This is a genomic window from Kitasatospora sp. NPDC056327 (genome assembly GCF_042261735.1).
Taxonomy (GTDB): domain Bacteria; phylum Actinomycetota; class Actinomycetes; order Streptomycetales; family Streptomycetaceae; genus Kitasatospora.
The window spans coordinates 1-46,828 of sequence record NZ_JBHJRC010000029.1 but is presented as its reverse complement, the minus strand read 5'-3'; the positions used below and the strand labels follow the sequence as shown (position 1 = coordinate 46,828).

At 75.4% G+C, this 46,828-nt stretch carries 44 protein-coding genes; 30 read left to right on the top strand and 14 right to left on the bottom strand.

Annotated features, from left to right (window positions below; translation table 11 throughout):
• Positions 1-108: 108 nt before the first annotated feature.
• The 6 genes from ACFCX4_RS07275 to ACFCX4_RS07250 all read right to left on the bottom strand — a co-directional run bounded on the left by ACFCX4_RS07275 (position 109) and on the right by ACFCX4_RS07250 (position 5,161).
• The gene (locus ACFCX4_RS07275) at positions 109-540 is read right to left on the bottom strand and encodes a hypothetical protein (RefSeq protein ID WP_376139636.1); all 432 of its coding nucleotides are present in this window, start codon (positions 538-540) and stop codon (positions 109-111) included.
• A 239-nt stretch (positions 541-779) separates the two neighbouring features.
• Positions 780-1,964: a winged helix DNA-binding domain-containing protein gene (locus tag ACFCX4_RS07270; RefSeq protein WP_376139635.1), complete on the bottom strand. Its 1,185-nt coding sequence runs from the start codon at positions 1,962-1,964 to the stop codon at positions 780-782.
• On the bottom strand, positions 1,961-2,680 hold the full coding sequence (locus tag ACFCX4_RS07265; RefSeq protein ID WP_376139634.1) for a glycerophosphodiester phosphodiesterase: 720 nt from the start codon (positions 2,678-2,680) through the stop codon (positions 1,961-1,963). The genes ACFCX4_RS07270 and ACFCX4_RS07265 overlap by 4 nt, the downstream gene beginning before the upstream one ends.
• Before the next feature lie 88 nt (positions 2,681-2,768).
• On the bottom strand, positions 2,769-3,221 hold the full coding sequence (locus tag ACFCX4_RS07260; protein WP_376139633.1) for a hypothetical protein: 453 nt from the start codon (positions 3,219-3,221) through the stop codon (positions 2,769-2,771).
• A 37-nt stretch (positions 3,222-3,258) separates the two neighbouring features.
• Entirely contained in the window at positions 3,259-3,675 is a 417-nt protein-coding gene (locus tag ACFCX4_RS07255) for a molybdopterin-binding protein (protein WP_376139632.1), read from the bottom strand.
• A gap of 280 nt (positions 3,676-3,955) precedes the next feature.
• Entirely contained in the window at positions 3,956-5,161 is a 1,206-nt protein-coding gene (locus tag ACFCX4_RS07250; RefSeq protein ID WP_376139631.1) for an ROK family transcriptional regulator, read from the bottom strand.
• Between the two features lie 164 nt (positions 5,162-5,325).
• Here ACFCX4_RS07250 and ACFCX4_RS07245 point away from each other — a divergent pair, with 164 nt between their 5' ends.
• From ACFCX4_RS07245 to ACFCX4_RS07195, 11 genes are all read left to right on the top strand, one after another.
• A complete protein-coding gene (locus ACFCX4_RS07245; protein ID WP_376139630.1) occupies positions 5,326-6,585 on the top strand; it encodes an MFS transporter in 1,260 nt (419 codons plus the stop codon).
• 837 nt (positions 6,586-7,422) lie between these two features.
• The gene (locus ACFCX4_RS07240) at positions 7,423-7,968 is read left to right on the top strand and encodes an RICIN domain-containing protein (RefSeq protein ID WP_376139629.1); all 546 of its coding nucleotides are present in this window, start codon (positions 7,423-7,425) and stop codon (positions 7,966-7,968) included.
• Between the two features lie 85 nt (positions 7,969-8,053).
• Positions 8,054-8,572 (top strand): RICIN domain-containing protein, encoded by a 519-nt coding sequence (locus tag ACFCX4_RS07235; RefSeq protein ID WP_376139628.1) that lies wholly within the window; start codon positions 8,054-8,056, stop codon positions 8,570-8,572.
• 85 nt (positions 8,573-8,657) lie between these two features.
• On the top strand, positions 8,658-9,194 hold the full coding sequence (locus ACFCX4_RS07230; protein WP_376139627.1) for an RICIN domain-containing protein: 537 nt from the start codon (positions 8,658-8,660) through the stop codon (positions 9,192-9,194).
• Between the two features lie 237 nt (positions 9,195-9,431).
• Positions 9,432-9,983, top strand: coding sequence for an RICIN domain-containing protein (locus ACFCX4_RS07225; RefSeq protein ID WP_376139626.1), 552 nt, complete (start codon positions 9,432-9,434; stop codon positions 9,981-9,983).
• A 114-nt stretch (positions 9,984-10,097) separates the two neighbouring features.
• Positions 10,098-10,655: an RICIN domain-containing protein gene (locus tag ACFCX4_RS07220; RefSeq protein ID WP_376139625.1), complete on the top strand. Its 558-nt coding sequence runs from the start codon at positions 10,098-10,100 to the stop codon at positions 10,653-10,655.
• Positions 10,656-10,812: 157 nt separating this feature from the next.
• Positions 10,813-11,322, top strand: a complete 510-nt coding sequence (locus tag ACFCX4_RS07215; protein WP_376139624.1) for an RICIN domain-containing protein — start codon at positions 10,813-10,815, stop codon at positions 11,320-11,322.
• Positions 11,323-11,410: 88 nt separating this feature from the next.
• A complete protein-coding gene (locus ACFCX4_RS07210) occupies positions 11,411-12,169 on the top strand; it encodes a TVP38/TMEM64 family protein (protein ID WP_376139623.1) in 759 nt (252 codons plus the stop codon).
• A gap of 355 nt (positions 12,170-12,524) precedes the next feature.
• On the top strand, positions 12,525-12,917 hold the full coding sequence (locus ACFCX4_RS07205; RefSeq protein WP_376139622.1) for a cell division protein SepF: 393 nt from the start codon (positions 12,525-12,527) through the stop codon (positions 12,915-12,917).
• Between the two features lie 176 nt (positions 12,918-13,093).
• Positions 13,094-13,723, top strand: coding sequence for a TetR/AcrR family transcriptional regulator (locus tag ACFCX4_RS07200; RefSeq protein ID WP_376139620.1), 630 nt, complete (start codon positions 13,094-13,096; stop codon positions 13,721-13,723).
• Positions 13,724-13,772: 49 nt separating this feature from the next.
• Positions 13,773-15,365, top strand: a complete 1,593-nt coding sequence (locus tag ACFCX4_RS07195) for an MFS transporter (protein ID WP_376139619.1) — start codon at positions 13,773-13,775, stop codon at positions 15,363-15,365.
• A 77-nt stretch (positions 15,366-15,442) separates the two neighbouring features.
• On the opposite strand, the gene ACFCX4_RS07190 is transcribed toward ACFCX4_RS07195, so the two are convergent.
• From ACFCX4_RS07190 to ACFCX4_RS07180, 3 genes are all read right to left on the bottom strand, one after another.
• Complete coding sequence (locus tag ACFCX4_RS07190; RefSeq protein ID WP_376139617.1) at positions 15,443-17,908, bottom strand: SpoIIE family protein phosphatase; 2,466 nt, start codon at positions 17,906-17,908, stop codon at positions 15,443-15,445.
• A gap of 347 nt (positions 17,909-18,255) precedes the next feature.
• On the bottom strand, positions 18,256-19,857 hold the full coding sequence (locus tag ACFCX4_RS07185; RefSeq protein ID WP_376139615.1) for an AMP-binding protein: 1,602 nt from the start codon (positions 19,855-19,857) through the stop codon (positions 18,256-18,258).
• Between the two features lie 307 nt (positions 19,858-20,164).
• Complete coding sequence (locus tag ACFCX4_RS07180) at positions 20,165-21,337, bottom strand: acyl-CoA dehydrogenase family protein (RefSeq protein WP_376139613.1); 1,173 nt, start codon at positions 21,335-21,337, stop codon at positions 20,165-20,167.
• 462 nt (positions 21,338-21,799) lie between these two features.
• Between ACFCX4_RS07180 and ACFCX4_RS07175 the strand changes: the two genes are divergently transcribed.
• The 9 genes from ACFCX4_RS07175 (at position 21,800) to ACFCX4_RS07135 (ending at position 30,647) form a co-directional block, all read left to right on the top strand.
• Positions 21,800-23,485: a zinc finger Ran-binding domain-containing protein gene (locus tag ACFCX4_RS07175; RefSeq protein WP_376139611.1), complete on the top strand. Its 1,686-nt coding sequence runs from the start codon at positions 21,800-21,802 to the stop codon at positions 23,483-23,485.
• Positions 23,485-23,850, top strand: a complete 366-nt coding sequence (locus ACFCX4_RS07170) for a hypothetical protein (RefSeq protein ID WP_376139609.1) — start codon at positions 23,485-23,487, stop codon at positions 23,848-23,850. Before ACFCX4_RS07175 ends, ACFCX4_RS07170 begins: the two co-directional genes overlap by 1 nt.
• Before the next feature lie 55 nt (positions 23,851-23,905).
• Positions 23,906-24,589, top strand: a complete 684-nt coding sequence (locus tag ACFCX4_RS07165; RefSeq protein ID WP_376139607.1) for a hypothetical protein — start codon at positions 23,906-23,908, stop codon at positions 24,587-24,589.
• Positions 24,586-25,527 carry a protein phosphatase 2C domain-containing protein gene (locus tag ACFCX4_RS07160; RefSeq protein WP_376139605.1) on the top strand — a complete coding sequence of 314 codons (942 nt, stop codon included), beginning with the start codon at positions 24,586-24,588 and terminating at the stop codon, positions 25,525-25,527. Before ACFCX4_RS07165 ends, ACFCX4_RS07160 begins: the two co-directional genes overlap by 4 nt.
• On the top strand, positions 25,524-27,419 hold the full coding sequence (locus tag ACFCX4_RS07155) for a hypothetical protein (RefSeq protein ID WP_376139603.1): 1,896 nt from the start codon (positions 25,524-25,526) through the stop codon (positions 27,417-27,419). The genes ACFCX4_RS07160 and ACFCX4_RS07155 overlap by 4 nt, the downstream gene beginning before the upstream one ends.
• An 86-nt stretch (positions 27,420-27,505) precedes the next feature.
• Positions 27,506-28,267, top strand: coding sequence for an SOS response-associated peptidase (locus ACFCX4_RS07150; protein ID WP_376139601.1), 762 nt, complete (start codon positions 27,506-27,508; stop codon positions 28,265-28,267).
• A gap of 48 nt (positions 28,268-28,315) precedes the next feature.
• Positions 28,316-28,984 (top strand): helix-turn-helix transcriptional regulator, encoded by a 669-nt coding sequence (locus ACFCX4_RS07145; protein ID WP_376139599.1) that lies wholly within the window; start codon positions 28,316-28,318, stop codon positions 28,982-28,984.
• A gap of 32 nt (positions 28,985-29,016) precedes the next feature.
• A complete protein-coding gene (locus tag ACFCX4_RS07140) occupies positions 29,017-29,520 on the top strand; it encodes a DUF3291 domain-containing protein (RefSeq protein WP_376139597.1) in 504 nt (167 codons plus the stop codon).
• Between the two features lie 65 nt (positions 29,521-29,585).
• On the top strand, positions 29,586-30,647 hold the full coding sequence (locus tag ACFCX4_RS07135; RefSeq protein WP_376139595.1) for a hypothetical protein: 1,062 nt from the start codon (positions 29,586-29,588) through the stop codon (positions 30,645-30,647).
• Positions 30,648-30,693: 46 nt separating this feature from the next.
• Here ACFCX4_RS07135 and ACFCX4_RS07130 read toward each other — a convergent pair whose 3' ends face one another.
• Positions 30,694-31,512, bottom strand: coding sequence for a class I SAM-dependent methyltransferase (locus tag ACFCX4_RS07130; RefSeq protein ID WP_376139593.1), 819 nt, complete (start codon positions 31,510-31,512; stop codon positions 30,694-30,696).
• 386 nt (positions 31,513-31,898) lie between these two features.
• Between ACFCX4_RS07130 and ddaH the strand changes: the two genes are divergently transcribed.
• The 6 genes from ddaH to ACFCX4_RS07100 all read left to right on the top strand — a co-directional run bounded on the left by ddaH (position 31,899) and on the right by ACFCX4_RS07100 (position 37,352).
• Complete coding sequence (ddaH, locus tag ACFCX4_RS07125) at positions 31,899-32,684, top strand: dimethylargininase (RefSeq protein ID WP_376139637.1); 786 nt, start codon at positions 31,899-31,901, stop codon at positions 32,682-32,684.
• 270 nt (positions 32,685-32,954) lie between these two features.
• Positions 32,955-34,403, top strand: coding sequence for a hypothetical protein (locus ACFCX4_RS07120; protein WP_376139591.1), 1,449 nt, complete (start codon positions 32,955-32,957; stop codon positions 34,401-34,403).
• Positions 34,400-35,587, top strand: coding sequence for a hypothetical protein (locus tag ACFCX4_RS07115; RefSeq protein WP_376139590.1), 1,188 nt, complete (start codon positions 34,400-34,402; stop codon positions 35,585-35,587). Before ACFCX4_RS07120 ends, ACFCX4_RS07115 begins: the two co-directional genes overlap by 4 nt.
• Positions 35,588-35,835: 248 nt before the next feature.
• Complete coding sequence (locus ACFCX4_RS07110) at positions 35,836-36,282, top strand: peptidase inhibitor family I36 protein (protein WP_376139588.1); 447 nt, start codon at positions 35,836-35,838, stop codon at positions 36,280-36,282.
• A gap of 128 nt (positions 36,283-36,410) precedes the next feature.
• Positions 36,411-36,851 (top strand): peptidase inhibitor family I36 protein, encoded by a 441-nt coding sequence (locus tag ACFCX4_RS07105; RefSeq protein ID WP_376139586.1) that lies wholly within the window; start codon positions 36,411-36,413, stop codon positions 36,849-36,851.
• Between the two features lie 69 nt (positions 36,852-36,920).
• Positions 36,921-37,352: a peptidase inhibitor family I36 protein gene (locus ACFCX4_RS07100; RefSeq protein WP_376139584.1), complete on the top strand. Its 432-nt coding sequence runs from the start codon at positions 36,921-36,923 to the stop codon at positions 37,350-37,352.
• Between the two features lie 86 nt (positions 37,353-37,438).
• On the opposite strand, the gene ACFCX4_RS07095 is transcribed toward ACFCX4_RS07100, so the two are convergent.
• Positions 37,439-38,533, bottom strand: a complete 1,095-nt coding sequence (locus tag ACFCX4_RS07095; RefSeq protein WP_376139582.1) for a YncE family protein — start codon at positions 38,531-38,533, stop codon at positions 37,439-37,441.
• A 276-nt stretch (positions 38,534-38,809) separates the two neighbouring features.
• On the opposite strand from ACFCX4_RS07095, the gene ACFCX4_RS07090 reads away from it, so the two are divergent.
• Together ACFCX4_RS07090 and ACFCX4_RS07085 are read left to right on the top strand one after the other, a co-directional pair.
• Complete coding sequence (locus ACFCX4_RS07090; protein WP_376139580.1) at positions 38,810-40,156, top strand: M14 family metallopeptidase; 1,347 nt, start codon at positions 38,810-38,812, stop codon at positions 40,154-40,156.
• A 274-nt stretch (positions 40,157-40,430) separates the two neighbouring features.
• Entirely contained in the window at positions 40,431-40,874 is a 444-nt protein-coding gene (locus ACFCX4_RS07085; protein WP_376139579.1) for a hypothetical protein, read from the top strand.
• Positions 40,875-41,709: 835 nt separating this feature from the next.
• Here the strand turns inward: ACFCX4_RS07085 and ACFCX4_RS07080 are convergent.
• A complete protein-coding gene (locus tag ACFCX4_RS07080) occupies positions 41,710-42,486 on the bottom strand; it encodes a TetR/AcrR family transcriptional regulator (RefSeq protein WP_376139577.1) in 777 nt (258 codons plus the stop codon).
• Between the two features lie 187 nt (positions 42,487-42,673).
• The gene (locus tag ACFCX4_RS07075; protein ID WP_376139575.1) at positions 42,674-43,603 is read right to left on the bottom strand and encodes a Gfo/Idh/MocA family protein; all 930 of its coding nucleotides are present in this window, start codon (positions 43,601-43,603) and stop codon (positions 42,674-42,676) included.
• A 320-nt stretch (positions 43,604-43,923) separates the two neighbouring features.
• On the opposite strand from ACFCX4_RS07075, the gene gndA reads away from it, so the two are divergent.
• Both gndA and ACFCX4_RS07065 read left to right on the top strand, forming a co-directional pair.
• Positions 43,924-45,375: an NADP-dependent phosphogluconate dehydrogenase gene (gndA, locus tag ACFCX4_RS07070; RefSeq protein WP_376139574.1), complete on the top strand. Its 1,452-nt coding sequence runs from the start codon at positions 43,924-43,926 to the stop codon at positions 45,373-45,375.
• Positions 45,376-45,458: 83 nt separating this feature from the next.
• Positions 45,459-46,232: an SDR family NAD(P)-dependent oxidoreductase gene (locus ACFCX4_RS07065; protein ID WP_376139573.1), complete on the top strand. Its 774-nt coding sequence runs from the start codon at positions 45,459-45,461 to the stop codon at positions 46,230-46,232.
• Between the two features lie 145 nt (positions 46,233-46,377).
• Here the strand turns inward: ACFCX4_RS07065 and ACFCX4_RS07060 are convergent.
• Positions 46,378-46,828: hypothetical protein (locus tag ACFCX4_RS07060; protein ID WP_376139572.1), on the bottom strand; the 451-nt coding region annotated here is incomplete at its 5' end.

The following is a 46,828-nucleotide window of genomic DNA, read 5'->3' as shown; positions in this document are numbered from 1 at the left end:
GCCACTACACACCGCGCGTCGAACGGAGCTATTCCCTCGACCGGATCGCGGAAGCGCACGCGTACGCCGAGCTCGGACACACTCCCCTGTCCTGCGGAACGGGTCCGGCTACTCGTGGAACCGGAGGTGCCAGGCCTGCTGCTGGTCCGTCACGTCCAGCGGCCGGAGTGCGGTGCGCTGCGGGAAGATGTCCAGCACGCTGAGGTCCAGCGCGAGTTCGTGGCCGTCGACCGGGCCGCCCGGGACGACGACGTGGAAGGTGAACCGCTCGGCGGCCCGGCGGAGCGCCCACGCGAAGGGCTCGGCGGTGCCCCGGATCTGCTGGTCCTCCTCCACCGGGCCGTTCGGGCCGACGTAGCCGCCGTGCCGGAGGTTCCTGATGACGACGTTGCCGTCGTCGAGGCCGCTCACCTCCCACTCCTGCTCGCCCGGTTCGCCGGCCGGGGTCAGCAGGACCACGAACTCCTCGGCCGCCTGGAGGGTGAGCAACTGGTCGTCGGGTTTGGCGATCGCGTAGACGCCGTCGTGCACGGGGGCCATGGCCGGCTCCACTTCACTGGTGGACGCTGTTGGACGCTGGTGACCGGGGTCCGCGCCGCACGCGGCACGGGCCTCCGGGGAAGTGGGTCGATTCAAGCCAGACGGCCGGTGCGGGTACAGACCACCCGCCGTCGGTCCACCCCAACGAGTCACGGGGCCCGAACGTCCGGACGGCCGCCGAACACCCGTGGCGGCGGTCGGGGGCCGGTCCGCGGCTCGGCCCGGTCCGCCGGCTCCGCTCAGTCCGCCGGTTCCTCGAAACGCACCTCGCCGTCGCGCGAGCCGCCGCCCGCACCGCCGCCCGCGAACGCCAGGACGCGCTCGGCCTCGGCCTCCGCCGCCCGCCGGTCGGCCCGGCCCAGCGGCGCGAACGGGCGGATCGTCACCGACCACCGCTCGCCCGGCTCCTCGGCCGTGCGCCAGCTCCCCGCCACCAGGCCGTCCACCAGCAGGCTGCCGAGCACGATGCCGTTCTGGGTCATCACCCGCGGCCGGTACTCCTCCGGCAGCACCCGGGTGCGGTCGGCGTGCGAGAGCAGCAGGTTGTCGAAGGGCGCGACCAGCCGGACCGGCGCCGGGGTGTCCGGGTCGGGCCGGGGGGCGTCCGGCAGGTCGTACAGCAGTCGGCCCCGCTCGTCCCGGAAGGTGACCAGGCCCGGGGTCAGCCGCTTCAGCACCGGGGCGAGCCGGCTGAGGCCGCACCACTTCTGCAGGTCGGCGACGGTGGCCGGGCCGAAGGCCGCGAGGTAGCGCAGCGCCAGGTCGTCGAGCGAGGGCTCCGGGTCGAGCGGCCGGCCGAGCCAGGCCTCGGCGGTGGTGTGCGCGGCGGGGCCGCCGCGCCCCCACAGCCCGCGCGGCGGGACCTGCACCAGCGGCAGCCGGCAGCGCGCGGCCTGGGCCAGCGCCGCCGGGTCGTGGCCGGGGCGGCCGGCCGCCAGCTCCTCGCCCAGCCGCTGGAAGGTGCGCGGCTCCTCCTCGACCAGCACCCGGGCCTCGGCGGCGAGCGCGTCGAGGTCGAGGCCGGCCAGCCGCCTGCCGAAGGTGCCGCGCAGCAGCTGGTCCAGCAGCGGCTGCAGCAGGGGCCGCAGGGTGAGGCAGTCCTCGGCGGTGACCAGGTGGATGGTGCCGCGCTGGAGGGCGATCCGCACCGCCCGCCGGCCCTCGATCAGCTCGCCGAGCGCCCCGGGGGTGAAGCCGTCGAGGCGGGCGAGCAGACCGAGGTAGGGCGGCTGCGGGGCGGCCTGGGCCTGGAGGCCGACGAGGTGCGCGGTCATCGCGGCCGGGGTCGCGGTGGTCCGCTCCAGGAGGTGCTGACGGGCCAGCAGTGCGCGGCCGAGCGCCCGGGGGCCGAGCACGCCGGCGTCGGCGGCACCGCCCGCCCCGGGTTCCCCGCCCGCCCCGGCGGCACCGCCGGCCCGGGTCACCGGCGGCCGTCCAGGACGGCACGGAGCAGGGCGATCCGGTTGCTGGTGATCGAGTCGACGCCGGCCGCGCTCAGCTTGCGCATGGTGCGGCGCAGGTCGGCGGTCCAGGTGGAGACGGCGAGCCCGGCGTGGTGGGCGGCGGCGGTGAACTCCGGTGTGGCCAGGCCGAACGGCGGGTTGACGAAGCGCGGGCGCAGATCGTCGAGCAGCGCCCGGGCGGGCAGCCGGGGCTGCTTCCAGGTCAGTGCGATCTCGGCGTCGGGGGCGAGCGCGCGCACGGCCAGCATGGCGGTGGCGGGGCCGCAGAAGCCGACCAGCCGCTCGGCGCCGAGCCCGGTGACGACCTCCCAGGTCGCGGCGGCCGGGCCCGCGTCGTCGAGGTCGATGAGGAGCCTGGCCCCGGATGCGGCGGCCCCGGTGCTCTTGAGCGCCTCGGCGAGGGTGGGGATGCGGTGGCGGCCGTCGCCGAAGGCGTCGAGCTGTTCGGCGGTGAGCCGGGACAGCGGGCGGGGATCGCCCCAGAGCCGTTCCAGGGTGGCGTCGTGCAGCAGGACCGGGACCCGGTCACGGGTCAGCCGGACGTCCACCTCGACGGCGTCGGCGCCGGCGGCGAACGCGGACTCGACGGAGGGCAGGGTGTTCTCGCGGTGGCGGTACGGGTCACCCCGGTGGGCGACGGCGAGGACGGGGCGGCGGGTGGCGGCGGATGCGGTCATCGGTCCGTTCATCGGTCGGCGGGGCGGGCGGCGGGACGGGCGGCACTGCGGGCGCTCCGGGCACGGCGGGCGCTCCGGGCGGCGCGGTTCACCGGAGCTTCCCGGCGAGCCACGGGCTCAGGGTGTACAGGGTCACGGCCTCGCGGTAGCTCGATTCCCCCGGCACGGTGACGATCATGGTGCAGGAGGGCGGGAACACCCGCTGCCGGACGTGGACCAGACCGGTCCAGACGGAGTTCAGGAACGCCGGGACGCTGTCGCGCGGAACGTCGAAGGCGATGTTGTCGACGGTGACCACGGCCTCGTCGTGGACGAAGAGCCGGACGGTGATGGTGGGCGGGCCGGCGATCTCGACCAGCGCCTCGTGCGGCACGCCGGCCGCGAGTTCGTCCGCGCCGCCGCCGTCGGCCCCGACCCACCCGGCGAAGGTCCGGTCACGGCCGATGTCGTGACCGGTGCTCACCGCGCGTCCGTGCCGGGCGGCCAGCGCCTCGATCGCGGTGACGGCGGCCTGGGTGGACGGCAACCGGGGGTGGGGCATCGGACGGTCCTCTCCTCGACGGGGCCCAGAGGGCGACTCAGCGCAGTTCGATCATCACATTGGTGGACTTGATGACCGCAGTCGCGGGTGCCCCGGGCACCAGCTCCAGCTCCTCCGCCGACTCCCGGCTGATCAGCGAGACCACCCGGAACGGTCCCGCCTGGATCTCCACCTGGGCGGCGACGTCACCGAGCACCACGTCGGTGACGATCCCCGGGAACCGGTTGCGGGCCGAGGACGGACGGCCCTCGGCGGCGGCCGTCTCGGGCCGGGCCAGCTCGCGCGCGAAGGCCGCCAGCCGGGCGCCGGCGATGATCCGGTGGCCGTGCTCGTCGCGCTCGGCGACGAGTCGGCCGGCGTCCACCCAGCGCCGCATGGTGTCGGCGCTCACGCCGAGCAGCGCGGCTGCCTCGCCGATGCGGTACGGGTTGGCCGGTGCCCCGGGCTGGCCCATGGCTGAGACTCCTGACGGTGGTTCGGGCGGTGGTCCGGCCGGTGACCCCGGCGGCGGTCCGGCAGGCCGGCACGACGGGCCGGAGGACGGGCCGCACGGAGGGGAAGGCGGGCGGAGGGGCGGACGAGGGGACGGACGGAGGGCAGGACGACCGGAGGGACGGCCGGGAGGGCGGCGCCGGTTCCCGCGGTGGTTCGCCCCCGCCCGGTCCCGGCCCCGCCGCCCATCCTGCCGTACCGGGCGTGCGCCCCGCGAAGCGGTGTCCGCCCCGGCGCAGGCCTCACGGCTCGCCGAAGAGGTCGCGGCGGACGGCGTCCCCGGCGGTGAGCACGGCGCCGCCGAGCACCGCGCCGCCGCCGGCCTCGCCGGCCCGGACCTCGGTGCGCACCGGGGAGAGGCCCGCCAGCCGCCGTTCGACCCGGGCGGCGAGCTCGGGGCCGCCGGCCCGGCCGATCTCGCCGCCGAGGACGACGCAGCCGGGGTCGAGGATCACGCAGATCGCGGAGGTGCCGAGCGCGATCCGCTCGGCCAGCTCGTCCAGGAACGGACCGCCGGGCTCCCCCTCGCCGAGCGCGTCGAGGGCGGCGCGCACGGCGGCCTCGGCGGCGGGCGCGTCGTCGGCCGGGGCGGCGGGCAGCCCGTGGGCGCGGGCCAGCGCGCAGACCGCGGCGCTGCCGGCCAGCCCGTGGAAGCCGCCCGCGCAGCCGGCGGCGGTGGGCAGGGCGGTGGTGCCGGGCACGGGCAGGAAGCAGATCTCGCCGGCGCCGCCGCCGGCACCGCGGCGCAGCTTGCCGTCGAGCACGACGGCGGCGCCGACGCTGTGGCCGAGCCAGACGAGGACGAAGTCGTCCCGGCCGCGCGCGGCGCCGGTCCGGTACTCGGCGCGCCCGGCGAGGTTGACCTCGTTCTCCAGGATCACGTCGGTGCCGGGCAGCCCGCGCAGGGCGGCGAAGAGCCCGGCGTGCCAGGCGGGCAGCTCCCCGGTGGACTGGAGCCGGCCCGTCGCGTCGACCAGGCCGGGGGCCCCGACGGCGACGGTGTGCAGGTGCCCGGCGCCGGCCCGGCGGGCGGTGTCGAGCAGGGTGCGGACGATCCGGTCGACGGCGGCGCGGTGGGCGTCCGGGTCGGGCCCGGGGTCCTCGACGGCGAGCTCCGCGGCGCCCAGGACCTGCCCGGCGAGGTCGGCCACGACCAGGGAGACGCCGGCGGAGCGGACGTCGACGGCGGCGAGGTGGGCGCGGGAGGCGGCCAGGGCGTAGAGCCGGGCGTTGGGGCCGCGCCGCTGTTCGCCGCGCTCGCCGACGAGGGCGATCAGCCCGGCCCGCTGGAGCCGGTCGAGCAGGTCCGCCACGGTGGGCCGGGAGAGGCCGGTGAGGCCGCGCAGCTCGGTCGCGGTCAGTGGTCCTTGGTCGAGCAGCAGGTCGAGCGCCAACCGGTCGTTGATCGCCCGGGCGGTGCTCGGCGTGGCCGTACGCGCGGTGGTCATGGCCGGTCATCCTTCCAGAGTGTTTCTATCAGGGTCCCTTCCTGATAATTTATCGAACCGTCGCCGCACTGCCACGTCGACGGGAACCACCGCGCCACCGCAGCACCCCGCCCCACCGCCCCACGCCACCGCCGCGCCCCGCGCGGCGGGGAGGGAAGAACCGGATGACCACCAGCCCGACCGCAGGACAATCCCCCGGCACCCGCGCCGCCGCCCGCCGGGCGCGCATCGCCGTCGCCCTCGTCTTCGCCGTGCACGGCGCGATCGGCGGCACCTTCGTCAGCCGGATCCCCTGGATCCAGGACCACCTCGGCCTCTCCACCGGCCAGCTCGGGCTGGCCCTGGTGATGCCCGCCATCGGCTCCTCGCTCGCGATGCCCCTGGCCGGCCGGCTCGTCCACCGCTACGGCGGGCGGGCGGCGGTGTCCGGACTGGTCTCGCTCTGCTGCCTCGTCCTCCCGCTGCCCGTGCTCGCCCCCTCGCTGCCGGTGCTCTGTCTGTTCCTGCTGGCCTACGGCGCCGCGGCGGGCATGTCGGACGTCGCGATGAACGCCCAGGGCGTGGAGGTCGAGCAGCGGCTCGGCCGCTCCATCATGTCCGGCCTGCACGGGATGTGGAGCGCGGGCGGCCTGGTGGCGGCCGGCGTCGGCATCCTCGCCGCGCACCGGGACTTCGACCCGCGGATCCAGATCGCCGTCGCAGCCGCCGTGCTGCTGCTCCTCACCCAGCCGGTCTGCGGCGCACTGCCCGACCGGCGCCCGGCCGGGCAGACCGAGGCCCCGCCGCGCTTCGCGCTGCCGCCGCGCAGTTCGCTGGTGATCGGACTCGTGGGCTTCTGCGCGGTGTTCGCCGAGGGCGCCTCGATGGACTGGAGCGGCGTCTACCTGCGCGACGTCACCGGCGCCTCCCCCGCCGTGGCCGCCGCCGCCTACACCGCGTTCTCGCTCACCATGGCGGTCAGCCGGCTGGCCGGCGACGCGGCGATCCGCCGGCTGGGCGCCGTCCGGGCCGCCCGGCTGAGCGGCGCGATCGCCACCACCGGCGGGCTGCTGGTGGTCGTGGCGGACCGCCCGGCGCTGGCCGTCCCCGGGTTCGCGCTGATCGGGATCGGCGTCGCCGTGGTGGTCCCGCTCGCCTTCGCGGCGGCCGGCCGGATCGGCAGCAACCCCAGCCAGGCCATCGCCGGCGTCGCGACCGTCACCTACACCTCGGGCCTGATCGCCCCCGCGATCGTCGGCGGCCTCGCCCAGGCCACCTCGCTCACCGTCTCCTTCGGGGTGGTCACCGCGCTCTCCGCCGCGCTGCTGCTGAGCGCGGGCGCGCTCCGCCGGGCCGAGGAGCACGCCCCGCACGGCGCCCGCCCGGAGAACGCGATCACTCCGGAACCGGAAAAGTCCTTCGAAGGAAATTCCCCGGCGATCTGACGGGAGATCCCCCGGGAATTCTCGCCGACATCCCGGACGCCGGGCGCGCAGTGGGCGCGCCCGGCGTTTCCGCGATCGCGGAGGGTTCCCCCGGGTGCCGGCCGGCCGACGCCGCGCCGCTCGTCCTCACCCCCGCCACCCACACCCTCGCCGAGACCGCCGAATGCGCGCCGACCTCGACCGACGGCGCGGTCCTCGACGCCTCCCCGGCCGGCCCGAGCACCCGGCCGGACCCGCCATGCTCGTCCCGCCGGACCCGCCGTCCCCGTCCTGCCGGACTGCAGGGGCCTTTCCGCGTGCCACCGGCGGACCGCCGTCCGGCTCGGCGAGCAGGGATTTCCGGCACTCGCCGTCGACCACCACGGGCGCACCGCCGGCACCGATCCGCACAACCGCGCACCGGAACTCGGCGAGCTGCCGAACCTGCCCCCGCACCTGCTCGCACCCAGCCCCGGGGCACTCGGCGCCGACCCGACCGCGGGCATCGCCCGGCCGTGCACGCTCGGCACCGCCGGGGCGGTCGGCTCCCACGGCCGCCCCGACACCCACGGCGGCGCACCCGGGCCGACCCTGCCCGCCGCCCGACCGCCCGACCGCGCCGGTCCTCGCCTTCCCGGGCGGCGCCGACGGGCACACCCCGGCGAGCGCGGTCGCCGCGTGCGACGCCGCGCCCACCGCCGCGGGTTGTGAACACGAGTTCATGAATTTTCCTCAGGCTCCGCACAACTATTTCGAACCAGCGGCTGTCCAACACCGCGACGCCGCAAGGGAGTCCCGGCTCCGGCTCCTCGGCTTCCCGGCCGAACGCACCGTCCGCAGCACCTGAGGAGGACACCCGTGACCGACCCGTCACCCAGTCACAGACGCCGCCCACGCATCGCCCTGCTCGCCCTCGCCGCCGCCCCCGCCGCCGCGCTCCCGCTCGCCGCCCCCGGCGCCGCCCGGGCGCAGCCCATCCCGCACCCGCCCCAACTGGAACTGCGCAACGTGGCCACCGGCAAGTGCCTGGAGGTCGCCGACCACCGCACCGACAACGGCGCCCCCGTCCGCCAGTGGACCTGCCACGGCGGGCCCAACCAGCAGTGGTTCCTGGGCTACGGCGGCACCCTCTCCAACGGCGCGAGCGCCAAGTGCCTGGACATCCCGGGCAACAGCACCGTCTGGGGCACCCGGCTCGTCCAGTGGGACTGCGGCGGCACGTCGTCGGCGAACCAGCACTGGATCGTCCCGGGTTACGGACTCCCCTCGCCGGACTACCTGATCGGCCTCGGCCTGGTGCTCGACGTGCCGGGCGGCGACCCGGCGGACGGCGCCCCGGTCGTCACCTGGGGCGCCAACGGGGGCACCAACCAGCGGTGGGCCTGCACCACCGCCCGGTACTGACCCCGGACACCCGGCCCGGCACCCACCGCGCACCGGCGCCGGGCACCACCGCACCCTTCCCGCACCGCTCCCGTCAGGAGGAAGCATGAGCCTGTCCCGGCGCGCCCGCGCCACACTGCTCGCCCTCGCCGCCGCCCTCGCCGGCGCGCTCCCGCTCGCCGCACCCGGCACCGCCCTGGCCGGAGGGGTCCAGCCGACGCCGCCCTACTTCACCCTGCGCAACCTGGCCACCGGCAAGTGCCTGGAGGTCGCCGACCGGCGCACCGACGACGGCGCCCCCGTCCGCCAGTGGACCTGCCACGGCGGGCCCAACCAGCAGTGGGGAATCGGCTACGCCGGCCACGGCCTGGTCAGCCGGCTCAGCGGCACGTGCCTGGACGTCCCCGGCGGCAGCACCGTCTGGGGCACCCAGCCCGTCCAGTGGCAATGCCACCTGGGCACGAACCAGGAGTGGACCGTTCCGGGCCACGGCCGCCCCGAACTCGACTACCTGTCCGCCCTCGGCCTGGTGCTCGACGTGCCCGGCGGCAGCACCGCCGACGGCACGCCGGTCGTCCTCTGGGGCGCCAACGGGGGCGCCAACCAGCTGTGGCGCGCCTCCTGACCGCGCGCCCGATCGCCCGGACCACGCACCCGGACCACGCACCACCGCACCTCCCGCCCACCAACCGCCTCTGCCAGGAGCAAGCATGAGTCTGCCCCGGCGCACCCGCGCCACGCTGCTCACCCTCGTCACCGGACTCGCCGCCGCGCTGCCGCTGGCCGCACCCGGCGCCGCCCACGCCGAACAGATCCCGTCCCCCAAGCCCTACCACGTCGAGTTCCGCAACCTCGCCACCGGCAAGTGCCTGGAGGTCGCCGACCAGCGCACCGACGACGGCGCCCCCGTCCGGCAGTGGTCCTGCCACGGCGGCCTCAGCCAGCGGTGGCGGACCTGGGGCGACGGGATCCTCGTCAACGAGTACAGCCGCAAGTGCCTGGACGTCCCCGGCTTCAGCACCGTCTGGGGCACCCGGCCGGTCCAGTGGACCTGCTCCGGCGTCCGGCAGAACAACCAGGAGTGGACCACCCCGGGCGTCAACGCGCCCTCCCCCGGCTTCCTGTCGTCCCTCGGCCTGGTGCTCGACGTGGCCGGCTACGACCCCTCCGACGGCGCCACGGTCACCCTCTGGGGCGCCAACGGAGGCGCCAACCAGCTGTGGACCGCCACCGTGACCCAGGGCTGAGCCGGCCGCGCCGGGCCACCGAACGCCCTCCGGTGGTCACCCGGAGCGACCGCGGGAGCCCCGGTCGGGTCCGGACCGGACCGACTTTCGAAAACCGGTTCCCCGACGGCCCCACCGCATGATCGAATACCCGCGGCCGGACCGGGAGGGGGGACGTCCGAGCCCCTCGTCGTGCCCGAACTCCCCCTCCCCGGACCGGGCCGTTCCGGTACCGACCATGCCAACGAGGAGTCCCGTATGTCCCTCCGCACCGCACCCGCCCGGCGCACCGGTTCCACGGCCGCCGTCCTCGCCGCCGCACTCGCCTGCGGCCTCGCCGTCACCGCCCCGGCGGCCCACGCGCGGCCCACCGCGCCCGCGGCCTCCGGCCCGCTCTTCTCCATCGCGAACTACGGTTCCGAGAAGTGCCTGGAGGTCACCGACTGGAGCACCGGCAACGGCGCCACCGTCCGCCAGTGGACCTGCACCGGCGGCGCCAACCAGCAGTGGTACTGGACCACCGGCAACGAGCTGGTCAACGCCCACAGCGGCAAGTGCCTCGACATCCCCTTCGCCAGCACCGAGCCGGGCACCCAGGCCGTGCAGTGGACCTGCAACGGCGGCACCAACCAGAAGTGGACCGACGAGGCGGTGAGCACCTTCACCAACCGCTGGGTGAACGTCAACAGCAACCTCGTGCTCGACGTCGCGTTCGGCAGCCTGGCCGACGGCGCGCCCGTCATCCAGTGGACCCGCAACGCGGGCCCGAACCAGGTCTGGTTCCCCGCGGACTTCACCGCGGGCCCGTGACCCCCCGCTCCACCGGCCGCCGACCGGCCGGCTGATCCACCGTCCCAACGCCCGGCCCGCGGTCCCGCCGCGGGCCGGGCTCGGAACCCGCTCCACCGCATCCCGAGGAGTCCGATGTCCCTCCGCACCACCCCCGCCCGCAGGGCCGGCTCCGCCGCGGCCGTGCTCGCCCTCGCGGCCGGTCTCGCCGCGGCCGTTCCGGCGGCCCGGGCGCAGACCGCCGCGCCCGCGCCCTACTCCGCCCCGTTCTCCGTCCTCAACCTCAACTCCAGCAAGTGCCTGGAGGTCGCCGACTGGGGCACCGGCGACGGCGCCGCCGTCCGCCAGTGGACCTGCACCGGCGGCGCCAACCAGCAGTGGTACTGGACCGCCGCCCGCGAGCTGGTCAACGTCCACAGCGGCAAGTGCCTCGACATCCCCTTCGCCAGCACCGCGCCCGGCACCCGGCCGGTGATCTGGACCTGCAACGGCGGCGACAACCAGAAGTGGACGGAGCAGCTGATGCACTCCGGCAGCCGCCGCTACGTCAACGCCAACAGCCGTCTGCTGCTCGACGTCGCCTTCGGCAGCCGGGACGACGGCGCCCCCGTCGTCCAGTGGAACCCGATCGACACTCCCGTCGCCTACAACCAGATCTGGTTCCCGTCGAACGGCACCGACGGCCCGCGCTGACCGCCAGGACCGCCTCCCGGTCCGGCCCAGGTCCGGCTCAGGTCCGGCTCAGGTCCGGTCCGGGCCCGGACCGGCCGGGCCGGCCGCCACCCGCTCCACCGCGCACCGACCAGGCCCCACCTCACCTTCCGCGCACCACACCACCGCAGGAGGAACCATGAGCACGCCCCGTCGCACCGCCGCCGCCCGGCTCGGCGCCGTCGCCGCCGGCCTCGCCGCGATCCTGGCGCCCGCCCTGACCGCCGCACCGGCCGGGGCCGCCGTCCCCGGCCCCGACGTGGTCAGGAACGCCGCCACCAACAAGTGCCTGGAGGTCGCCGACTGGCGCACCGACAACGGCGCCCCCGTCCGCCAGTGGACCTGCCACGGCGGCGCCAACCAGCAGTGGATCCGCACCGGCGACCACGAGTACGTGAACGTCCACAGCGGCAAGTGCCTCGACATCCCCGACTACAGCCGCGCCTCCGGCACCCAGGCCGTCCAGTGGACCTGCAACCGCGGGCTCAACCAGGCCTGGACGGAGACCGTCGTCCACCACAGCGGCATCCACACCCTCACCAACGTGCACAGCGGCCTCGTCCTCGACGTCCCCGCCTCCGACCCGGCGGACGGCGTCCCGGTCGTCCAGTGGGTGCCGAACCAGGGCCTCAACCAGGTCTGGATCTGAGGCCGCCCCTTCCGGTCACGCCAGGCGGTCGCCGCCGGAGCGCCCACCTCGGTACCGGCGGCGGTGCGGCGGCGGTTAGGCTCGGCGGGTGCCCGCAGCCGTGACACCCCCGCCGCCGTCCGACGTGGCCGCGCCGGAACCCGCCGCCGGCTCCGGACCCGCGCCGGAGCACCCCGGGGGCGCGGCCGTGCCGCGAGCGGCACGGCTGCGGCTGGTGCTGCTGCTGGTGGTCCTCGGTGCGGCGGCGGCCTCGCTGCTGCTGTGGAGCCCGACCGCCCTGCTCGACGGCCGGCTCTCCGGCGGGACGCCCTGGTACTGGCGCTCGGCGCTGTTCGTCACCGTCTACGCGATCGGCACCGCGGCCTTCTTCCCCCGCCCGGCCCTCAACGCGGCGGCCGGGCTGCTGCTCGGCGTGCGGGAGGGCACCGTGCTGGCCGTCGTCGGCACCACGCTCGGCGCCGCGCTCGCGTTCGAACTGGCCCGCCGGCTCGGCCGCGACGCGCTGCGCCCGCACCTGCGGGGGCGGCTGCTGCTCGCGCTCGACCGGCGGTTCACCGAGCAGGGGTTCCGCAGCGTGTTCCTGCTGCGGCTGCTGCCCGGCCTGCCGTTCCAGGCGGGGAACTTCGGCGCGGCCTTCTCCGGGGTGCGGTTCCTGCCCTTCGTCACCGCGACCACGCTGGGCGCGGCGCCGCTGACGGCGGTCTACGTCACGGCCGCGGCCACCGCCCGGGAGCCGGGGTCGGCGGGCTTCCTGCTCTCGGCCGGGGTGATCGCGGCGCTCAGTCTGGTGAGCCTGGTCACGGTGGTGCGGGCGGCCGTCCGGCGCCGGCGCGCGGACACCGGCTGAGCGCCGGGCGCCCGAACCGGCACGCCGGGCGCGCGGGACACACCGATCCGCTCGGCCGGGCGGGGGGCGTTGTCGGTGCCGCATGAAATCGTTCCCGCATTGTTGACAGAAGGTCAATTGGACGGTGACCGCGACCGATATGGTCTACGCGCGCAACCGTACGCCGTTCCGTCGCGTCGCAACTGTTGCCCGGGTGCGCCCGGGTCACCGGCGCGGCGCGACTCGTACGGACCGCGCGAGCGGGCACGAGACCGGTGATCAGTGCGATACTCGGACAGTTCCGACGAGTGGATGACGTGTCAAAAGGACACGCGCACCGGGGGACCTGTACGGAACAGAGGCAGGGAGGCGCGGCATGGGAGCACTTCGCGACGAGCACCACAACGGGTGGCTGATGCCCTCCGGGAGCTACCCGGCCGCGGTGTACGAGGACGAGTGGGTCGAGCAGGAGACGGTACCGTCCTCCCCCGCCCCGACGAAGATCGTGTCCCTGCGGCCGACCGGGTTCGAGGCGGCCCGCACCGTCGGCGAGCACATCCGGGCGAGCACCCCGGTGGTCATGGACCTCACCGAGATGGACGAGTCCGAGGCCAAGCGGATGGTGGACTTCGCCTCCGGTCTGATCTTCGGCACCCGCGGCGGCATCGAGCGGATCGCCCGCCGGGTCTTCCTGCTCACGCCGGCGGACGTCGAGGTGATGGTGATCGACCGCCCGCTGGACGAGACCGGCTTCTACAACCAGAGCTGACCGGCACGGAGAAACCGGGGACGGCACCGCCGTCCCCGGTTTTCTGCTGCCCGGGGACGGACCCGGCGGAGCACGGAGGGGCCGGGAGGGACGGCCGGGGCGAACGGGGAAGCCTCGGACGAGACGGCGGAATCAATTCTGAGACATCCACGTCTCATCCGGCGTACACTCGCTCCATGGCCACCGACCGTGACTCCGTGCTCGAAGCCGCCGTCGGCGTGCTCTCCCGCCGCCCGACCGCCCACCTCGACGAGATCGCCCGCGCCGCGGGCATCAGCCGCGCCACCCTGCACCGGCTCTTCCCCGGCCGGGACGCGCTGATCAGCGAGGTCGGCATGCTCGGGCTCCAGCGGCTGGCCGCCGCGCTCGACACCGCCGCCGTCGAGGAGGGCGACGCGCACGCCGCGCTCCGCCGGCTGGTCGACGCGATCGTGCCGGACGCGATGCTCTGCGCCTACCTGACCGGCGAGAGCCAGCTCTACGACGACGAGGCGGTCAACGCGCTCTGGGAGGCCCAGATCGCCCGGCTGCACGCGCTCTTCCTGCGCGGGCAGCAGCAGGGCGTCTTCCGCATCGAGCTCTCCGCGGCCTGGCTGAGCGAGGCGTTCTTCGACCTGGTCGCCGGGATCGGCTGGGCCGTCCAGGACGGCCGGCTGGCCCCGCGCGACGCCGTCTTCTCGCTCGCCGAGCTGTTCCTCGGCGGCGCCCTGCGCACCGCCCCGCAGGCGCCGTCGCCGCCGGGTCCGCCCTCGCAGCCGCAGACCACGTCAGGACCGCAGGCCCGGGTCCAGGCCCAGCCGCACTGATCCACCCACATCCACCGCACCTCGGACCGGAAACCGGACACCGATACCCATGAGCAGTACCGTCCACCTCCAGCCCCGCCGCCGCTGGACCGGCCTCGCCGTCCTCGTCCTGGCCGTCACCCTGGTCGCCGTCGACGCGACCGTCCTCTCCCTGGCCATCCCCTCGATCAGCGAGACCCTGCGCCCCAGCGGCACCCAGCTGCTGTGGATCGGCGACGCCTACTCCTTCGTCCTGGCCGGCCTGCTGGTCTCGATGGGCTCGCTGAGCGACCGGATCGGCCGCAAGAAGCTGCTGCTGATCGGCGCCACCGCGTTCGGCGCCGCCTCGCTGCTCGCCGCCTACGCACCCAGTGCGGGCTGGCTGATCCTGGCCCGGGCGCTGCTCGGCGTGGCCGGGGCGACCATCATGCCGTCCACCCTCTCGCTGATCCGCACCCTGTTCCCGGACGACCGGGAGCGGGCCACCGCGATCGGCATCTGGGGCGCCGCCGCGACGGCCGGCGCCGCGCTCGGCCCGGTGGTCGGCGGCGTGCTGCTGGAGCACTTCTGGTGGGGCTCGGTGTTCCTGCTGAACATCCCGGTGCTGGTGCTGCTGCTCGTCCTCGGCGGCTGGCTGCTGCCCGAGTCCAGGGACCCGAACCCGGGCCGCTGGGACGTGCTGAGCGTGCTGCTCTCGCTCGCCGGGGTGATCGGGGTGGTCTACGCGATCAAGGAGGCCGCCGCCCACGGCGTCGTCCGCTGGGACGTCCCGGCCACCGCGGTGCTGGGCGCGACGGCGCTGTTCCTCTTCGTCCGGCGCCAGCTGCGGCTGGAGACGCCGCTGCTGGACGTCCGGCTCTTCCGCAACCGGCGCTTCACCGCCGCCGTGCTCGCCTCGCTGATCGCGCTGATCGGGCTCTCCGGCATCGTCTTCGTGATCTCGCAGTACCTGCAGCTGGTCCGCGGCTACCCGCCGCTGAAGGCGGGGCTGGCCGAGCTGCCCGCCTTCGCCGGCGCGATGGCCGGCGGTCTGCTGACCGCCCGGCTGGTGCGCCGGGCCGGGGCCCGGGCGGTGCTCACCGCCGGACTGCTGACCATGGGCGTGGGCATCGGCCTGCTCGGCTGGATCCAGCAGGACAGCACCTACCTGCTGCTGGCCGCCGCCTTCCTGCTGGTCGGCACCGCGGAGGGCGTGGTCTACACGCTCGGCGCCGACCTCGTGCTGAGCGCGGCTCCCGCCGACAAGGCCGGCGCCGCGTCGGCGGTCTCCGAGACGGCGTACGAGCTGGGCACCGCGCTCGGCATCGCGCTGGTCGGCTCGGTGGTCGGCGCGCTGTACGCGGACCGGCTGGTCGTCCCCGCCGGGGCGGACCCGGCGGCGGCCGCGCAGGCGGGCGAGTCACTGGGCGGCGCGGTCGAGGCGGCGCACGCCCTGCCGGAGACCCTGGCGGGCCCGCTGCTGGCCAGCGCCCGGGAGGCCTTCGTGCACGGCGTGAACGCCGCCGGGATGCTGGCGGGCGCGCTGCTGCTGGGCGCGGCGGTGCTGGCCTGGCGGATGCTGCGCGGGACGGCCGGGCCCGCCCCGGAAACCGTGCCGCAGGACGCACCGGAGGACGGGCGCCGCGCGGCGCCGGAACCGGCGCCGGAGAAGGTGAACGTCTGAGGTCCGCGGTGCCCCGTGCCCCCTCCGGGGTGCGGGGCACCGCCGTTCCCGGCGGCGCCGGGCGGCGCGGCGGCGGGTCAGCCGCTCCCGAAGGGCAGTTCCAGCTCGGCCCAGACCACCTTGCCGTCCCGGGTCAGCCGGCTGCCCCAGCGCTGGGCCAGCTCGCTGACCAGGAACATGCCCCGGCCGCCCTCGTCCTGCTCCGCGAAGGGGCGCAGCTGGGGCGTCTGACCGCCCGCGTCGGAGACCTCGACGGTGAGCACCCGGTCGCGGAAGAGCCGCAGCCGCCGCGGGGCGTCGGCGTGCAGCAGGGCGTTGGTGACGAGCTCGCTGACCAGCAGCTCGGCGTAGTCGGCGAGCGCGGACAGGCCCCAGGCGGCGAGCGTGCTGCGGGTGAAGCGGCGGGCCTTGCCGGGCAGCCGGCCGCCGCCGGAGAGCGGGAGGGTGGCAACCCGGTCGGCGGGCAGCGGCAGCACCCGGGCCATGATCATCGCGATGTCGTCGTCGCTGCCGCCGCTGACCAGCGCGCCGAGGACGGCGTCGCAGCTGGCCTCCAGGGTGCGGCCGGGGCCGCCCAGGGTCCGGGCGAGCAGGTCGATGCCGTCGTCGAGGTCCTGGCCGCGCCGTTCGACCAGGCCGTCGGTGTAGAGGGCGACCAGGGCGCCCTCGGGGAGCGGGATCTCGACCGACTCGAAGGCCACCCCGCCGACGCCGAGCGGTACGCCGGGCGGGATCTCGATCCGGCGGGCGGTGCCGTCCGGGGCGACCCAGACCGGCGGCAGGTGACCGGCGGCGGCGACCTGGAGGGTGCGCTCCAGCGGGTCGTACACCGCGCAGATACAGGTGGCGAACTGGCCCTCGCCGATGCCGGTGGCGGTCTCGTCGAGCCGGGTGAGCACCTGCTCGGGCGGCATGTCGAGGGTGGCCAGGGTGCGGGCGACGGTGCGCAGCTGGCCCATGGTGGCGGCGGCCCGGATGCCGTGGCCCATGACGTCGCCGACGACCAGGGCGACCCGGCCGCAGGAGAGCGGCACGACGTCGAACCAGTCGCCGCCGACCTCGCTGGTGACGCTGCTCGGCAGGTAGCGGTAGGCGATCTCCAGGCCGAGGGTGCGGTGGATCTCCTGCGGCAGCAGGCTGCGCTGCAGGGTCAGCGCGGTCTCCCGCTCGCGCCGGTAGAGCCGGGCGTTGTCGATGGCGAGGGCGGTGCGGGCGACGAGTTCCTCGGCGAGCGCGACGTCGGCGGCGGTGAACGGCTCGGGGTTGCGCATGCGGATGAACTCGGCGCCGCCGAGAACCATGCCCCGGGCGATGACCGGCAGCATCAGGTACGAGTGGATGCCGGCGGCGAGGCCGGGGGCGACCCGGTCCGGGCTGGCGACCAGGCCGCGCAGCACCTCCTCGTCGACGTGGGCGCGCAGCAGCGGGCGCCCGCTGCGCAGGCACTCGGTGTAGCTGCGGCCGGGGGCGTACTCGGCGACCTCGCCGACGGTGTCGACGGCGCCGGCCAGCCCGGTCTCGTAGGCCTCGCCGACGGCGAGGGCACGCAGCATCGCGCCGCGGTCGTCGGGGATGGGGGTGGGTTCGGCGCCGCGCAGCACGGTTTCCAGCAGGTCGACGGTGGCGAAGTCGGCGAACCGCGGGATGACGGCCTCGATGAGCTCCTCGGCGGTGCGCTGGAGGTCGAGGGTGGTGCCGATCCGGGCGGTGGCCTCGGCGATGGTGGCGAGGCGTTCCTGGGCGCGGGCGGCGCGGGCCTCGGCCCGAAAGCGTTCGGTGACGTCGATGATCGAGGAGCAGACGCCGAAGACCCGGCCGGTGGAGTCCTCCAGCCGGAAGTAGGAGGCGGACCAGGCCCGGTCGCGGCGCGGGTCGCCGGGGACCCGGCCGTGCGAGCGGGCGTCGACCACGGGCCGGCCGGTGGCCAGCACCTGCTTCATCAGCTGTTCGATCTCGGTGCTGTTGATGCCGGGCAGGATGCTGCTGATCCGGCGGCCGAGGTGGTCGGCGACGGGCAGGCCGTTCATCCGGGCCAGTGACTCGTTGAGCCGGACGTAGCGCAGTTCGGTGTCGTAGACGGCCATGCCGATCGGGGACTGACCGAAGATCCCGTCGAGGACGGCGAGGTCGGCCTCGATCCGGTGCAGGGCGGCGGTGTCGGAGGCGGTGGCGAGCAGCAGCAGGGTGCCGCCGGGGCCTGCGACCGGGTAGGTGCGGAACTCCAGCTCGACGGTGCGGCCGTCGCGGTGACGGACCGGGAGGACGCCGGACCAGCTCTTGCCGCTGGTGAGGCGTTCGAGGAGTTCGGTCGCCGCGGGGCCGTCGCCGTCCTCGGTGAGCAGCCGGGCGGCGTGGGTGCCGACGGCCTCCTCGGCGGTCCAGCCGAGCAGGGACTCGGCGTCCTCACTCCAGTGCAGGATCAGGCCGTCGTCCTGGAGGAGGGCGGTGGCGAGCGGGACGAGGCGTTGGCCGTCCGGTCGTGCGGCGGTGGTGCCCGCGCCCGGGCCGGTGGCGTTGGTGGCGTCCCACTCGTCTCTCCGCATGATCAGGCTGCACCCCGGTTCGGCTCGTGCCCGGCCGGCCGGTCCTCGCGGTCCGTGCGGTCGGGGTTCTTCTCCAGACTGCACGGACATCGGCCGCCGGGCGACCCCTTGGTGAGGGGCACCGGTCGTCCAGGTGTACGGGCGTCATGGGCCTACCGGCCGCAGCGTACTCTCCAGAAGGCTCGTCCACTGCCGGATCACCCCGGATCGTCGGGCCCCGTCGTCGGGGAGCAGGTCGGCGGGGCCGGGGACGCGGGCGGGGTCGGGGGCGTCCTGCGCGGTCTCCCGGACGCCGGGGCGGGTCCCGCCCGCGCCGGGGAACGCGACGGCGGCCCGGTGGGCCCCGCTCAGCCGGCGGCGGCGGCCTCGCGGTCGCGCAGCTCGCGGCGCAGGATCTTGCCGGCCGGGGACTTGGGGACGGCGTCGAGGAACTCCACGGCCCGCACCTTCTTGTAGGGGGCCACCTGACCGGCCACGAAGGTGGCCACCTCCTGTTCGGTGAGGGCGCTGCCGGGGGCGCGGACCACGAAGGCCTTGGGGCACTCGGTGCCCTCGGCGTCGCACACGCCGATGACGGCGGCGTCGGCGATCTGCGGGTGGCTGAGCAGCAGCGCCTCCAGTTCGGCGGGGGCGACCTGGTAGCCCTTGTACTTGATCAGCTCCTTCACCCGGTCGACGATGTGCAGGTAGCCGCGCTCGTCGACGAAGCCGATGTCACCGGTGTGCAGCCAGCCCTCGGCGTCGACGGTGGCGGCGGTGTCGGAGGGGCGGCCGAAGTAGCCCTTCATCACCTGCGGGCCGCGGATCAGCAGCTCGCCGCGCTCGCCGGGGCCGAGGTCGGCGCCGCCGTCGCCGTCGCCGTCGAGCGCGGTGACCCGCAGCTCGGTGGAGGGCACCATCCGGCCGACCGATCCGGGGACGGGGTCCGGGTCGGCCGGGTCCATCACGTGGCTGACCGGGGACAGCTCGGTCATGCCGTAGCCCTGGAGGATGCGCGGCAGGCCGAGCCGCCGGGCGCAGGTCTCGGCGAGCTCGCCGTCCAGCGGGGCGGCCGCGCAGAGCAGGTACTCGACCGAGGTGAGGTCGTAGCGGTCGACGACGGGGTGCTTGGCGAGGGCGAGGACGATCGGCGGGGCCGCGAGCACGGACTGGACGCGCTGGTCCTGGACGGTGCGGCAGAACTGTTCGAGGTCGAAGCGGGGCAGCACGACGACGGTGGCGCCGCAGCGCAGCGGCTGGTGGAGCAGCGCGGCGAGACCGTAGATGTGGAAGAAGGGGAGGACGGCGAGCACCCGCTCGCCGGGCTTGGGGCGGAAGACGGCGTCGGTCTGGGCGAGGTTGGTGGCGATCGAGCGGTGGGTGAGCATGACGCCCTTGGGCAGGCCGGTGGTGCCGCTGGAGTAGGGCAGGACGGCGATGTCCTCGGCGGGATCGAGGTCGACCCGGGGCTCGGGGCCGGTGGCGGCGAGCAGGTCGGCGAGGGAGAGGTGGCCCTCGGCGCCGTCCAGGACGACGATCCCGGCGAGCGGGCGGCCCTCGGCGGCGAGCCGGTCGCCGGCGGCGCGGGCGGTGGGCAGGAAGGGCGAGACGGTGATCAGCCAGCGGGCCCCGCTGTCGGCGAGCTGACCGGCGAGGTCGGCGTGGGTGGTGAGCGAGGAGACGGGGGTGACGGTGGCGCCGGCCCGGGTGGCGCCGAAGAACGCCATCGGGTAGCGGATGCTGTTGGGGCTGAACAGGGCCACCACGTCGCCCTGGCGGACCCCCGCCGCGGCGAGGCCGGCGGCGACCCGCCGGACGGCGTGGGCGAGTTGCGCATAGGTGACGGTCTCGCCGGTGATTCCGTCGATCAGGGCGGGCCGGTCGCCGTGGCGCTCGGCCTCGCCGAGAACGGCGTCGTGCAGGGCGAGGTCGACGATGCCGACGTCCGGGAACTCGCTGTGGAAGACCAAGGCGTGCCTCCTGTGCGGTAGTTGGCGCGGGGCGGGGCGGCCGGGCGGGAGGTCCTTGGCGACCGGCCGTGCGGCGTGCGGACAGGAGCATACGGACAGTGGGCGGTTGGTGCGCCCCAGTGACGGACGTTTGGCGGAGCGCGCGGGGCGCAGGGGTGGCGCAGTATGGCGAAATCCGAGGTCGGGGCCGGTCGGGAGGGGCCGGGCCGCCACGCTCCGGGAGCAATCGGTCAGATGTCAGAACGATGATGCGACGATCCGTTCGAATGGCCGGGGCGGCGCGGCCGGGGCCGCCGGTCCGGGCCGCTCAGTACGACCTCGGCAGGCCGAGGGTGTGCTGGGCGACGTAGTTGAGGACCATCTCACGGCTGACCGGGGCGACCCGCCCGACCCGGGTCGCGGCGAGCAGCGCGCCGATCCCGTACTCCTGGGTGAGGCCGTTGCCGCCGAGGGTCTGCACGGCCTGGTCGACGGTGCGGGCGGCGGCCTCGCCGGCCGCGTACTTCGCCATGTTGGCGGCCTCGCCGGCGGCCGCGTCCTCGCCGGCGTCGTGGAGCAGCGCGGCCTTCTGGGTCATCAGCCGGGCCAGCTCGATCTCCACCGCGCACTGCGCGAGCGGGTGCGCGAGGCCCTGGTGGGCACCGATCGGGGTGGACCAGACGGTCCGGGTGCGGGCGTACCCGACGGCCTTGCCGAGCGCCTGGCGGGCCAGCCCGAGGGAGAACGCGGCGGTCATGATCCGCTCGGGGTTGAGGCCGGCGAACAGCTGGAGCAGTCCGGCCCCGGCGTCGCCGACCAGGGCCCCGGCGGGCAGCCGTACGCCGTCCAGGAACACCTGGAACTGCCGTTCGGGGGCGACGAGTTCCATCGGGATCGGACGGTACTCGAAGCCGGGCGTGTCGCGCGGGACGACGAACAGGGCGGGTTTCAGCCGGCCCGTGCGGGCGTCCTCGGTGCGGGCGACGAACAGCACCGCGTCGCTGTGGTCGATGCCGGAGACGAACACCTTGCGGCCGGTGAGCAGCCAGTCCCCGCCGTCGCGCCGCGCGACGGTGGAGATCCGGTGGGAGTTGGAGCCGGCGTCGGGTTCGGTGATCCCGAAGGCCATCCGGCGGCTGCCGTCGGCGAGGCCGGGGAGCCAGTGGCGCTTCTGCTCCTCCGTGCCGTAGCGGGCGATCACCGTGCCGCAGACCGCCGGGGAGACGATCAGCAGCAGCAGCGGGCACCCGGCGGTGCCGAGCTCCTCCAGCACGATCGCGAGATCGGCGATCCCGCCGCCGCCCCCGCCGTACTCGGCGGGGAGGTTGACGCCGAGGTAGCCGGCCTTGCCGGCCTCCGCCCACAGCTCGTCGACGGGCTCGCCGGCCCGGGCCCTGGCGAGGTGGTAGGCGGAGCCGTAGCGGGCGCCGAGCGCGGCGACGGCGGCGCGCAGGGCCCGGCGCTCGGGGGTTTCGAGGAGCTGACTGCCGATGGCGGGCATGTGCGGTCCTTCCTCAGGCGGTGGTGGCGGCGGGCCGCCGGGCGTGCGCCGGGTCACCGTCCGCACCCGCCCTCGCGTGCGCGTCCGTCCCCGGCGGCGGCCCGGTGTTCGCCGACGGTGAGCAGAGTGACACCCTGCGCGAGACGGGGCAATCACGCCCGCTTCTTTCCGGTCGCCCCGCGCCCCCGCCCCGCGCCCCGCGCGGTGCGCACCGCGCGCCCCTCCGGCCACCTCCGCCCCGAATGTGACGGCCCGTCAGTTGCGTTTCCCCGCAACCGGATCGGGCGATCGGCCCAGGGTCCGACGGCAGGTCACAGTATGGCCGCAGCTTGCGGATCCGGTGGTGGGCGGCCGTTCCTGCGGGGACATCCAGGGCATGCACTCACCATGCACACGCACGGCCCGTTCCCGGCCGCGCGGCGGGCGTGCGGAAGCCGGCCCGTCGCACAGAGGCCACCGACCGTGAGCACCTTCGCCGTCTGGACCTGTGCCGCCTGCGGCACGGGCAACCCCGCCGTCACGCACTGCACCCGCTGCGGAGCCGCTCGCCCGGCGGCCGGAGCCGACCGGCCGCCGCACCCGAAGTCCCCGACCGTCCCGGTGGTCCCGGCCGCGCCGAGCGCGCCGCCGGCCCCGACCTTCGCACCTCCCGCGCCCCGGCCCGCCGGGCCCGCACCGGCCCGGGCCCCGATCCCGGGCCGGGCCTCCTGGACGCCGCACCCTCCGGGGTCCCCCCTCGCCACGGACGCCACCCGCTACCTCTGCACGGCCGTCCAGCTGGACGGCGAACTCGCCGGGAAGCTCATCGAGTCCGTCCTGGAGGAACCGCACCGGGCCGTCGCCTCCTCGCCCGGCGTCGACCTGGTCTGCGTCCTGCGCCACGCCCTCGACGCCCGCACCCGCCAGACCGTGGTCAAGGCCGTGCTCGCGCTGATCTCCATCGCCCTGCTCGCCTCCCTCGGCGCGCCGGTGCTCCTCCTCCCGCTGCTGCTGCTCGCCTGGGCGGTCATCCTCGTCGAGCGCCTCACCGTCTTCTACGGGGTGCTGCGGCCCAAGCTGAGCCGGACCGCCTTCGACCCCGCGCAGGCCCCCGCGGTCAACCGCGCCAGGGACGCTGCACGGCTGCGCCTCGTCGCCGACCAGGACCACCGGGGCAACGTCACCGTGCACTCCGGCTACGAGCCGTTCCTCGGCTACGGCAACCTCTTCGACTCCTGGAACTTCGCCGTTCCGGTGGACCGCCCGGCCGACCACCACGACGACGTGCTCCCGTTCGGGCTGGGCGAGCTGGCCGACCAGGTGTCCGGGGCGGTCGCCTCCCTCGGGCTGCCCGGGGTGCACGTCTCGGAGCGGGTCTTCGTCAACGGCGCGGACCTCGCGCAGGACCTCGACCCGGCCCTGCGCGCACTCCTGCTCCCCCTCCCCGAGGGCCGCCCCGTGGTCTCGCTGCCCCCGCACGCCGTCGAACGGCTGCGGGAGGACGGATCCGGCCGGGCCCGGCCCTACCTGGTGGCCACGGTCTCGGGCTGGGCGGCCGACCTGGTGTCCACCACCGCCGTCCGGTTCTCCCTCAGCCCCGCCAAGGACGTGCTCTTCGTCGAGGGCACCGCCCTGCTCCTCCCGCCGGTCGACCGCCGCTACCACCTGGTCGACCACCTCCTCGACCGGCCGACCTGGCGGCAGCTGGCGGCACTGACGGCCGGTTCGCTCGCCGTGACGCCCGGCCGGCTGGCGCGGTCCCTGCTCGCCCTGGTCACCGCCCCGAGGAGGCTGCTCGACGGCTTCTTCAAGGAGCAGGACCAGCGCCGCCAGATCGCCCGGAGCGCCTTCAACTACGGCGCCCGGACCAGCATCCGGCAGCTGGCGAGCGACTCGCACTTCCAGCGCTACTACCAGCAGATCGACCGCCAGATGTACTCCAAGATCATCGAGCGGCGCACCCTGGACACCCTCATCGACTTCCTCCAGGACCACCGGGTCGACGTCTCCGAGCTGAGGGAGCGCCAGAACATCATCTACAACGGCGGCATCTTCGCCTCCGGCAACTCCAGGATCGACTTCGTCAACTCCCCGGTGGCCGCCGGAGCGGGCAGCCGGATCCGGACCATGGTCGGACGCGGTCCGGCCGAACAGCGCAGGGAGCGGTGATGAGCGAGGACCGCAACATCTCCGGCGGGTTCCACGTCAGCGGCGACGCCACCGTCCACTTCACCGGCTCGGGCGTGGCGGCGGGCGAGAACTCCTCGGCCACCGTCCACGTGTCGCAGGCGGGCGCGGACCAGGCGGAGCTCGTCGCCCGGCTGCTCGCGCTCGTCGAACGGCTGCGGCTCAGCACCGACCCCGGCACCGTCCGGGCCGCCGAGGACCTCGGACGCGAGACGGTCTCCCCGGCGCGCAGCTGGGACCGGGTGCTGGAGTTCCTCGCCCGCGCCGGACAGGGCCTCGCCGCCACCGCCACGGTGGCCGGCGAGATCCGGCTCCTGGACACCGCGGTCAGGGCACTGCTGCCCTGACGCGGCGTCCGCCGCCGGCCGAACACCACACGACACCGACGCAGAGGGGGATGCGGTGGCCGAGACCAGGGGAGTCCTGCTGCCCGCGTACGTACTGGCCGACGAATCGGGCTCGATGGGCCCCTACCTGCCCGAACTCTCCGAGGGCCTGGTCTCGCTGTGCGAGGGGCTCCGGGCCGAACCGATGGTCGCCGCCAAGCTGCGGCTGGCCGTGCTCGGCTTCTCCGAGGACGTCCAGGTCCGCCTCGCCGTGGCCGACATGCGGGTGGAGACCGCCCTGCCCCGGGTGGTGATCCGCGGGCTCACCAACTACGGGGCGGTCTTCGACGACCTGCTGCGGCGGATCCCGGTCGACGTCCAGTGGCTGCGCGGCCAGGGCTACAAGGTGCACCGCCCGGTGGTGTTCTTCCTGAGCGACGGGCAGCCCACCGACGGCGACGGCTGGCGCCGCTCCCACGCCCTGCTGACCGACCGCGGCCGGACGCCCACCGCCCCGAACATCATCGCCTGCGGGATCGGCGACGCCGAGCCGCGGACCATGCTCGACGTGGCGACCCGGCCCGAGTTCGCCTTCGTCGCCCGCGCGGGGGCCGACCTCGGCCTGGCGATCTCCGAGTTCTTCCACTCCCTGACCGCCAGCCTGGTCGCCTCGGGACACGCCCTGAACTCCGCGGCCCCGCACCTCGTGGTCAACCGGCCGGACCGGTTCACCCTCGCGATGGACGAGGTCGGGCTGTGACGCCGCGCGCCGCCGGAGGTCCCGACGGCACTCCCCCGCCCCCGCCGGCCGCCGCCGTGCCCTGGCGGCGGATCGCCGTCGGCGTGCCCGGCGTCGAGTTCGAGCCCCGGCCGCCCCGTCAGCCCGCCTTCGACTTCCCCGACACCGAGTGCGACGGCTGGTCCACCGCCGACCTCACGGTCCGCTTCGCCTCGGTGCGCGGCGCCAAGCACCGCTACTACCGGCGGCCGCGCCAGGACGCCGCGCGGGCCGCCCTGCACGAGCCCAGCGGCACCGTCGCGTTCGCCGTCGCCGACGGCGTCTCGGCGGCGACCAGCTCCGAACTCGGCGCCATCGAGGCCTGCCGGGCCGCCCTGGCCCGCACGCTCCACCTGCTCTCCGGACCGCCCGGGCCGCTGGACTTCCAGGACGTCGCCCGGCACGCCGCCCGGCGGCTGTGGCAGGTCGCCCGCTGGCGGCTGAACGGCAAGGAGCCCGACCCGGCCGAGGTCGCGCGCCTGTACGCGACCACGCTGGTCACCGGTGTGGTGCGCCCCGACCCGGCCGGGCCGGTCGCCGAACTGTGCCGGATCGGGGACTCAGGGGCCTGGATCCTGGAGCGGCCGAACGGCCGGTACCACCCGCTGTTCCCCTCGAAGACGGGCTCCGACGCGCTGCTGGTCCACAACGAGGTGACCTCGCTGCCCGACGTGCCCGACCCGACCGAGCGCGCCACCGTCCGGCTCGCCCCGGAACTCACCCTGCTGGTCGGGACCGACGGCTTCGGGGACCCGCTGGGCGACGGGGACGGCCCGGTCGGCGCCCTGTTCGGCGACACCCTCGCCCGGCCGCCCGCACCGCTGTGGCTGGCCCACGTCCTGGACTTCTCCCGGGAGACGTTCGACGACGACCGCACCCTGCTCGCCGTCTGGCCGCACCTCCCGGGGCGGACCTCGTGACCGCCCGCCCCGTCCGCGCCGTCGAACACGGCGAACTCCTCCTGGAGCACCGCCTCGGCCAGGGCGGCCAGGGCACCGTCCACCGGGTGGCCAACCGGCGGATCGACGAGGCCGGCGAGAGCTGGGGCGTCGTCTACAAGGAGTACGACGCGCACGTGCTCCCGGACCTCGACGCCGACGCGCTGGCCGCGATGGCCGGGCTGCTCGACGAGCTGGGCGACGCCGAACGCAGGTGGCTGTGCGGGAGGACCGCCTGGCCCGCCGCCGTGGTCCGCCGGCAGGGCCTGGTCCTCGGCTTCCTGATGCGCGAGGCTCCCGACCGCTTCCACTTCGAGTACCGGGGCCTGGGCGGCCCCGCGGCCGCGGCCAGGCGGCTCGCCAGTCTGGAGTACCTGCTCAACGGCGACGCCTACGTCGCCGGCGTCGGTCTGGAGGTCAGCGAGCGGGACCGGCTGCTCCTGCTGGCCGACCTCGCCGCCACCCTCTCCCGGCTGCACCGCCTCGGCGTGGCCGTCGGCGACCTGTCGCCGAAGAACCTGCTGTTCACCACGGCCGGCCGGCCGGAGTGCTTCCTGATCGACTGCGACGCGATGCGGCTGCGCGGCCGCTCGGCGCTCCCCCAGGCCGAGACCCCCGACTGGCAGCTGCCCGCCGGCGAGGAGCGGGCCACACCGGCCGGTGACGTCCACAAACTGGCCCTGCTCGCCGTGCGGCTCTTCGCACGCGACCAGACCGCCACCGACCCCGCCGCCCTGGGGGCGGTCTCGCCGGTGCTCGGCGACCTCGCCCGGGCGAGCCTCGGCGGCGACCCGGCGCGGCGGCCGACGCCGGCGGTCTGGGCCGAGCAGCTGCTGGCCGCCGCCGGCACCGCCTCGACGGTGCCCGCCGCCGCGGCCGTCCCCGGTGGTGCCGGGCCGGCCGGGTACGGGAACGCGGGACCGTTCCCGCTCCCGCTCCCGCTCCCGGTGGCGCCCGTGCCGCCTCCGGTGCGGCGCACGCCCCCCGCCGCGGTCGGGGCCGGAATCGTCGCGGTGATCGCGGCCGTCGTCGTCGCCCTGGTGCTGACCGGCACCATCGGGGGCGGGCCGGCCGCCACGGACCCGCCGACGCCGACCGCGGCTGCCACCGTCTCCTCCCCGGCCGCCTCCGGCCCCGCCGAACCGTCCGGCTTCCCCGATCCGGTGCGCACCCCCACGCCGTCCGCGTCACCCGACCCGGTCGGCGCCGCCACGGTCGGCGACTGCTTCCACGACTACGGGACGGACACCCGCGCCGACCTCCGGGAGGCCGTCTGCGCCCCGGGCACCTTCCAGCTCGTCCGGCTCTTCGAGGGCACGACCGACCTGGACAGCTGCGACGGCGTCACCGACAGCGACGTGAGCGTGTCCTCCGTCCGCTACGGGCGGGTGCTCTGCCTGAGCTACCGCAGCACCGGCGGCACCGCCTACCACGCGCGCACCGGCGACTGCGTCTACGGCGCCAACGCCACCGGCGTCGCCTGGGGCGTCCAGACCTGCCAGACCGGCAACTTCAAGGTCCTGGCCGTCCACCGCGGGACCCGCGACGAATCGGTCTGCGCCGGCCTCCGGCGCTACAACCTCTCGTACTCGGCCCCCGGGGACAAGCCCTCCTCCGACGTCCTGCTCTGCCTGTCGATGAACTACCCCGACGACGCCGGCTACGCCACCCGCGACCAGTGCCTGCTGGTGTCGGGCGGCGCGGACGACCGGGTCTTCACCGACGTCGGCGGCTGCGCGGGGGCCAACGCCGTGGTCACCGGACGCTCCAGCACCTACGACAACAGCGCGTTCTGCGGGAACCACGGCTGGGTCACCTGGCGCTCCCGGGACTTCCCGGACTTCGCCTACACCCTGTGCTGGCGCTGGAAGTGACCGGCCGGCCGGGGCGGCGGGCCCGAGAGCCGTGAAGCACGTGAAGCACGTGACGGACGGGGCGGCGGGGAGGCAGGATGGGGCGCATGTGCGGTCGCTTCGTCTCCACCACCACCCCGCCCGACCTCGCCGGCCTGCTGCGCGCGTCCGTGTGGCCGTCCGAGACGTTCACGCCGTCGTGGAACGTCGCTCCGACGGACCTGGTCGCCGGGGTCGTGGAGCGGGTCGACCGCGGGACCGGGGAGATCACCCGGCAGGTCCGCCCGCTGCGCTGGGGGCTGGTGCCGTCCTGGTCGAAGGACCCGGGCGCCGGGGCCCGGATGATCAACGCCCGGGTGGAGACCGCGCACGAGAAGCCCGCGTTCCGCAAGGCGTTCCGGGAGCGGCGCTGCGTGGTGCCCGCGGACGGGTACTACGAGTGGCGGCCGGTCCCGGCCGCCGAGGGGCGCAAGACCTACAAGCAGCCCTACTACCTGCACCGGCCGGACGGCGGACTGCTGCTGATGGCCGGTCTGTACGAGTTCTGGCGCGACCGCACGGTGACCGGGGACGACGACCCGGGCGCATGGCTGGTCACCTGCACGGTGCTGACCACCGAGGCGACCGACGCGGCCGGCCGGATCCACGACCGGATGCCGGTGACCCTCACCGCGGACCGGGTGGACGCCTGGCTCGACCCGGCCGTCACCGACCCGGGCGAGGTCCGCGGCCTGCTGCACGCCCCGGCCGGCGAGCTGCTGGTGCGGCCGGTGGCCACCGCGGTCAACAGCGTCCGCAACGACGGCCCGCAGCTGCTGGAGCCGGTGCCGGACCCGCTGCCGGAGGTCACCGGCGGCCACTACGTCTGAACGGGCGCCGCTTCTATGCCCTATCCGTGTTGTTCTTAGAATGACCGGATGGAGGACATCGACGCGATCGCGCTGCTGCAGGACCCGGTGCGCCGCCGCCTGTACGAGTACGTGGTGGCCCAGGGCCGCGAGGTCGGCCGCAACGAGGCCGCCGAGGCGACCGGGGTGGCGCGCACGCTGGCCGCGCACCACCTGGACCGACTGGCCGGGGCCGGACTGCTGGAGAGCGGCAGCCGCCGGCTGACGGGCCGTTCGGGCCCCGGGGCGGGGCGGCCCGCCAAGGTGTACACCCGGACCCCGGCCGAACGGTCCGTGTCGCTGCCCGCCCGGGACTACCGCACCGCCGCCGAACTGCTCGCCGAGGCCGCCGAGGAGGCCGGACTGGACGCCGGGCTCTGCGCGGCCGCGCGCCGCCGGGGCGAGGCACTGCGCGGCACGGACGCGCCCTGCGGCGATCTCGGGGCGGCGCTGGCGGCACTGACCGCGCGGGGCTACGAGCCGCACCTGGAGGAGGGGGGCGGGGGGACCCGTGCCGTCCGGATGCGCAACTGCCCGTTCCACGCCGTCGCCGAACGCTTCCCGCCGCTCGTCTGCGGCATGAACCTCGCGCTGCTGGAGGGGCTGCTCGGCACCGGCGGTCCGCTCCGCGCGCGGATGGACGCCAGGCCGGGCGCGTGCTGCGTGGTGGTCGAGCCTTCTAAAAACAATGACGATTGACATAGAAAACGGGGCCGTGCTGGGATGAGGCCATGACCGCCTCCGTGCCCGCCGCCGCAGCCGACCGCCCCGCCCCCTCCGCCCACCTCGCCCAGCTCAACGTCGCCACGCTCACCCGCCCCCTCGACGACCCCCGGACCGCCCCCTTCGTCGCGCTGCTCGACCCGGTCAACGCCACGGCCGAGGGCGCGCCCGGCTTCGTCTGGCGGCTCGTGGAGGACGGGGCGGGCGACGCCACCGGACTGCGCCCGGCGGGCGAGAACGTCATCGTCAACATGTCGGTGTGGGAGTCCCCGGAGGCCCTGTGGGACTTCACCTACCGCAGCGGGCACCTGGACGTGATGCGGCGCCGGCGCGAGTGGTTCGCCCGGCACGTCCGGGCGCACCTGGTGCTCTGGTGGGTCCCCGCCGGACACCTGCCGACCGTCGACGAGGCGCTGGAGCGGCTGGCGGACCTGCGGGCGAACGGGCCCTCCCCGCGCGCCTTCACCTTCGCCTCCGCCCACACCGCCGCGGAGAGCGGGCTCGCCGGCTGACCGGCCGAGGGCCGCACACCGGCCCCGCGGCCGGACGTGTCGGAGGCGGCCACTACCGTCGGACCATGGCGATCACCGCACATCTGCGCGACTCGGTCCGGCTGCCCGGCGGCGGCGCCCTGGTCCACGGCCGGGCCCTGGAGAGCCGCGCGGGTGCCGCGCACCGCGCGCTGCTCCGCACCGGGCACGGCCTGGAGGTCCACCGGCTGGACGACGTCCTGGCCGGGGAACGCGCACCCGCCGTCTTCCCGCCGCCGTGGCCCGAAGGGGAGCACGGCGTCCCGTCGGTGAGCCCGGACGGCTCGTTCGCGGTGTTCCCCGGGCGGCACGCGGTGCGGGCCGTCGGCCGGGGCGGGGAGACGCTGTGGGAGTACCGACACGGCGGGCACGGCGCGGAGAGCGGCCACCCGCGCGGCGCGGACGGGCCGGGAGCCGGCCGCGGACACGGCTCCTGCCGCGTCTCCGACGACGGCCGGGTGGTGTGGGCGCACGTCCTGCCCGCTCCGCACCGGCCGGACGACCCGGAACACCGGGTCGTCCTGGACGCCCGGGACGGGCGGGAGCTGGCCCGGTTGCCGCTGCCGGACAGCGCCGCCGCCGGCTCGGAGCACCTCGCCCACCCGGACGGCAGGCACGTCGGCCTCTGCGTCGGCATGGGGCAGGACGGCGTCCTGGTCCACTGGGCCCGCTGGGACGGCGCGGAGCTCACCGGCCGGCAGCTCGGCCGGGACCTGGACCGCCTCCTGGCGGACGTCCCCCCGGGCCCGCCGGGGTTCCTGACCGTCGACCAGTACGGCGCGGACCTCGGCCTGCACGCGCCCGACGGCACCGTGGTCGCCCGCCGCGAACCCGAGCCGCCCGCCGACGACGAGGACCCGCCCTGCTGGGACCACGGCTGCGGCTTCGTGGACGCCGACACCGTGATCGCCTCGACGATCGACTCCGACGGAGATCCGGACCGCGCACGGCACTGGCTGCTCGACGCCCGCACCCTGGAGATCCGCGGGGTGGTCCGGTACCCCGACGGACCCGTCGACAGCTACGTCCGCCCGCTCGGGGACGGCACCTGGCTGACCTACGACGACGCGCGCGGGACGCTCGACCGGTGGAGCGCGGCGGAGGCCTGAGCGGGCCGGCCGACACACCCCGGCCCGCGGTCGCGGCCGCCCCCGGTCAGAACGGTGCCCGGCGGACCGTCAGCATGTCCTGGGTGTGGCCGATCTCGTAGCCGCCCCCGGGCCGGGCGAAGTGGCGCTCGACGTACGCGGCCAGGTCGGCGCGCGCGGGCAGCGGGTCCATCGAGGCCAGGTCCGCGACGTTGACCATGAACTCGGCGACGTCCACCGCCTCCGCCGGCCGGTCGGTGCGGTAGCGCAGGTCGAGCGCCTCCAGCGCGCACGCGTACCCGGCGGCCCCGCCCCGCTCCCCCTCCGCCAGCCGCTCGGCCAGCGGCCCCAGGTCGTAGCGGACGCCGGTGAAGTGCGCGGCCATCCGCATGCACGGGCTCTCCGGGTTCTGCAGCACCACCAGCAGCGTCCCGCCGGGCGCCACCCAGTCCAGCACCCGCCGCACGGTGGCCGGCCAGTCCTGCGGCGGCACGTAGTACAGCACGTGCGAGAGGTGCACGAGGTCCGCCGGCCCGGGCGGTCGGGCGGCGGCGATCGGTTCCGGCAGCACGAGGGCCTCCGGGCAGGCCTGCCGGAGCTTCTCGCGCATCGCCGCGCTGGGCTCCACGGCCACCGTGCGCTCGAAGTACTGCGCCAGGTGCGCGGTGGTCCGTCCCTCGCCCGCGCCCACGTCCAGCAGCACCCGCCGGCGGCCGAGGCCCGCCACGACCTCGCTCAGCCGGGCGTGCGTGAGCGGCTTCTCGTCGGTCCCGGCGAGGAACAGCTCGAACGCCCGGCGGTAGTCCGCGCCGGTGACGTCCAGCACCCGGACCGGTCCGGCCTCCGCCGTCCCCGTCCCCGTCCCGGTCCCTGTCGTCGTCCCCATCCGGCACCTCCCGCTCGACGGCCTGCCCTGCCGGGCCAGTGCACCGCGGCACCGCTCGGCACCGCCGCAGGCACGTTCCTGCCCGCGTGTCGCCGGGGCCGGCCCGGCCCCGCCGGCCCGGGCCGGCGAACCCCGTTGGACCGCCGCCGTCCGGTCACCGTGCACGTCGCGGCCATGTCCACGATCGCCGCGCCCGGCACGCTCGGCACGACCGACCCCGCCGGGACCCCGCCGGAGCCGCCGCGCGACCGCGCGACCGGCCACGCGCCCGGCACCGGACCCCGCCGGCCGCGGGCGCACCCCGCCCCGTCCGGTCCCTCCGCACCACCCCGCCGGAAGGAAGACCACCGCCCGTGTCCCGCACCGCCCGCCCGCGCCACTACCTGATGTGCCGTCCGGCCCACTTCACGGTCGACTACTCGATCAACCCGTGGATGGAGCCCGCGAAGCCGACCGACGGCGCCCGCGCCGTGGCCCAGTGGGAGCGGCTGTACGCGCTCTTCCGGGACCTCGGCCACACCGTCGAGCTGATCGATCCGGTCCCCGGCCTGCCCGACATGGTGTTCGCGGCCAACGGCGCGACCGTGGTGGACGGCACCGCCCTGGTCGCCCGGTTCCACCACCCCGAGCGCGCCGACGAGTCCCCCGCCCACCTGGAGTGGTTCCGCGCCCGCGGCTACCGGACGGTCGTGCAGGCCGGGTTCAGCAACGAGGGCGAGGGCGACCACCTGCTCGTCGGGGAGCGGATCCTGGCCGGCACCGGCTTCCGGACCGACCGGCGGGCGCACGCCGAGGCGGAGCGCGTGCTCGGCCGCCCGGTGGTCACCCTGGAGCTGGTCGACCCGCGCTACTACCACCTGGACACCGCGCTCGCGGTGCTCGCCGACGACGAGGTCATGTACTACCCGGCGGCGTTCTCGCCGCAGAGCCGGGCCACCCTCGCCGCGCTCTACCCCGACGCCGTGCTCGCCACCGACGAGGACGCGGCCGTCTTCGGCCTCAACGCCGTCTCGGACGGCCACCGGGTGGTCCTGCCGGAGGCCGCCACCGGGCTCGCGGCGCGGCTGCGCGCGCGGGGCTTCGAGCCGATCGGGATCGACGTCACCGAACTCCTCAAGGCCGGCGGCAGCGTGAAGTGCTGCACGCTGGAGCTGCGGGGCGCCCCCGCCTGACCGCGCCTGACCCCGCCGGACCTGCGGCGGCCCCGGCCCGGGCCCCGCGGCCCCGGCCGTACGGACGGCGGCCGGGGCGGGCCCGCGCCCGCGAAAACGGCTGCGCCCCCGCCGCCGTCCGGTGTTAGTGTCGTCCGGCCGGCCGCGGGACTCCGGTGCGACTTCCGGAACGTGCCTTCTACCGCAATGATTCGCAGTTCGTGCCCCCATTCCCCGGCCGGCGACCCACATCGACACGGGGCGCGGCACGGCCGGACGGGGGGCGGGAGGATGGAGACCTACGGCGACCTGGTCGCGGCCGAGGACGTGCTGCTGTTCGTCAACGCCGCGATCACCGGCACCGGCCAGCGCGAGTTCCACGGCGGCGCCGCCGAACAGCGGCTGTCGCTGGACTTCCTGCACACCTACATGTGCGTCAACCACCGCGGCCCGTACGCCGCCGCGCTCGCCCTCGACATCAACGACCACAACGCCGCCCTGATCGTGCGCCGGCTGCTGGAGAGCTCCCGCGACGCCGATCCGGAGCAGCGGCGCACCGAGGGCCTGCTGATCGCCCGCCGGCTGGAACTGCTGCCGCCGCAGCGGGTCTACCGGCTGATCGGCGAGCTGCGCCGCGCCAGGGTCAACAACCGCCGCACCCGCGCCATCCTGCGCGACTGGCTGGCCGGCCGCCCCGACCAGACGCTCGACGCCGTCAAGTACCGCGCCGGCCTCAAGCGGGCGCTGCGCCACACCCACCTGCGGCCCGCCGAGCCGGAGACCGGGGACTTCCTGTACGCCCCGCGGCGGCGCGGGGCGTACCGGGCGCCGCTGCTGGACGCCTGGCGGCGCGCCCACCACCAGCAGTCCGCCGTCTACGAACTCCCCTACACGGTGGCGGAGTCCTTCGCGCACCGGCACGGCATCCCGCGGGCCGACTTCCTGCAGCGGATCGCGCCGCGGCTGACCGCCCTGGAGCGGCTGCGCCTCCAGGAGTCCGCGCGCGCCCGCGGCGCCGCGGGCGCGGTGGCCACCGACCTCTCCCGGATGCCGCTGACCCGGCTCGCCTCGTACGTGCTGGCCCTGCCGCCCGCCGACCGGCGCGCCCGCCGCACCGAGCTGACCGACGCCCTGCGCGGCGCGGCCCGCCGGGCCGTGCGCGCGGCCGGGGCGGCCCCGGGCGGCTGGGGCCGGGTCACCGCCGTCCTCGACGACAGCTGGTCGGCGTACGGCTCGGGCGTGAAGCGCCGCCGGCCGCTGGCCGCCGCGCTCGCCTGCCACTTCCTGCTCGCGGAGCTGGCCGGCGAGTACACGGCGCTGTGGACCTCCGGCCGCACCGACGCGCTGCTCGCCCGGCCCTCCGGCCCGACCCCGCTCGGCCGCCGTCTCGTGGACGCGCTCGAAACCTCGCCGGAGCGGCTGCTGATCGTCTCCGACGGCTGGGACAACGCCCCGCCCGGCCTGGCCGCCGAGGTGCTGCGGGTGTGGCGCACCCGGCTCGACCCGGAGCGCCTGGTCAGCATCGTGCACCTCAACCCGGTCTACGACGCGGAGGGCTTCGACGTGCGCCGGCTCGCCCCGACGGTGCCGACCGCCGGGCTGCGCGACGCCGAGGACCTGCCCGTGCTGGTCGAGTTCGCCCGCTTCGCCGAGGGCCGCACCGGCCTCGCCGAGCTGACGGCGCACCTGGCGGCCCGCACCGAACGCTTCCTGGCCGGCGGACGGGCGGCCGTCCGGTGACCGCCGCGGCCCCGTCCCCCGGCTTCCGCCTCGACCTGACCGGCCTGGAGGCCCGGCCCGCCCAGGTGTGGGGCGGCGTGCGGCTGGTGCCGCTGGTCCGCGGCGAGCCGATCGGGGACCTCCGGCTCCACCAGGAGCTGTACGAGGCGGAGTACGCCGCCGTGCCGGTCGGCCGCCGGGGGCACTACGTCTCCTACGTCCCGCACGGGTTCGTCGCCGACTGGACCCGGGACGGCACCCCGGCCGCCGCCTACGGCACCCGGCTCGACCCGGCCGCCGGTCGGCACGGCGGCCCGGCCGCCGCGCCGCCCGAGCGCGTCCCCGTCCGGGTGCCGCGCCGGATGGCCAAGCGCGAGGGCCGCACCCGGCTGCGGTTCCTGCCGCTGCACCTCGCCCTGGAGGGGTACCTCGCGCTGCACTTCGGCGGCCCGTCCGTCGCCTGGGAGCAGTGGTCCGAGCGTGCCCTGCGGCGCGGCCTGTCCCCGCGCGCCGAGGAGGCGTACGGCGGTGACCAGGTCCGCGGCCTGGCCGACGCGCTGCGGGTGTTCGAGATCCACCCCGGCCAGTGCGGCGTGGTCGTGTACGTCGCGGACGCCCTCGCCGCGGCGTTCGCCGTCCCGCACCCCGACGACTACCGTGCCCTGCACCGCACCCTGCTGCTCGACCTCTACGGCGAGCTGATCCACCACTACGCCCTGCTCTCCGCGCCCGTCCCGGACTTCCGGGCCGACCTCCGCCAGAGCGGCCCGATCACCTCGACGGCCGGCCTGCGCGCCGCCGTCGAGCAGCAGGAGCGTGCCTGGGCCGCCTTCCACGACGGCACCATGGCGGGCGGACTGCTGGACGCCGCGTACCGGCCGCGGCGGGTGTACCGGCTCGGCCGCTTCGCGCTCACCCGGTTCCTGCCGGAGTTCCGGCCCAAGCGGGAGAACCACATCGGCGAGGCGATCACCGACGAGCACGGCCGCGTCGCCTACCTCAAGACCTTCCGGCTCTCCGAGGCCCAGGTCCGGCGCGGCCACCTGCTGGACCGGCTCGCCGCCCACGACTGGCACCTCCCGGCGGCGGCCGGCGCCCTCGGCATCACCGAGGCCCAGCTCGGACTGCGCCTGGAGGGCGCCGGCTTCGGCGAGCTGCTGCGCCAGGACGTCCTGGACCACTACCGCCGGGCGGCGCGGGGCTGACCCGCCCGCGGCTCGGGTCCCGCGGGCTCCGGCCCCGCGGCTCCGGTCCCGCTCCTCTGTTCGCGCACCCGGTGACCGCGACGGTGACCGCGACGGTGACGCAGGTCCCACGGACAGTCATCTGACGGATGCTCACCCGACACCGTCCGCGGCACGGTGGTGGTGCTCCGGGAACGACCCCGGGGCAACGCCCCTGGCAATGCCAGCACCTGCGCCGGCCGAGGCCCGCGCGGAGAGCGGAGGAGATCATGACGAACCTGCGGAGGACGGCGCTGCGACTCGCCGTGGGCGCCGCCGCGCTGACCGGGGTGCTCGCCGCCACGACCACGAGCGCGAGCGCCAACGTCCTGACCGACATCCAGACCGGGGCCGGCAAGTGCCCCGCCAACTGGGTGTGCCTGTGGAGCGAGAACAACTTCATCCGGGGGAACCCGGCGGGCGGCTACGACTTCGGGGCCGTGGGCTCGGACCAGAACGTTTCGGACATGGGGAAGTTCGTCTTCGAGAGCAAGCTGTTCCGCTGGAAGGGCATGCAGGACGCCGCCTCCTCGGTCGTGAACAACACCGGCGGCGGCATCTGCTTCTACGAGCACAACGGGTACCTCGGCGCGGAGTTCAAGGTCGGCCCGCACGAGCAGTGGGCCTCCGTCCCCTCGTGGATCAACGACCGGATCAGCTCCTTCAAGTACTGCTGACGGCCCTGCCCGGCCCCCGCACCCCGGCCGGCGCCGACCGGCCCGGACCGGCCCGGACCACGCGGCCGGACCACCCAACCGAACCACGGGACCGGCGCCGTCGCGCCGGGACCGGAAGGAGAGCGACCGTGTTCACGAAGCGCACGACGACCAGGCTCGGACTGTCCGTCGCCGCCGTCACCACCGGGCTGATCATGGCCACGGCGACGTCCGCGAGCGCCACCACCGTCTTCGACATCGGCCACGGAGCCGGGTCCTGCCCCAACGGCTACGTCTGTCTCTGGTCGGAGGGCAACTTCATCCAGGGCAAGTTCCCGCTCGACCACAAGTTCGGCTCGTTCGCGGCGAACCAGAACATCGGCGACATGGGCAAGCTGGCCCGCACGTCCGCCGGGGACAAGGGCATGCAGGACATCACCTCCTCGGTGCTGAACAACACCGGGAGCAGCATCTGCTTCTACGAGCACAACGGCTACGGCGGCGCGGAGTTCAGGATCGGCCCGCACGAGCAGTGGCCGTCCCTCCCCTCCTGGATCAACGACCGGATCAGCTCCTTCAAGTACTGCTGACCCCTCGCCGCCGACCCTCCGCACGATCCCCCCGGGTACCGACGAGACCCCCGAACCGAACGGAACGACATGAAGCCTCCCAGGAAGACGGCAAGGCTCGGCCTCTGCGCCCTCGCCGCCACCGGACTGATCCTGACCGCGGCGAACACCGCGAGCGCCACCACACTGCTCGGCATCGGACAGGGCGCCGGCGCCTGCCCCGCCAACTACGTCTGCCTCTGGTCCGAGAACGACTTCGTCGGCGCGACCGGCGGCCACAAGTTCGGGGCGATCGCCTCGGACCAGAACATCACCGACCTGGGCAAGCTGGAGCGCAGCGGCGGCCTGTGGACGGGGATGCAGGACATCACGTCCTCCGTGGTGAACAACACCGGGAGCGGCGTCTGCTTCTACGAGCACAACGGGTACGGCGGCGCGGAGTTCAGGATCGGCCCGCGTGAGAAGTGGCCGGCCGTGCCGTCGTGGATCAACGACCGGATCAGCTCCTTCAAGTACTGCTGACCCTTCGGGTCCCGGGGCGGGGCCACCCGCGCCCGCCCCGGGACCCGTGCCCGCCCCGGGACCCGGGGTCGGCGGACCGCAGAGGGTCAGAAGCCGATGATCCGGAGACTGGCGACGGACACGGCATAGAAGGTGTGCCCGTCCGGACCCAGCGCCACGTCCGAGGCGTTCAGGCCCGGGACGCCCTCGCCGGGAGCGACGGCGTTGGTCGCGGTGTCGATCGCGAGGAGCGAGCCGTCCTGGGTGAGCGTGTACAGCCGGGTGCCGGCCGCGTTCACCGACAAGGTCCGCAGCCACCGGCCCGGGGTGATGGCGTAGCTCGCGGTGACGGCGTCGGTGGCGAGGTCCACGGTGAAGCCCCGGCCCGCGCCGTCCACGCCGAAGAGCCGCGTGTCGTCCGGGGACAGGGCCAGGCCGGCGAAGGAGCCGCCGACGGCGGGGTTGGTGTTCGCCACGACGGGGCTGCCGCCGCTGGTGTCCAGGTGCGTCAGGCCGCCGGCGGCCACGTACACGTCCCCGCCGCCCGGCCGCGCGACGACGGATCCGGTGAATGCCCCGGGCAGCGTCACCGCGCCGGTGAACGCCTGCGGGCCGGTGTCGAACTGCAGCACCCGGGTTCCCGCCTGGGTCGGACGCTGGGGGGCCGACGGGCCGAACTGTGTCACGTACACCCGCGAGCCGTCCGCACTGACGGTCAGCGCATCGAGGTTGCCGGGCAGAAACGTCGGCGGGGTGGTCTGGGCCGGCGGCGCGACGCCGGCGACCAGGGTGTTGGTCGCGGTGTCGACCACGCCCAGCAGGGACACCGGCGTGCCGTAGCCGGTCCCGTAGAGCACGTACACCCGCGAGCCGTCCGGGCTCACGGCCACCCCGCCGGCGACCGCGTAGTACCCCCCGCTCAGCAGCAGATGCGCGGTGACCGCCCCGCTCTGCGTGTCGACCACCGCCAGGCCCGCGCCCCTGCCGCGCGACGCGGTCGAGACGTACGCCCTGCGGCCGTCCGGGCTGACCGCCACCGACTGGCCCCCCGCTCCCAGCTGCACGACCCGTGGGACGCCGCGCACCGGCCCGGCGCCGCCGTCGTCCGTCCGGGCGCCGGCCGTGCCCGCGCCGGCCACCAGCAGCACTCCCGCGATCACCAGGGAACTCAACCAACGAGCTTTTGAAACAAGCGAGTTCATGCAATCCCTCCCCTTGGACCACCGCGCCTGCCACGGTGACCCGCACACGCTACGCGGGGCACCTCCGCGAAGCCAATACCCCCTCCTCACTTTTCCTTCACATACAGGGTGTCGGCGCCACCCTGGGGCGCCGCCCGCCGGGCGCGCCCCGGATCCACCCCGCGCGCCGCCCGTCCAACTCCTTGACGAAAGCATGACATTGACGGAGCATCGTGCTCGCGGCGCCGCACCTCCTCCCCCGTTCCGTCCCTACGGACCCCCCACAGGAGGACAGTCATGCGACTGCCCCGCCGAGGCAAGCCCGCCGCGGCCACCGCCGTGCTGCTGACCCTCGCCCTCGCCACGCCGCTCACCGCCCAGGCCGTCACCCCGGACGCCGCCGCCACCGCCGCGGCCTCCGACAGCGCCCGGCAGTACCGCCTCGACGGTCCCCGGACCGTCGCCGAGCGCACCGCCGTCGCCGCCACCGGCGCATCGGTCGACGCCGTCCGGCCCGACTCGCTGACCGTCACCGCCACCCCCGCCGAGGCCGCCCGGCTGCGCGCACTCGGCTGGGCGCCCGTCCTGCTGCCGGGACCCCGCTACGGCGCCGAACCGGGCCAGGAGGAGCTCGGCGCGGCGCTGTACGACTTCCCGTCCGCCGACTCCGGCTACCACAACTTCGCGGAGGCCGCGGCCGACGTGGACGCCGTCGTCGCCGCGCACCCGGACATCATGAGCAAGCGCGTCATCGGCACCTCCTACGAGGGCCGCCCGATCGTCGCCGTCAAGATCAGCGACAACGTCGGCACCGACGAGAACGAGCCCGAGGTGCTGTTCACCGCCCACCAGCACGCCCGCGAGCACCTCACCGTCGAGATGTCGCTCTACCTGCTGCACGAGTTCGGCGACAAGTACGCCACCGACAGCCGGATCACGAACGCCGTGAACAGCCGGGAGATCTGGGTGATCCCCGACCTCAACCCGGACGGCGGCGAGTACGACATCGCCACCGGCCGCTACCGCAGCTGGCGCAAGGACCGCCAGCCCAACCCGGGCAGCGCCAACGTCGGCACCGACCTCAACCGCAACTGGAACTACAAGTTCGGCTGCTGCGGCGGCTCCTCCGGCTCCACCTCCAGCGAGACCTACCGGGGCAGCGCGCCGGAGTCCGCCAAGGAGACCAGGGTCGTCGCCGACTTCGTCCGCAGCCGGGTGGTCGGCGGCAAGCAGCAGATCACCGCGGCCATCGACTTCCACACCTACAGCGAGCTGGTGCTCTGGCCGTTCGGCTGGACCACCGCCAACACCACCACCGGCATGAGCACCGACGAGTACAACACCTTCGCCGCCCTCGGCCGGTCCATGGCCTCCACCAACAACTACACGCCCGAGCAGTCGAGCGACCTCTACATCACCGACGGGTCGATCGACGACTGGCTGTGGGGCGCGCAGCGGATCTTCGCCTACACCTTCGAGATGTATCCCGGACCGAACGGCGCGAGCGGCTTCTACCCGCCCGACGAGGTGATCGGACGCGAGACCAGCCGCAACCGGGAGGCCGTGCTGCGCCTGGTGGAGACGGCCGACTGCGTCTACCGCGCGATCGGCAAGCAGCAGCAGTACTGCGGCATCACCGGCTGACCCTCCGCGAGGACCCGCGCACAGCCGGCCCGGGGCGCTTCCGGACCCTCCACGAGGGCCCGGAAGCGCCCCGCGCGCCGTGCCGGCGGGGGAACCCGGCACTCCGTTCCGGCCAACCCTGGGGCGCCCGCCGGTCATTCGGCCACCGAACGGCCCGAACCGGGACACCGGAAGGCCGTTCGGATGCCACCATCCTTCCCATGACGATGTGACATGTCACAGAGCACGCCCGGCACCCCGCCGGGCGCGCACCGCACCCGAGGGAGGGACCCCCATGCACCGTCGCACCGCTGCCGCCCTGACCGGCACCGCGCTCCTGGCGGCACTGACCGCCACCGCCGCCCCGTCCGCCACCGCCGCTCCCGCCGGCCCGCCCGGACCCGTCGTCACCTGCGGCACCCCCGGCGCGCCCGGCTTCCTGCTGACCCGGGCCTGTATCGAGGTCAACGGCACCCAGGCCCGCATCTACGGCCAGGTCACGCCGACCAGCCCGTCCTGGGTCGCCCAGAACGTCGGCTTCCGGCTCGCCGGCGCCTCGACCGCACTGCCCCCGCAGCCGCCCGTCTACCCGACCGTCCTGGTGCCCACCGGCGGCACGACCGTCAACGGGCTCACCCTGACGGTGCCCTGCGGCTCCACGGTGACCGCCGACTTCAGCGTGAACAACGGCGGCTGGCCGCCCTCGACGGCGACGGTCACGGCCTCCGTGCCCTGCTGATTCCGCGGCCGGTCCACCCGGCCCCACCGCGCGGTCCGGCCCTCACCGGCGGACGGGCCGGACCCCGCGACCACCCCGACGGCCCGTCGGCCGCACCGGCCGGCGGGCCGTCGGTGAACCTCCCCGGCGACCCCGGCGCCGCGCACCGCGGGGCCCACCTCCCGCGCTCCTCGCCCCGACCGCCCCCTCGTGCGCGAACTCCGCGAGACATCCGGGCCGTTCGGCCGCCCCGTCCTCGTCGGCGGCACCGCCCGGGCCGCGCCCACCACCCGCTCCACGCCATCCGCATCCGGTGACCCGGCCGGCGCGCCGCCGTCCGACCGCACTCCACGCCGCCGCCGCTGCGCCCGCGCCCGCGGCGGGGATGCGCCGAGAAGATCCGGCGCACACGAACCTTGACCTGGCGCCGGGGCGGGCGGAGACTGGAATACGACGTAAGCGTGCCCCGTAGGCGTACGTCCCCCGTGTACGTCGCCGGTCCCCGCCCGCAGCCGTCGCCACTCCCCCGGTGGCGCCGACGGCCCTGCGGCCGGTGGACCGGGACCCGACCGCGTTACGCGGGGGCCGGACGCACCCGGGCTCGCACCCTGAACCGCCACGAGCCACCCACAGCCGCCCCGAAGCCGGAGCGTCCGGATCAACGGGCCCCGGCGACCGCCCCCGACCGGCGCACCCGCGCCGCGAACCGGAGTCCGCCCCGGGGAGCCCGTCCCGGCGGGCCGTTCCCGCTTCGCCACCCCCCGTTCCTTCTCCACCGGGCCTCACGAGGGCCTGAACTGCACCGGTGCGCCCGCCTCCCGGCGGGCGCACCCCTGTGCGGGCCCGCCGGGGGTCCTCAGCGGAGGCCGGTGCCGTCGGAGTGGAAGTCGGCGTAGAAGGAGTCGCCGGGCGGGCCGGGCAGACCGTCGAGCAGGCTGTCCAGGCCCGCCACCAGCTCGCGTTCGGCGTCGTACTCGGCGAGCCGGGGGACGAGGGCGCGCAGCCGCGGGTAGTCGGCGGCGGGCAGTCGGTGCAGGCCCAGCCGCAGCATGGGCTCAGGCTCCTCGGGGTTGTCGACCACCTGGCGCTTGTCGACCAGCAGGGAGCCGAGGTTCCAGGCGACGAAGGCACGGTAGACGGCGAGGGCGGTGGCGTCGTCGAACCCGGCGCGGCCGAGCACGGCGAGGATGTGCTCGGTGAGCCGCAGGACCGGCTCCGGCCGGCGGGCCATCGGGACGGTGAGCGGCCGGGTGGCCACCAGCGGCAGGATCGCGGGGTGGGCGTGGGCCACCGCGGCGAAGGTGCGGGCGATCCGCCGCAGTTCCGCGCGCCAGGCGGGCGGTGCGGCGCCGGCGCCGGCGCGATCGTCGGGCCCGGGTCCGCCGGCGGACCCGGCGGCGCTCCGCAGGCGCTCGTTGACCTCGGCGAAGAACGCCTCCACCAGGCCGTCGAGCAGGGCCTCCTTGCCGGGCGTGTAGCGGTAGAGCGCCATCGACTCCACCCCGAGGTCGGCGGCCAGGCGTCGCATGGTGAGCGCGGCCAGCCCCTCCCGGTCGGCCAGGGAGACGGCCGCGGCGAGCACCAGCGGGCGGCTCAGCCGCCCCCGCTTCCCGGATCCGTCCGGCTCGGCCATCTCCGCACTCCTCGCACTCCCCGCCCACCGGTGGGGCGGTCGGGACGCGTTGCCCTCAAGGATACAAGGTAAATATCAGGCATAAAGGGTGCACGGGAACAGCAAAGGGCCTGCCCCCGGGCCGATCCGCGACACCACGCGAACGGACGGGGGCGGGGACGGACGGGGGCGGGGCGCCGCCGGAGGCTCAGCCGGCCTCGATGCGCTCGACGATCAGCTCGCACAGCTCGTGGGTGCGCAGCGCGTCGTGCGCGTCGAGCACCTTGCCCGCGCGGACGGCGTCCAGGAAGGCGAGGACGACCTGCTCGATGCCGCGCTGGCGGGCGACGGACACCCAGTCGCCGCGGCGGCGCACGGTCGGCTGGCCGCGGTGGTCGATCACCTCGGCGAGGTTGCGCACCTCGCGCTTGGAGTCGCCCCCGGAGACCTCCAGCACCTCCTCCGTCGAACCGGACAGCCGGTTCATGATGCCGAGCGCGGTGAAGCCCTCCCCCGCCAGCGTGAGCACCACGTGCTCGACCAGCCCGTCCCGCACCCGCGAGCGGACGTCGACGTGCTCGATCTCCCCCGGGACCAGGAAGCGCAGGGTGTCGACGACGTGGATGAAGTCGTCGTAGACGAGGGTGCGGGCGGTCTCCGGGAGGCCCTCGCGGTTCTTCTGGAGGACCACGAGGTCGCGCGGCCGCTCCTTGGCCTGCGCGTAGCCGGGCGCGTGCCGCCGGTTGAAGCCCACCGCCAGCGAGCGGCCCGTGCGGTCGGCGAGGTCCACCAGCCGGCGGGCTCCGTCGAGCGTGTAGTCGAGCGGCTTGTCGACGTACACGTCGATGCCGGCCGTCAGCAGCCGCTCCGCGATGGGCACGTGCTGGTCCGTCGCCGCGTGCACGAACGCCGCCCGGATCCCGCTGTCGACGAGGTCGCCGAGATCCGTGAACCGCCGGTCCGGCGCGATCCGGCAGGAGTCGCCGATGCGGTCGAGCTTCGCGCCGTCCCGGGTCATCAGCCGCAGGTCCAGCCCCGGCAGGGCCGTGAGGACCGGCAGGTAGGCCTTCTGGGCGATGTCGCCGAGGCCGATCACCCCGACCGGGAGCAGGTCGGCGGGCACAGCGTTCGGACTCATCGGATCTCCACGGGGTAGGTGCGGCCGGTTCCGCCCCCACCCTATGCACCGGCGCACGCCCGGCGGGCCGGCGGTCCACCGTTTCCGGAACCACCCGAACGGGCGAGTTCCCCGCGCGGCCCCCGCGGCCCGGCGGCGACGCTGGAGAGCGGCCGCCCCGGCGCCCGTTCGCCTGCGCCGGCCACGCGCGCCGGTCATCCGGACGCCCACCGCCCGTGGGCCCACCGCCCGCGCCGCCGGTCGCCCCCGACCGCCGTCGGCCGCCGTCGGCCGACCGTCCGCGCGGAGTGCGGGGCGGGTCGCAGAGGGAAGGACAAGCCATGGAGACGTCCGCACAGATCGGTGTGACCGGGCTGGCGGTCATGGGCCGCAACCTGGCACGGAACTTCGCCCGCAACGGCTACACGGTCGCCGTGCACAACCGCACCCCGGCCCGGACCCGGGCCCTCGTCGACGAGTTCGGCCACGAGGGCGCGTTCGTCCCGGCCGAGTCGCCGGAGGAGTTGGTGGCCGCGCTGGAGCGCCCCCGCCGGCTGCTGGTCATGGTGAAGGCCGGCGGTCCGACGGACGAGGTGATCGAGGAGTTCGCCCCGCTGCTGGAGCCCGGCGACATGATCATCGACGGCGGCAACGCCCACTTCGCCGACACCCGCCGCCGCGAGCGGGCCCTGCGCGAGCGCGGCATCCACTTCGTCGGCAGCGGCGTCTCCGGCGGGGAGGAGGGCGCGCTGCTCGGCCCCTCGGTGATGCCCGGCGGCTCCGCCGAGTCCTACGCCGTCCTCGGACCGATGCTGGAGCGGATCAGCGCCCACGTCGACGGCGAGCCGTGCTGCACCCACATCGGCACCGACGGGGCCGGCCACTTCGTGAAGATGGTGCACAACGGCATCGAGTACGCCGACATGCAGCTCATCGCCGAGGCCTACCACCTGCTGCGGGAGGTCGTCGGGTACTCCCCCGCCGAGATCGCGGAGACCTTCCGGACCTGGAACGAGGGACGGCTCGACTCCTACCTCATCGGGATCACCGCCGAGGTCCTCGCCCACACCGATCCCGACACCGGCCGGCCCTTCGTCGACGTCGTCGAGGACGCGGCCGGGCAGAAGGGCACCGGACGCTGGACCGTGCAGACCGCCCTCGACCTCGGCTCCCCGGTCACCGCCATCGCCCAGGCGACCTTCGCCCGGGTCGCCTCCGCCCGGTCCGAACTGCGGGCGGCCTACCGGCCACTGGCCCCGGGCAGCCCCGACGTCGTCCCGCACGAGCCCGGCCACGGCGTCACCGACATCGAACGGGCCCTCTACGCCTCCAAGGTCATCGCCTACGACCAGGGGTGGACCATGATCCGGGACGCGGCGGCCGAGTACGGCTGGGACATCGACCTCGGGGCGGTGGCGAGGATCTGGCGCGGCGGCTGCATCATCCGGGCCGCGTTCCTCGACCGGATCCGCGCCGCCCACGCCGCCGATCCCGGCCTGGTCAGCCTCCTCGCCGAGGAGCGGTTCGCCGGCGAGATCGCCGACGCCCTGCCGTCCTGGCGCTCCGTCGTGGCCACCGCCGCCCTGCGCGGGATCCCGGTGCCCGCCTTCTCGGCCGCACTCGCCCACTACGACACGCTGCGCGCCGAGCACCTGCCCGCCGCGCTGATCCAGGGGCAGCGGGACTTCTTCGGCGCCCACACCTACCACCGCACCGACCGGCCCGGGAGCTACCACACCCGGTGGGCCGAGCCCGGCCGCCCCGAGGTCCGCACGGACGGCGGCCCGGCGTAGCGGTGCCGGCCGGTTCGGCGCCCACGCGGTTCCGACGCCCGGCCGCCACGGACGGCGGCCCCTTCTGGAGAGGTACTCGCCCGATGCAGATCGATCTCAGTGGACGCACCGCGCTGGTCACCGGCTCGACGGCGGGAATCGGCGAGGCCGCCGCACGCTCGCTGGCCGCCGCCGGGGCCGAGGTGGTGGTCAACGGCCGCAACGCCGAACGGGTCGCGGAGGCCGCGCGGCGGATCGGCGGCCGCGGCGTCACCGCCGACGTCGCCACCGCGGACGGGGCGGCCGAGCTGATCCGGCAACTGCCCGACGTCGACATCCTGGTCAACAACACCGGGATCTTCGCGACCCAGCCCGTGTTCGAGATCCCCGACGAGGAGTGGCGGCGGTTCTACGAGGTCAACGTGCTCTCCGGGGTGCGGCTGGCCCGCCACTACACGCCGCGGATGGTCCGGCGCGGATGGGGGCGGGTGGTCTTCGTGAGCAGTGAGGCCGGTGTCCAGACGCCCACCGACATGGTCCACTACGGGACGACCAAGACGGCGCAGCTGGCGGTGGCCCGGGGCATCGCCCAGGAGGTCGCCGGCACCGGGGTCACGGTGAACTGCGTGCTGCCCGGCCCGACGATGAGCGACGGCGTGCTGGCGATGTTCGAGGAGCTCTACCCCGGGCTGGACCCCGCGGAGCAGGAGCGGCGCTACGTGGCCGAGGGCCGGGCTGCGACCTCCCTGATCGGCCGTCTGATCCGGCCCCACGAGGTGGCCGCCATGATCACCTACGTGGCCTCGGAGCAGGCCTCCGCGACCACGGGCCGGGCGCTCGGCGTCGACGGCGGCCTCGTTCCCACGATCCTGCCCTGAGCGGGCCCGGCCGGGAACGGCCGGGCGGGCCACCGGGAACGGACGGGCAGCAGCCGCGGCACGGCCGCGCCCGCCCGGGTCCGGCCGCGCCGCCGGCGGCACGGGGGCTGGTCGCCGGCGGCACGGGGTCCGGGGGGTTACCGGCTCACGGGCAGAGCTGGTGGGTGGTCGGGATGCACTCGGGGTCGGGGTCGATCGGTCCGGTGCCGCCGCCGGGCCTGAAGTTGGACCACCAGATCGGCGTGCCGCCGTAGTAGACGACCATGTTCCCGCTGTTCTGGATGGCCAGGTACGCACCGGGGTGGTACGGCGTCCGGCTGTTCCACACCGCGCGCATGGCGGCGTCGTACGCCACGAGGTTGCCGTCGGCCTGCATGTAGAAGTAGGTGCCGACGCCGTAGCTGCCGACGGCCGTCCAGATCGCGACGTTGTTCTTGTACAGCACCACGTGCCCGTCGTACTGCTGGTGCAGCACGGTGCTGCCGTCGGGCGAGGACCAGGACTGCCCGCGGCCGAGGGCCGCGGTGGCCTGGACGACCGTCTGGTCGGCGTCCGATGCGGGAGCGGCCGGGGCGGGGGCGCCCCCCCCCGGGGCC

Coding starts and splice junctions, on each gene's coding strand:
- ACFCX4_RS07275 (WP_376139636.1), bottom strand. CDS start 540: ATGGCCCCCGTGCACGACGGCGTCTACGCGATCGCCAAACCCGACGAC.
- ACFCX4_RS07265 (WP_376139634.1), bottom strand. CDS start 2,680: ATGACCGCATCCGCCGCCACCCGCCGCCCCGTCCTCGCCGTCGCCCAC.
- ACFCX4_RS07260 (WP_376139633.1), bottom strand. CDS start 3,221: ATGCCCCACCCCCGGTTGCCGTCCACCCAGGCCGCCGTCACCGCGATC.
- ACFCX4_RS07255 (WP_376139632.1), bottom strand. CDS start 3,675: ATGGGCCAGCCCGGGGCACCGGCCAACCCGTACCGCATCGGCGAGGCA.
- ACFCX4_RS07250 (WP_376139631.1), bottom strand. CDS start 5,161: ATGACCACCGCGCGTACGGCCACGCCGAGCACCGCCCGGGCGATCAAC.
- ACFCX4_RS07245 (WP_376139630.1), top strand. CDS start 5,326: ATGACCACCAGCCCGACCGCAGGACAATCCCCCGGCACCCGCGCCGCC.
- ACFCX4_RS07235 (WP_376139628.1), top strand. CDS start 8,054: ATGAGCCTGTCCCGGCGCGCCCGCGCCACACTGCTCGCCCTCGCCGCC.
- ACFCX4_RS07230 (WP_376139627.1), top strand. CDS start 8,658: ATGAGTCTGCCCCGGCGCACCCGCGCCACGCTGCTCACCCTCGTCACC.
- ACFCX4_RS07225 (WP_376139626.1), top strand. CDS start 9,432: ATGTCCCTCCGCACCGCACCCGCCCGGCGCACCGGTTCCACGGCCGCC.
- ACFCX4_RS07220 (WP_376139625.1), top strand. CDS start 10,098: ATGTCCCTCCGCACCACCCCCGCCCGCAGGGCCGGCTCCGCCGCGGCC.
- ACFCX4_RS07215 (WP_376139624.1), top strand. CDS start 10,813: ATGAGCACGCCCCGTCGCACCGCCGCCGCCCGGCTCGGCGCCGTCGCC.
- ACFCX4_RS07205 (WP_376139622.1), top strand. CDS start 12,525: ATGGGAGCACTTCGCGACGAGCACCACAACGGGTGGCTGATGCCCTCC.
- ACFCX4_RS07200 (WP_376139620.1), top strand. CDS start 13,094: ATGGCCACCGACCGTGACTCCGTGCTCGAAGCCGCCGTCGGCGTGCTC.
- ACFCX4_RS07195 (WP_376139619.1), top strand. CDS start 13,773: ATGAGCAGTACCGTCCACCTCCAGCCCCGCCGCCGCTGGACCGGCCTC.
- ACFCX4_RS07190 (WP_376139617.1), bottom strand. CDS start 17,908: ATGCGGAGAGACGAGTGGGACGCCACCAACGCCACCGGCCCGGGCGCG.
- ACFCX4_RS07180 (WP_376139613.1), bottom strand. CDS start 21,337: ATGCCCGCCATCGGCAGTCAGCTCCTCGAAACCCCCGAGCGCCGGGCC.
- ACFCX4_RS07170 (WP_376139609.1), top strand. CDS start 23,485: ATGAGCGAGGACCGCAACATCTCCGGCGGGTTCCACGTCAGCGGCGAC.
- ACFCX4_RS07150 (WP_376139601.1), top strand. CDS start 27,506: ATGTGCGGTCGCTTCGTCTCCACCACCACCCCGCCCGACCTCGCCGGC.
- ACFCX4_RS07145 (WP_376139599.1), top strand. CDS start 28,316: ATGGAGGACATCGACGCGATCGCGCTGCTGCAGGACCCGGTGCGCCGC.
- ACFCX4_RS07140 (WP_376139597.1), top strand. CDS start 29,017: ATGACCGCCTCCGTGCCCGCCGCCGCAGCCGACCGCCCCGCCCCCTCC.
- ACFCX4_RS07135 (WP_376139595.1), top strand. CDS start 29,586: ATGGCGATCACCGCACATCTGCGCGACTCGGTCCGGCTGCCCGGCGGC.
- ACFCX4_RS07130 (WP_376139593.1), bottom strand. CDS start 31,512: ATGGGGACGACGACAGGGACCGGGACGGGGACGGGGACGGCGGAGGCC.
- ddaH (WP_376139637.1), top strand. CDS start 31,899: ATGTGCCGTCCGGCCCACTTCACGGTCGACTACTCGATCAACCCGTGG.
- ACFCX4_RS07120 (WP_376139591.1), top strand. CDS start 32,955: ATGGAGACCTACGGCGACCTGGTCGCGGCCGAGGACGTGCTGCTGTTC.
- ACFCX4_RS07110 (WP_376139588.1), top strand. CDS start 35,836: ATGACGAACCTGCGGAGGACGGCGCTGCGACTCGCCGTGGGCGCCGCC.
- ACFCX4_RS07100 (WP_376139584.1), top strand. CDS start 36,921: ATGAAGCCTCCCAGGAAGACGGCAAGGCTCGGCCTCTGCGCCCTCGCC.
- ACFCX4_RS07095 (WP_376139582.1), bottom strand. CDS start 38,533: ATGAACTCGCTTGTTTCAAAAGCTCGTTGGTTGAGTTCCCTGGTGATC.
- ACFCX4_RS07090 (WP_376139580.1), top strand. CDS start 38,810: ATGCGACTGCCCCGCCGAGGCAAGCCCGCCGCGGCCACCGCCGTGCTG.
- ACFCX4_RS07085 (WP_376139579.1), top strand. CDS start 40,431: ATGCACCGTCGCACCGCTGCCGCCCTGACCGGCACCGCGCTCCTGGCG.
- ACFCX4_RS07080 (WP_376139577.1), bottom strand. CDS start 42,486: ATGGCCGAGCCGGACGGATCCGGGAAGCGGGGGCGGCTGAGCCGCCCG.
- ACFCX4_RS07075 (WP_376139575.1), bottom strand. CDS start 43,603: ATGAGTCCGAACGCTGTGCCCGCCGACCTGCTCCCGGTCGGGGTGATC.
- gndA (WP_376139574.1), top strand. CDS start 43,924: ATGGAGACGTCCGCACAGATCGGTGTGACCGGGCTGGCGGTCATGGGC.
- ACFCX4_RS07065 (WP_376139573.1), top strand. CDS start 45,459: ATGCAGATCGATCTCAGTGGACGCACCGCGCTGGTCACCGGCTCGACG.